The following is a 56,581-nucleotide window of genomic DNA, read 5'->3' on the forward strand; positions in this document are numbered from 1 at the left end:
CCCCGGACCCCGGCCCCGCAGACTCCTAGCCCGGCTCGTCCGCGTCCTTGCGGGCGAGGACGAGGCGGTAGCGGGGCGTGCCGTCCCGGCGGTGGCCGAGCGATGCCATGGGAGCCGTGGTGACGGTGAAGCCGGCCGCCGCCAGGTCGTCGCGGAGCGCGCCCAGCGTGCAGGTGCGGTAGTACATGACGAACGGGGGACGCCAGACGGCGTTCCGGACGCGCATGGCCGCGTCGAACCCGAGCATCGCCCAGTACTGGGCCGAGGCCGGGGGCGGCGGCGCGCCGAGCGGGAAGGCGAAGAGCCCGCCGGGACGCAGCGCCCGGCGCACCCCGGCGAAGATCGCGGGCCGCTCGGCGGGCAGCAGGTGGCCGAGTGCCCCGAAGGTGACGGCGAGGTCGAAATCTCCGGCGAAGGGCAGGGCGCGGACGTCGGCCTGGACCCACTCCGCGTCCGGGTGTTCTTCGGCGGCCTGCGCGAGCATCCCGCGGCTGAAGTCGACGCCCCTGATCCGTCCCGCGCACAGCGGTCCGAGGACCCGCATGCCCGCGCCGGTGCCGCAGCAGACGTCCAGCCCGGCACCGAACGGCCCGAGCGGACGCAGCACGTCGAGGGTCGCGTCGAGGATGCCGTCCGGTGTGCGGAAGGGGGTGTGGTCGAACTTCGGGGCGAGCAGGTCGTAGCCGCGTTCGACCGAGGACAGCGCCTGGACGGCCAGCTCACGCAGCGACGGCCCTTGGGGCGAGAACATCGCCCGAGCCTATCCGCCGCCCGCGTCCGTGCTCGCGGACCGACGGCGACGCACGCGCCGCACCAGCCGCGGCGGGCCGACGCGCGCGACAGCCACGCGTCCTGGACGATCTCCGCTGAACGTCCTCGACGCGCGCGGCAGGCTCTCGCCATCGGCCATGATCCCCGGCGTAGTGCCGATCCGGTCGCCCGTCAGGGTTGTGGCCGGACCCCGATATCGGGACGATCATGTGCGTGCCGGGCGTCGAAACAGTGGAACTGACCGGGCGGTACGGGCCGCTGGCCGCCGCGGGGCCGGCGGGGCCGGTCTACGCCCTGACCAGGTCGCCGACAGGGTCCGCCCTGTGTGCGCTCGGCCTGGACGGCCGGGTGCGGTGGAGCCGTCCGCTGAACGCGACGCCGGGTCTGATGCGCGTCGCGCCGGACGGGGGAGTGTGGCTGGCCGACGGAGCGGCCCTCGCGGAAACGGCGGCATCGGGTGCGCCGGGCCGGCAGATAGCCCTCTCCCACGCGCCCGATGAGCAGGTCGGAGAGTTCGTCGTCCTGCCGGACGGGTTCGTGGTGGCGTGGCAGAGCAAGCCGTATCGCACTGCGCGCGTGGAACGCGTCGACGGATCGGGGGCGAGGCGCTGGTCGGCCGAAATGCCCGACGCGCGCCTGTCCTACGAGGGCGTCGTGGAGATGAGCGCGGCGAACAACTGGCAGGCGACCCCCATGGCGCCGTGGCGCCCTCGGGAACTGTCCCCCGAGCGCCCCTCCGGCCTGCTCGTCTCGGCGGACCGGGTGCTCGCCACCTACCTCGACTGGTCCAGCGGCATCGGCATGGGTTTCTGCCTCGACCTGGCGACCGGCGAGCTGGTCTGGGTCACGCCGCCGCACCCGACAGGGGACCGGGCGATCGCCGGACCGGGCGCATTCCTGGTCGGCAGCCAGGGATACGGCGCGTTCTCCACACGGCTGTACGACCGGGACGGCGCGACGGTCGTGGAATGGCCCAGCCACGGCCGCCTCCTGGTCAGCAGCCGCGGCAGGATCCGCGTCGTGGAAATGGCGAACGACTCCTCGCCTCGGCGACTCCGGCGGCTGCATCGCGACGGCACCATGACCGACGGCCCGCTCATTCCGGGCTACTACACCGTCGGGCCGGCGCTGGGCGGTGACGGCCGGGCCGCGTTCTTCCGGAACGGCGAACTCCAGATCGTCGGCCCCGACCTGTCCGTCCACACCCTGTGGAAAGGAGAAGGGGAGGGCGTCGGCAGAATGCTGCTGCTGGAACAGGGCCGGCTGTTCTTCGTCCTCACCTCCGACTGGGCGAAGGGCGACGCCAGACTCGTGATCGCCGACACCGACCTGCCTCCGATGGACACCGGCGTATGGCCCTGCGGCGAGAGCAACCTGCAAGCCAATCCCGTCCGCCGTTGGTAGCTTCTTCCAGTGATCTCCGGCGCCACCGACCGCCCCTTGATCTTCCTAGATGTCGACGGCCCGCTTATTCCGCTCAGCTCCAGGCCGGCCGGGCGCCGGACCTTTCGGGACGAGGAACTCGGCGGCTACGGCAATCCGCTGCTCCACCGGCTGGACCCGGATGAAGGGCAAAGGCTGCTGGCACTGAACTGCGAACTCGTCTGGGCGACAACGTGGACGGCGGACGCGAACGAGGTCATCTCGACCCTGCTGGGCCTACCGGAGTTGCCCGTAGTCGAATGGCCCGACACGGCCGAGGACCCGCCGTACGGCCTGCACTGGAAGACGGAGCCCATCACTGAATGGGCGGCCGTCCGTCCGTTCATCTGGCTGGACGACGAACTGACCGAAGCCGACCGGCAATGGGTGGCATCACACCATGGCAGCAGAGCACTACTGCACCGAGTCGACCCGCACACCGGCCTCACCAAAGCGGACTACTCCCTGATCCGCCGCTGGCTCGCGGAGTAGCAGGGCGCGCGGGAACATTCGTACAAGACCGGTGGCCGGGCGACTGTGCATAGTCCGGGTATGAGTGAGCACTCGCATGGGATGCACGTGGTCTCGGACGGTCCGCCGGATGCGCCGCCGGTGTTGCTCATCCACGGTTCGGGGGCCTCGAACGGCTCCTGGGACCCGGTGGTGCCGGCGCTCACCGCGCACCACCGCGTCATCCGGGTCGACCTGCCGGGCTGCGGCCAGTCGCCGCCCCCGGAGTCCTACGACGTCCCCGACCAGGCGAGCAGGGTGGCGGCCCTCCTCGACGATCTCGGGCACCGCCGCGTCGCCGTCGCCGGGCACTCCAGCGGCGGCTACGTCGCCACCGCGCTCGCCGGGCAGCGGCCCGACCTGGTGGGACCGCTCGCGCTGATCAGCACCGGCCCGAGCATGGACGCGCTGCTTCCGCAGCCGCTGATCCTCCGGATCCTGCTGGGGCCGCCGGCCGGCCGGCTCCTCTGGCCCCTGCGGTCGGACGCGATGATCCGCAAGGGCGTCCAGGCGACGGCCGCCCGGGCGGTGGACGTCCCGGACCGGCTGATCGCGGAGATGCGGGGCACCACGTACCGCGCGTTCAGGACGGTGTCGCGCAGGAACACCGCGTACATCACCGAGCAGGACGTGCCCGGGCGGCTCGCCGAGCTCGAAGTCCCCGTGCTGGTGCTCTTCGGCGCCGCAGACCCGCGCTGGAAACCGTCCTCGGCCCGCCAGTACGAGAAGGTGCCCGGAGCACGGATCGAGATGCTGCCCGGCGTCGGGCACATCCCCATGCTCGAAGCGCCCGAGATGACCGCCGGGCTCCTGCTGGACTTCACGGCCGAGAGGCCCTGAATCCCGGAAATCTAGACTGGGGACGTGCATCCGAACGGGACACCACCCGACTGGGACTGGGCCTGGGTGGACGTCGCCGTCCCGCGCCCCGCCCACCGGCTCCCCGGGATCAGCATGGCCGGATTCGGCGCGCGCGCCCCCGTCTCCGCGGAGATCGCCATGGTCGCGCACCCCGCCGTCACCCTGTTCATCGATCTCAGCGAGGACGAGGGGTTCGGCTGCCGCACCGGGGGCCGGCGCGAGCGCGGCAGTGTCGCCGTCGGGCTCCTCCCCGGTGAGCTCCGGGCGGGCGGCCGGGCGGGCGAGTGCCTCCAGATCCGGCTGGAGCCGGTCTCGGCGGCCGCGGTGCTCGGCGCATCGGCCGAGCTCGGCGGAATGGCGGTGCCGCTTGCGGACGTCTGGGGCCGCGACGCCAGGCGCGCCGAGGACGAGCTGCGCGCCGCCCCGTCCTGGGACGACCGGTTCGCGCTCGCGGCGGCGCTGCTCCGGCGGAAGACGAGCGCCCGCCCGCCGGTCGACCCGGAGGTGGCCCACGCATGGCGGCGGACGCTCGCCGGCCCGGGACGCGTGCGGGTCGACGGCCTGGCGGACGAGGTCGGCTGGAGCCGCAAGCGCCTGTGGTCGCGCTTCCGGTCCCAGCTCGGCATCACGCCGAAACGCGCCGCCCGGCTCGCGCGCTTCGACCGCGCCGCCCACCTGCTGGCGGCGGGCCACCCCGCCGCCGTCGCGGCCGTCCGGAGCGGCTACACCGACCAGGCGCACCTCCACCGCGAGGTAAAGGCATTCACCGGCCTCACGCCTACGGCCGTGGCCGCCGCCCCCTGGCTGGCGATCGACGACGTCGCCTGGCCACGCCGAAGCGTCCCCGCCTAGACCGGCGGTCCGGGCGGCGTCTCGTCGCGGAGGCCGTGCCACGGCCCGGCCGCCGGTTCGAACCCGAAGCCGCCGTCGCCGGCCGACGTGCTCATCGTTCCTCCATGCGGGCTGGACGGGGTGTCCGCTACTCGGAGCTCTTCAGCCAGTCGCCGTACTCGATCTCGCCGAGCGTCGCGCCGTCCCCTGGGACGAGGTCCCGCTCGGTCATCTCGGCGCCGAAGTAGTGGGCGTGCGGGTCGGTGACGACCTCGCGCGGGTCGCCCCAGGCGGCCAGGGCCTTGCGGAAGAACTCGTCCATCCGGTAGCGGCGGGGGCCGGCGATCTCGACCCGCCCGTTCAGCGGGGTACCGACGGCGGTCCTGCCGACCGTCCGGGCGACCTCCTCGCCCGCGATGGGCTGGAACAGCACCGGGGGAATGCGGACCTTGCCGCCGTCCGTGGCCTGGTCGGCGATGGGCTGGACGAACTCGAAGAACTGCGTCGCGTGCACGATGGAGTACGGGATTCCCGACTCCTCGATCAGCTTCTCCTGGGCGAGCTTCCCCCGGAAGTAGCCCACGTCCGGCCGCCGCCCGGTGCCCACCACCGAGAGCGCGACGTGGTGGCCGACCCCGGCCGCCTGCTCCGCGGCCAGCAGGTTGCCGGTGGACGTCTGGAAGAACTCCAGCACCGCGGCGTCCTCGAAGGACGGGGAGTTCGACACGTCGATCACTACGGCGGCGCCCGCCACGCACTCGGCGACCCCTTCCCCGGTAAGCGTGTTGACGCCGGTGCCGGGCGCGGCCGCCACCGCTTCGTGGCCGTGCTCGCCCAGCTTCGCCACGATCTTGGACCCGATCAGCCCGGTGCCGCCGACTACCACGATCTTCATGACACGCCTCCCTGTCCGCCGGGACGCTTCGTCCGCCCGGTCGACAGCTGAGACAGCGGACCCCTCCGGCCTGTGACAGCGCCCCGCGAACGCTTCCCGGAACCGGATCGGCGCCTGGTGCGAGGCCGAGGTCTCCGCCGTCATCGCGATGACCGCCGGCGTCTGCGTCCCGCTGACCGCCGTCACCGTCCGGACGAAGGCCGCCTTCCGGGCTCTGCCGAGCTGACGCGGGCCGCGAAGCACCGGCGGGTTCCGCACCCGCCGGCGCTTCGCGCGCCCGGATCCGCCGCCGGTCAGGCCGCCTCGCCGAGGGCGGAAACGGACGGGAGCCGGTGACGTCCGCCGCGAAGAGGTCTTCCAGCGCCGCCACGTTCCCCTGCTCCGCGGCGTCGCGGAAGGCCGACAGGAGGCGCCGGTGCTCGTCCGTGTCGATCGGCTCCCGCCCGGGGACGGCCAGCCGCCTGCGAGCGCGGCTCACCAGTTGGCGGACGTTGGCCGGGCTGAGCCCGAGGAGCCCGGCGATCTCCTCGTAGGGATAGGCGAACGCCTCGCGGAGGATGTAGGCGGCCCGCTGAGCCGGGGTCAGCCTTCCGAGCAGCAGCAGGAGGGCGAGCTCGACCGCCTCGCCCCGCTCGGCCCCGGCGGCCGGGTCGGCGCCGGCGTCGGCGGGCTCGGGGAGCCGCGGCCCGGCGCGGCAGACCTCGTGGCGGACCCGGGCGGACCGGACGGCGTTGAGGGACAGCCGCGTCGCGATCAAGGCCAGGAACGCCGCCGGATCGGCGACGGACGAGTGGTCGGCCCGCTGCCAGCGCAGCCAGGTCTCCTGGACGATGTCCTCGGCCTCCGCCGCGCTGTCGAGCGTCCGGTAGGCGATGCCGAAGAGCCGCGGACGCGCGCTGGTGAAGGCGGCGACGGCCTGGTCGATGGGGGTCTGGTCGAGGGGGGTCTGGTCGTGTTCTTCGCAGAGCATGCTCAGTCGCACCTTCATTGCGATGGTGTCGAGACCGCGCCCCCGCCCGGCCGCCGCCGCGGTGGCGGCCGGGCGGCGACGCCGCTCAGTCGCGCGGCTGACCGGCGGCTTCGAGGACGCAGGCGGCCACGGCGTCGGGCTGGGACGCCCCGACGGCGTGCGAGGCGCCCGCGATCTCCAGGGTGCCCCGCGAGGAGGCGCGCTCCGCCATGAACCGGTGGGCCTCGGCCGGGATGTTGCGGTCCAGCTCGCCGAAGACGAACCAGGACGGCAGGTCGCGCCAGGCGGCTCCGTCCGCGGCCACCTCGTCGGTCAGTGCCCGCTCGGTCACCGGACGCTGGGTCGCCGCCATCAGGGCCGCCTCCTCGGCGGGAAGGTCGGCGCAGAACTGCCGGTGGTACTTGTCGTCGTCGATCCGGAACTCGTTGCCCCCGGACGAGACCGGATAGGTGACCAGGGTCCCGCCCAGGGTGCTCCCCTCGAACTTGGCGGAGAGCTGGAACGCGTCCTCCCCGGGCTCGGGGGCGAACGCCGCGACGTAGACGAGGGACCGGACGGCGGGGTTGCCGGCCGCCGCCCGGCTGATCACCAGACCGCCGTAGGAGTGGCCGACGAGGACGACGGGCCCGCCGATGCCGGTGATGACGTCGCGCACGTAGGCGGCGTCGCCCTCCAGGTCGCGCAGCGGGTTGGCCGCGGCGACCGAGCGGAGGCCGCGGCCGCCCAGGCGCCGGATGACGCCGTTCCAGCTCGCCGACTCGGCGAAGGCTCCGTGGACGAGGACGACGGCGGGTTGGTCGTTGGTGCTCATGAGCCGGCCTTTCGGGTGTGCAGGGCGTTGTTGAGCGCCGCGACCGCCTGGTTCACGGCGGCCCGCGTGGCACGGGTGCCGCTGAGCGGGTTGAGCATCATGAAGTCGTGGAGCGTGCCGTTGTAGCGCACGCTGGTGGTCGGGACGCCCGCCTCGGTGAGCTTGCGGGCGTACGCCTCGCCCTCGTCGCGGAGCACGTCGTTCTCGTCGACGACCACGAATGCGGGCGGGAGCCCGGCCAGGTCGTCGAGGGTGGCGCGCAGCGGCGACGCGGTCGGCTCGGCGCGCTGGGCCTGGTCGGGGGCGTAGGCGTCCCAGAACCAGGCCATGGCCGCGGCCGTCAGGTGCGGGCCGGTGGCGAACTCGCGGTAGCTGCCGGTGTCCTGGGCGGCGTCGGTGACCGGGTAGTACAGCGACTGGTGCACGAACCGAACGTCGCCGCGCCGCTTGGCCATGAGGGTCAGGGCCGCGGCCATGTTCCCGCCGACCGAGTCGCCGGCGACCGCCATCCGGGCGACGTCCAGGTTGCCCTTCGCGCCGTTGGCGGTCAGGAACCGGGCGGCGGCGTAGCCCTGCTCGATCGCGACCGGGTAGCGGGCCTCCGGCGACCGGTCGTACTCCACGAAGGCGATCGCCGCGTGGGCCCCGGTGGCCAACTCGCGCACCAGCCGGTCGTGGGTTCCGGCGTTGCCGAGGATCCAGCCGCCGCCGTGCATGTACAGCACGACTGGCAGGACCTCGCCGGCCGTCCCGGCGGGCCTGACGACGCGGACCCGCACTTCGCCCGCCTCGGCCGGCACGGTGAGCCACTCGTCGTCCACCTCGGGCTTGGCGACGGGGGCGGCCTGGAGGTCGTCCAGGACCTGGCGGGCGCCCTCCGGCCCCAGCTCGTACGGGAACGGCGGCTTGGCCGTGGCGTCGGCGAACTCCTGCGCCGCGGGCTCGAGAACATTGGCCTTCACGGTCACTTCCCCTTTCTCGATGACGGATGGGGATTTGTGTAGTCCGTTCTCCCTCCCCACGGACGTCCGATGGGCAACCTGCGTTCACCTGATCTCTTTGCCTTTGGGGGCAGGCATGGCATGACTGCATGAGACCTGTGAACCGCAGCTCAGCGCGGTATCCGGAGGGTTCTGTAGCTGGTTCTCGCCGCGCGCGTCCGGGCATGGCAAATTGTCGGAACCGTTTCTTTGGACGATCCCGACCCTGGATCTACTGTTCTTTGGGCGGCGCTATCGCCGCGCTTCTTCTGGAGGCCCGCGGTGGGTGTCAGGCCAAGGTGTCGATTGCGGTGACGTCTTCCTTTGTGAGGGTGAAGCCTTCGAGGTCGAAGTTGGAGGCGATGCGCTCCGGGCGGGCGGACCTGGGGAGGATGACGATGTCGTGTTCCAGGTGCCAGCGGAGGACGACCTGGGCGGTGGTGACCCCGTGCCGCTGCGCGATCTCGGTCAGGACCGGGTGGTTCAGGTCGGTGTTCTTCAGGCCGCTGTAGCCCTCGACGACGACGTCCCGGCGGCGGTGCTCCGCGAGCAGATCCGGGTCGTGCTCTCCCGGGCTCCACGGGATCTGGTTCACCGGCGGCCGCTGGCCGGTGGCCTCGGTCAGCAGGTCGATCTGCGCCGGGCTGTAGTTGCTGACCCCGGCGTTGCGGATCAGACCCGCGTCCTTGGCCCGCAGCAGCTCCTCCCAGGTCGGGACGAGGTCGTCCGGGCCGGTCGGCCAGTGGATCAGCCAGAGGTCCACGTAGTCGGTGTCGAGGAGGCGAAGGCTCGACTCCAGGGTCTTGCGGGCGTTCCGCGCGTCCTGGGGGCGCAGCTTGGTGGTGATGAAGATCTGCTCCCGGTCGACGCCGCTGTCCTTTACGGCCTTGCCGACGTCCGCCTCGTTCTTGTACAGCGTCGCGGTGTCGATGTGCCGGTAGCCGACGTCGAGCGCCGCGCGCACCGACTCGTACGCCGCTTTGGACCCAAGTTGCCAGGTCCCGAAACCGATCATCGGCAGGGCGGTGCCGCCGGGCAGGTTCACAGTCTGAGTCATAGCTGGATTCTGCCCACGGACGCGACGTCTGCGCGTACTCCTTGTGGCGTCGGCCGCCCCTCCGCCCCCGCCCCCCGGGGAGACTTACCGTGTACGGGTAAGGTGCGTCGGGAGGACGATCCCATGACCCCACGGACGACCGACGCCGACGAGCTGACCGAGCAGCCGCGCATCCCGCTGAGCCGGCGGCGGGTCCTGCGCGCCGCCGTGCGGCTCGCAGACCGCGACGGCATCGACTCGCTCACCATGCGCCAGCTCGCCCAGGAGCTCGGGGTCGAGGCGATGTCGCTGTACCACCACGTCGCGAACAAGGAGGCCGTCCTCGACGGCGTCGCCGAGGTGGTCCTCGGGGAGGTCATGGCGGCGGTGGACGCGGTCGAGGCCCCGTCCCCGGACGCGGACTGGCGGGCGGCGCTGCGCGCACGGATCCTCGCCGCCCGGGAGGTCTTCCTCGGCCACCGCTGGGCACCGCAGGTGCTCGAAAGCCGGACCACCACGAACCCGCTGGTCATCGCCTACTACGACCAGGTCGTCGCCATCCTCCGGGCGGGCGGGTTCTCGTTCGAGCTGGCCCACCGCGCGCTGCACGTCCTGGGCAGCCGCGCGCTCGGGTTCACCCAGGAACTGTTCCGGCCCGACGGCGACGGCACCCCCGACGAGGAGGCCGCCGCGCTCATGGAGCAGATGGCCGACCGGTTCCCGAACATCGTCGGGATGCTGGCGGACGCCGTCCACGACGACCCGGACGGCACCCTGGGCTTCTGCGACGACCAGTTCGAATTCGAGTTCGCGCTGGACCTGATCCTCGACGGACTGGAACGGCGCCGCGCCGCCGACTCCTGACCTTCCCGCAGGCGCCTGACGCCCTCACTCCCGGTCATCGGCCGAGTCCATTTCCGCTGCAGCCCTTGACTGCCTTACGGCGTACGATAATCTTACGGCGTAAGAGAACCTTACGCCGTACGACAGCTACGGCCCGTCCGGAAGGCAGCCGCGATGAAAGCCTGGAGCTGGGACCGCTACGGACCGCCCGACGTCCTCCACCTCACGGACGTCGCCGAACCCGAGATCGCCGCCGGCGAGGTGCTCGTGCGAATCCGCGCGGCGTCCGTCAACCCCTACGACTGGCGCCACCTGCGCGCCGACCCGAAGCTGGTGCGGTTGAGCGGGGTCGGGTTGCGACGGCCGAAGCCGGGCCTGGTCCTCGGCGCCGACCTCGCCGGGGTGGTCGAGCGGGTGGGCGACGGCGTGACGGACCTGCGCGTCGGCGACGAGGTCTTCGGAGAGGTCCGGCTGGGATCGTTCGCCGAGGCCGCCGCCGTCCCGCAGGACAGGCTGGCCGTCAAGCCCAGCCGCCTCACGTTCGAGCAGGCGGCATCGGTGTCGATGGCCGCGCACACCGCACTGCAGGGACTGCGGGACGTCGGACGGATCTCCGCGGGTCAGCGCGTCCTGGTCAACGGGGCCTCCGGGGGCATCGGCACGTTCGCCGTCCAGCTCGCCAAGGCGTTCGGTGCGGAGGTCACCGGCGTGTGCAGCACCCGCAACATCGACCTGGTCCGCTCCCTGGGCGCGGACGACGTCATCGACTACACCGCCGAGGACTTCACAACTCGCAGGGGCGGATACGACCTCGTCATGGACATCGTGGGCAACCGCCCCCTGACCCGCCTACGACGCCCCCTGACCCCCAAAGGGACGCTCGTCCTCGTGGGCGGCATCGCCTCCGGCCGCAACCGCCTGCTCGGCCCCGCGGCGCAGCAATTCCGCGGTGCCCTGATCTCCCCCTTCGTCGGCCAGCGCATAGCCACCGTCCAGTGGAAGCCCAACTCCGCGGACCTGCGCTTCCTGGCGGACCTCATGGAGAAGGAACGGGTAACCCCCGTCATCGACCGGACCTACCCGTTCGCCGAAATCCCCGAGGCCCTGCGCTACATCGAACCCGGCCACGCCCGCGGCAAGGTCGCCATCACCCTCTAGCCCGCACGCCGCTCTCGTCAGCTCTGCTGGTACTCCACAGCGGCCAGCCCACACGGCGCGTGCACGAACAGGTAGTAGGCGCCCTCGCCGTAGTCGTGCAGGTCGGCGCCGCCGATCAGACCGACGTAGTCCATCGCCCGCTCGCAGCTCGGGCAGTCGCGGAAGGCGGGGTCCTGGATCCACTCCGGGAATCCACCAAGGGTGGACCCCTCCCTCGCCCAAGCGCTGGCCAGGTAAGGCGTGGGCCGCTGTTCCCCCGGCGCGAATCCGACCAGTGGCGGCGCCTCGGGCCCCATGCCGGGGAGGTAGTCGGGACGCACGTTATGAGCGGACCAACCCGCGTCCCCGCCTTCGGAGACGTCGACATACGTGGTGCCGTAGCACGTGCAGAAATGGCAGGTGACGATGCGCAGCCTCCCGCGCCAGCCGGTGTGCGCCAGCGCGGCGGCGACCTTCGCGTCGGCGGTGTCCACGTCCAGAGCGGTCCACAGCGGACTCTCACACCACGGACACGTTCCCTTCGGACGATCACCGTCCGCCCCGGGCACCAGGCGGTACGCGGCGGACCCGCAGAGTTCCCGGACGCCGTCCGCCGTCAGTTCCCAGCCTCCATCGCGGGCCAGCGCCGCCGCGCCCCGCTGGAAGGGGTCGAAGTCCCCGGGCGGCGGTGCCTGCGCCCAGCGGCGGAACGCCTCCTCGACGACAGGTCCGCGGGTCTGCGCCAGCAGGTACCCCAGCTGGTCCGACCGCTGGTGCGCGCCGGAGTCGATCCGCGCCACGACCTCGCGCTGGAAGTCCCCGTCCGCGGCGCGGTACAGGACATCGGCCCGCCACACGGCTCCCGCGTCCAGCAGCCGCATCAGATACGGAGCCATCGCCGCCGGGTCGGCCGCCGCCAGGTCGGCCAGTTCCTCAACGGCCGCGTCCTCGCCGGCCTCCACTCGCGCTACCAGGTCTTCGATCACCCCGTGACGCTATCCGAGGGCTACGACACCGGAAGCCCGCCGACGTCCGGCCCACCGCCCGCTCCAGCCGGAGGGGCCGTGGGCCCGACGTCCGTCGTTCAGTCCCTTCGCGAAGTGGAGTGCCGCTCCTTTCCCGCCGAGGCTCCCGCCTTCTGGCGTCCCAGGTGGAAGTGGCCGCGCTTCTGCTGGGTCGGGACGGCCGTCGCCTCTCCGCGGTCGCCCGCGCCGACGCGGTCATCGGCGAGCCGGCGTTCCATGCCGGCCTGGCGTGCCTCGCGGATGCCGATCACCAGGAACCGCCCGAGCGCCAGCCCTGCCAGCAGGATCATCACGGCGCCGAGGCCCTCGAAGAACGACATCTGCTCGGCGACCTGCCGTCCCTCGCCGCCGAGAGGCGCGCCCACGCCCATGTTCCAGAGCGCGGCGATCGTGTTGCCGACGACGAACCACAGCCCGCCGGCGGCGGCCAGCCAGCCGCCGAACTGGGCGACGGGCCGGTTCGCGGTGGCCAGCAGGATCAGCCCGCCGAGCCCCACGGCGACCGCCGGAAGGATGGACAGCACAAGCCGGTCGGCGGTGTAGACCCACGTCTGGTCCGAACCGAAGCCGAAGTCGAAGTACGGCCCGATGAACGGAATGAGCCCGCCCCAGATTGCCAGGAGCACCAGCAGCAGCCCGCTGATCATGCCGCGGCTGCGCGGCGCCCGCATTGTCCCGGTCATGAGAATCCCCCCCTGACCAGGTGATAGACCATCATTTCAGGCAGCCGTACCCGGTATCCCCGCCCCCAACCGACCGCCCGGCGCCGTCTAGAGGGTCAGGACGCGGAGGTATTGCCGGGGTTGCGTGAAGTCGCCGGGAGCCACCACGGGCTCGTCCCCGACCTCCACCCAGGCATGGAAGCGGTAGGGATCGGGAGCGGCCCCCAGGCACCAGTTCAGGCAGCGTCCGGCGAAGGCGGCCATCAGCACCGCGGCGAGGGACTTCTCCATGCAGGCCGCGCGGCCCGGATAGTAGCGGGTCGAGCGCTCGACCGCGGTGACGATCTTCGTCGCGCGCGTGACGCTCGTCTCCGGGCGGCACCATCGCCGCGTGAACCGCACCGTCGCGTAGGCCAGCCGGAACGGTGCCCTGATCAGCAGTGCCGCCGTGAGCAGGACCAGGAACGCGGTGACCGACGCCAGCCGGCCGGGTGCTTCGCCGGCGGGCAGGGCCACTTCGGCCATGGTGGCCGCATCGCCCTCGGCGAGGAGGTCCGGTCCGACCTCGAGAAGCCCTCGCCGCACGAGTTCACCGGCGAGTTGCGCGGCGTCCGAGCGCAGCCGTTCCGCCGGTACGTCCGGATGCCGGGTCGCCACGGCCGCGACCGACTGTTCGAAGCCCGTCCCGTCCCTCCAGTTCTGCCAGAGGAGCCCGGCCGTGGCGTTCAAAGCGTGCCACTGGCCGGTCTTGTGGTTCAGGACGACGACCCCACCATGCGCGTTCAGGCGGTGGTGGAGATGGTCCGGGACATGGATGGCGAGCATGGTCGGCCTTCCTGGACTCGGTCGGACGGAGGAAAGCGGCCCATGGCCGGTGCCGTGTTCGACGGGGCCGGCGCGGGTGCGCGCAGCCACGCCTCGGTGGCGAGAAGCACGTTCAAGGCCCCCAGCGGCACCTCGACGCCCGCCAGCAGACGATCGACGGTCCGGCCGACCGCGGTGACGTCGATGACGCCCAGTTCCGCCAGCCGGGAGCCGTCGAGCAGCGCGCGTATCCCGGACGCGGCCCGCCTTGCGCCCCGGTAGTCCTCGGCGGTGTAGTCCCCCTTGGTGCGCCGGCTCAGCACCTGCTCCGGCACCCGACCGCGCACGGCGCCCGTGAGCAGCGGCTTGAAAGCGTCGAGCGCCACCTTCTCGGCCGCGGGAACCCCCAGGCAGGCCGTCACGACCGCGTCATCGAGGAACGGGGCGTGGACGGGGACGTTGAACCGGGCGCCCAGTTCCCGCAGGTTGCGCTGCGTCTCGGCGGAGATCCGCAGCTCCGTCCGGGTCGCCATCTCGGCCGCGCTGTGGACGCGGGGAACGGCGCTCGCGGCGGCGGCCGACTCCGCGAGGTCCTGGCGGAACCGCGGGGTCAGCCAGCTCACGGCCTCGGCGGACACCGGCCACCACGCGACGCCGTCCGACCAGTCGAGCCGGTCTCCGGACGTCGGGCCGGTCAGTTTCGCGGCCAAGGCGGTCAGGGCGGCAGCCGGCGTCGACACGGCGGTGCGCCGGGCGCGGAGAACGAGGCCGAGAGCCGACGTATGGCGCATGCGCGCGTGCTGGGCGCAATGCCTGAGCAGCCGCGTCCACGTGCCGCTGCTGGCGAGTTCGGCCAGGTAGGACGGAGGCGCACCGAGAAGCGCGTCGGCGCCCTCCCCGGTGAGGTGCAGCCGGGCGCCCCGCTGCCGGGCGTGCTGGATGCGCAACGCGGAGCGGCGCCATGCGAGCGCCCCGGGTGCCGGCTCACCGAACCCCACTGAGGCGGGATCCGTCAACGCCTGGTACGGCAGGGTTTCATCCGTGCCGTGGACGACGGTCGGCCGTAACCGCGGGTCGAGCGCGGCGGCACGGGCGGCCTCGACGAGGTCGGCCGCCGGAACATCGGGGTTGTGGTAGGTGACGGCCTCAAGCGGCGCGGCGCTGTGCCGCGCGGCGATGCAGGCGACCGAGGTCGAGTCGAGACCGCCGCTCAGGTCCGCGGAGACGGGGACGGACGCGCAGCGCAGCCGGACCGCGTCGTCCAACGCGGAACGGAGTTCGCGAACTCCCTCGGCCATCGTGCGGCGGGCGGCAGCGGGCTCGGCACGCGTTCTCGGGCCGCCTGGGCCAATGTCCGACCAGGTGCCGGAAGGTAGCCGATCGACCCCCTGATAGGGGGAGCGGTCCGCCCATAATGGCGCGACAGATGTGCACGCTATACGCGCGGCGAATGTGATGGGGTCGAACGCGCGGTCGTGGAGCATCGCCAAGACGTTCGGGTGGGAGCCGACGATCGTCTCGCCGTTGCGCGACGATGAATACAGTGGAAACTGTCCGGCCATATCGGTTATCGCGCGAAGCGGTGCGGCGCCGGGACCGGTGTTTCGCAGCAGCAGGCAGACGTACGCCCCGGGCCACCGGACGATGTCTTCCGGACGCCCGGCCTCAAGGAAGGCGCCGACGTCGGCGGCGACCGTGTCGGCGTCCGCTAGGCAGTGACCGGCGATCAGCAGCCGTCCGGCCGGATGCCGGACCCGGATCACCTCGCCGGGGTGCCAGCCGCCGTACAGCCGCCAGTGGGGCATGTCGTCCCACACCGGGCGTCCGGGCAGGGCCGCTGCCGGCGGGGAGCCGGGCGGTCCGGTCGGCGCGGCGAGCAGGCCGGGCGGCCATGGGCCCTGCACCACCGGGCTACCAGTAGTACTGGGAGTTGGCGTCCGATTTCCCGCTCGGGGAGCTGCCTTTGACGAGATCGCGGATACTTCCGACGTCCAGGACGGCGGGTGGCTCGTAACCGTGCGCCGCCTGTCCCGGGTGCCGGTCCACGGGTCTGTCGGGCCGACCGGTTCCGGTTTCCTCGGAACGGGTGGAATCAATCATAATTTCCTCGCATTGCGGACATGGCCTGCTCCTGCGCCGCCCGCCGCCGAGCACAACCCCAGGTATTCGCTTTCCAGCGTAACACCGAATCCGTCGCCGTAAACCCGTGGCCGGCCATGTCTTTCAATGCGGGAAACCGTTCGTCGAATAAAAGAAACGGACTCTTATATTCGAACGTTATGGTGCCGATTCCTTCCGACTCATCGTTCAGATCACCGGGTGGGCGAGTGTCCGCGCCGCCGGGCGACGCTCAGTTCGTGAAGGTGGTCCCCTGCAGGCCGAGTAGCAGTGCGCCCTGCGCGGATGAATGCTCGACGGTGCTGAGCTCCAGAGTGAAGCCGGTCTCGGGGTGGTACGCCGCCCGCATCGCGGTCGCCTCGATCGCCTCCCGGCAAGGGGCGAGGAGGTGGGCTCCGGCCGCGGACAGGCTCCCGCCGATCACCACGACGTTGGGGTTGACGATGTTGCAGACGTTTCCGATGGCGAAGCCGAGTTGGGTCCCGGCCTCCTTGAGTATGCGAAGCGCGAGCGCGTTGTCGGCATGGGCCTTGTCGATCAGGTCGGCGAGCGTCCGGTAACCGATCCGCCTGCTGCCGATCACCGTCTGGGCACGGTCGAGCAGCCGGTCCGCGCCGATCAGCGTCTCCAGGCAGCCGCGTCCGCCGCACAGGCAGAACCGGCCGTCGGGGTCCACCATGAGGTGCCCGATCTCGCCCGCCACCCCGCTCGCTCCGCGGAACAGTCGGCCGCTCACGCAGATTCCGGCCCCCACGCCGGTCGACGCCTTCACGTACAGCAGCGTCTCCCGGCTGGAGTGCACGTAGACGCTCTCCGCGAGTGCGCCGAGATTGGCGTCGTTGTCGATGCGCGGTGTCGGGACGGGCTTCGGCTGGGACCGGCTCCCGGCCGCCGTGCTCCGCAGTTCGGCGAGCTGTTCTTCGAGCGCCTTGTGCGGTGGACGGGACTTCTCCCATGGCGGCAGCTCGGGAGGGGCGAACCGCTGCGTCTTCGGAGAGACCATGCGGGGGACCGCCACGCCGATGGTGGCGAGGCCGTTCCGGTCGCCGAACTCCGCGACCAGCTCCTGGACGGCGTTCGCGACGTCGCGCAGCCAGCCCTCTTCCTTCTGCGCGGCCCCCACCGGCAGAACCCGGAGCATGGACTCGTGCCGCTCCTGGTGCGCGAGGCGGCTGACGATCACCGTTTTCTGGTAGCCGAGTTCCACCCCGACGGCGACGCCCTCGGTCGGAGCGAGCCGGACGAACGTGTCCCGTCCTTGCCGTTCCGCGTGCACGATTCCGGCCTTGCTGAGTTCGCGGACCGCCTCGGAGACCGTGGCGGCCGACATCCCGCTGCGCAGCACGAGATCGGACTGATTTCCGGCCCGGCACATCACCGCACGAATGATCTTTTGCCGGTTCTCCTCCTTGGCACCCCTGGCCCGCCGCAGCAGCTCACGCAGATCCACGCCATATCCCCCTACGATCGATCCCCGTCACGCCGCACCCCTCAGCTGTATCAACATAAATGAGGAAGGCGGCGTAGAAGGTAAAGCGGGACATGACTTTATTGAGCCGTTATATTTTGCCTTCGGCGATCAATGCGGGTGTGGTTTTCGGCGCCCCCGAAACACTGTTTCGCATGGTCCGTAGAAAGAATCTTCCTCCGCGTTCACGGATCCTATCCGGGAAATCGCGGATACCGTTCCGTGATTTCCCGGACCGCGGACCTCGTTATGTCTTCTCGCGGCGCGCAACCGCGCCTTACCGGGTCAGTCGCGAGGCCGGCTGTGAGCGAACGCGCCCTGCACCGCGACATCCGGGGCGGTGATCAGGAGCACCGGAACCCGCCGCATCAGGTCCGCGTGCTGCGCGCCCCGGCTGACCATCCGCTCCCGGAACGGGGTCTCGGCCATCAGCAGATCGGCCACTCGCGGCGCCTGCAGCACGCTCCCGCCGAGCCAGATCTCCGCCCCCTCGGGAAGCGACACCAGCAGCAGGCCTCGGAGGAACTGGCCGAGGATCCCGCCGTACAGGGCGAGCAGCTCGCGGCAGAACTCGTCGCCGGCGCACGCCGCCGCGGTGATCAGCGGCCCGATCTCCGCGTCCGCGCCGCCGGTCCGCAGTTCCGGGGCGGTGCCGCGGCGCGCGCGGAGGAAGTCGTACAGGTGCCGGAACCCGTCCAGCCCCCCGAGGACCTGCTCGACCGTGACGACTGGGGCCGATGTCGACGCGCGGACGAACCGCAGCAATTCAGCCTCGACGCCGGACACCGGCTGCCACGGCACGTGCCCCGCCTCGCTGGAGCGCACGTTGCCGTCCGCGTCGACGATGGCCGCGCCGACACCGGTTCCGATCGCCACGACGAGCCTTGCCGTTGCCGCCGCGCGGTCCTCGCCGGGCAGCAGCGGCCGGTACCCGTTCTCGTCGAGCCCTGCCGTCCCCATCGCGGTCGCGACGAGGTCGTTGACGATCCTGAGGTCGATCCCGTGTGCGGCGGCGAACGCGTCCTTGCTGAAGACGGGCCACGACGGCTGGTTCGTCACGTGCACGTCACCGCCGGGGAGCACGCGTCCGGCGACTCCCGCGACGAGTCTGCGCGGGACGCAGCCGGCCAGTGCGAAGCACGCGCGGAGCACGTCGTCCAGTGACGCGTACTGCCCGCACCGCGTCTCCACGTGCCTTATCTCCCCGGTGCGCGGATCGACGTAGCGCATTCGCGCTCGCGTGCCGCCGATGTCGATCCCCGCATGGCTCGTGTACAGCAGGTCGATGCCGGCGTCCTCCGCCGTCATCACCGATCCCCCTGGCAGCATCATGGTGATCTGGTCTCCCTTCCGAAACGGTTCTGGGCGGACGTGTCGACGTGTACGGACCTGACCCAGCGCAGGCGCCGCAACGTCCGTTCGAGACCCTCGATCGCCGCGCAGAGCGTGCTGTCGGCCCTGCCCGGTGGCTCGGTGGCGCCGCTTTCCGGCTCGCGTGCCATGGCGGCCTGGACGAGTTCGGCGGCGCACGCGACGAGTTCTCCCGTGGCGCGCACGATCCGCCCGTCGTATCCGGTGGCGCTGCTCGCGGCGGTCAGCAGGCCGAGCCGGCCGTTGATCAGGTCCAGCTCGCTCGTGAGGGTCCCGACGTCCACCATGGCCGCGGTGCTCGGGCCGCTCGCGGTGTTCGCCGCCTCCATCACGACCACCCGGAACGGCCGCGGATCAGCAGCTTCGGGAGCCCGCGCAGAACATGGGTGCTCTCCACGTGCGTCCTCGCGAGGTTGAGGGACTCCAGCTCGGTGAGCGCGGCGATCGGGGACACGTCCCGGACGCCGGTGCCCTCCAGATCGATGGAACGCAGCCGGCGCAGGCCCGCCAGTGGCGATATGTCGGCCACCGGCGTGTCCACCAGCGACAGTTCCTCCAGTCGCGCGAGCCCGGCCAACGGCCCCAGATCGGTGACGGACGTTCCGCTCAGGTCGAGCCTTCGCAGCGTCGACAGTGAGGCCAGCTCGGCCACGTCCGTCAGCGGGCACGTGACCTCGAGGTCGGTCAGCCGGGACAGCGATGAGAGGTGCGGCAGGTACGCCGGATCCTGGATCGTCACCGGGATGCCGGTGAGGTCCATGCCCGCCAGGACCTCCGTCGCGTACGCCTCGGGTGCGTCCGAGTTGCACCACGCCCTCACCAGCTCCGTGCGGACGAGCTCGTTCGGGTGCTCCCGAAAGCGCTTCAGCATGCCGAGGGCCTGCGGGCCACCGATCAGCCGGATCGTCAGCACGGTCGCGATGGCCTGCTCTCCCCTGGGCAGCCGGCGGTCCACCGCCTCGGCGAGCAGGTCGACCACGAACTCGCCCACCGTGGCGAGCCCCCGCGCCTCGTCGGCGTTGCGGGGCGGCAGCAGCCCGCGGGTCTTGCTCCGGATGCGGGCGGCCAGTTCGGGGTCGACGATGTCGACGTCGGCGATGCACGCCGTCGCCAGCAGCCAGAGCCTGCGCGCCCTCGCACCGTCCGCCATCGCCTCCGCGCGGGAGATGAGGCCTTGGAGCACCGCCCGCTGTCGGCCTTCCTCCCGCTGCTGCTGCCCGACGACCATGATCAGCACGTCCTGGAAGAGCGTGTCGTCCCAGTTCCGGAGCAGCGCGTCGAGGAAGTTCTTGCGGAACACCTCGATGCCGGCCAGGTAGTCCTGGAAGCTCGGGTGGCAGAACTCGATCAGGTCGCCGTCGTCCTGGAGGACTCCCGAGCGTTCCACGAGGCGGCGGAGAACGAGGTCGGCCGTGTCCCGCTCGGAATGCTCCGGCACGTTCACCCGCACCCGGGGCAGCAGATCCTCGACGAGGTTCCGGGCATCGTGCACCAGAATGGTCCGGCGGCCGTTGTGGGTCATCCACATCGCGATGCCGGCCAGGAACTCCTCGCTCTGCACGTAGGACAGGGACACCTCGGTGGCCACTCCGCGCTCCCTGTCGAGATTGTGCAGGAGCATTTCCAGTGCGGCCTTGTAGAGGGCGACTCTGCCCCGTGGGAGTTCGGCCGTGCGCACGTGGTTCAACGCGCACAGGACGCTGCACAGCAGAGGATTGGTCGCGAGCCTGGCCAGGTCGCGCCGCTTGAAGAGCGCGCTCTTGAGCGACTGCGCCCGGTCGGTCCGGTCGTCGGAGTCCGCCGAGGTGACGCGCGCACTCCCGTACCAGCGGTCGATGAAGCGGTCGACCTGGAGTGGTGTCATCGGCTCCAGGGTTGCGGACACGTACCCGCGCCGGCGCAGGATGTGCTGGTCATCGCCCAATTCCTGCGCGGGACGGGAGGTGACGATGAAACGCGCCTGCGGGAAGGTCTCCTCGAGTTCCCGCAACCAGTCGAGCACTTTACGGCGGCACCGCGCGGGAACTTCGTCGATCCCGTCCAGCAGCACGGCCGCCCGCCCCTCCTTCAGCAAGTTCCAGGCCCACCTTTGCGGAACCATCTCCTTCAGCATTCGCACGGCCTGGTAAGGAAAGGTCTCCGGAACCGGGAGTTCGAGTTCCCCGTTGCGCATGAACAGCCGGAGGCGCAGCGGGAACGGCACGATCTCCCGCCAGTCCTGGAGCTCCTCCGGAAGCTGGTCGCGGCACAGGTTCAGCGTCAGCATCTTCAGCAGGGTCGATTTGCCGGCGCCCGCGTGCCCCATCAGCAGCACGCGATGATGGGCGACCAGCAGGCTCTCGAAGGGGTTGCCGCGGGCCTGCGACTGGGGTTCCGCCTCCGCGCGGTCCACCTTCGCGCGTGCCGACAACTCCACGTAAGCCGTGTCCAGCGGGTATTCGGCGTCCTCCTCCGAAAGGGCCAGGCCGAACAGCTTGGTGTGCCGGTAGAGCCGGGAGAGCTCTTCCCGGTAGATCTCCTCGAAGGACAGTGCGACCTGGTCGCCGAGCTCACTGAGCTCACCGAGCTTGCGGAAGATCTCCAGCTGTACCCGCGCACCGAATTCGGGATTGCGGGTGAAGTACTCGACGATCTGCTCCGCGCACGGGTACACCATCAGCTCGTACAGCTGCCGGCCCCGCTCATCCAGGCCGGAGGCGGGATCGCCCGCTGCGTCGCGCATCGCCTCGGCCAGCCGCCCGGCATCGGCGTAGGTGTCGCGCAAGTTGTCCCAGGACACGTCGCCCAACGCCATCAACGTGCGGGTCACCGCTTCGGCGACTGCGTCGCCCGCCTCCTGCAACCGCAGGTCCCGGTGCTCGTCCGTGATCTTCCGTGTGGCCTTCCGCACCAGATTCCGGACGTCGCCTTCCACGATCACCCGGTGGTCGCCCCTGCTCAGCACGCCACGGCCCTTGAAGCGGATGGGGCTGGTCGTGTGCGCTCCCGGCGCGGCGGCAGGCATGAGCTTGGGAATCAATGCCTTGGCCAACGCCAACGTGATCGGCCCGATGGGAATATCCACAAGATCGGCCTTTCTGGACACTTCAGGCGGCTGCCGAATTAATGCTGCCCGGAGTCTAAGCGAGGGTGCGCCCCATGCAATTCATGATCGCAAATATAGGCCACATTTGGACACTTCATTTCGAAACGTCAAATGCTGCAAACCGGTGCCGGTGATTCTTGGGCTCAAAGGAATGGCCCTGCGAAACCGGAACACCGGCTCGAATCGTCGGCCGCTGCCGTCAAGCGCCCTGGTCGCCGGTGCGGTACTGCTTGGGGGAGAGGCCGCGGGTGCGTTTGAAGGCGACGCTCAGGGCGAAGGCGTTGGCGTAGCCGACCCGGTGGGCGATCGTCTCGATGGTGAGGTCGGACGTCCGGAGCAGGTCGGCGGCGAGCGCCATCCGCCAGTGGGTCAGGTAGGCGATGGGGGGCTCGCCGACCAGCGCGGTGAAGCGGCGTGCGAGGGCGGCCCGTGAGCAGCCGACCTTCGCGGCGAGTTCGGCGACGCTCCAGGGGTGGGCCGGGTCGTCGTGCATCAGGCGCAGCGCGGGGCCGGCCTGCGGGTCGCTCTGCGCGCGGTACCAGCCGGGGGCCTGCGCGTCCGGACGGGCGAACCAGGCGCTCAACGTGGTGACGAGTGCGATGTCGAGCAGCCGTGCGAGCACGATGTCCTGGGCCGGGCCGTCGCGGCCCACCTCCTGCGCCAGCAAGGTCATCACCGGGTTCTGGGCGTCGGCGGCAGGTACCAGCACGATGTCGGGCAAGGCGTTGAGGAGCCGGTCGGTGACGTCGCTGCCGATCTGGTAGGTGCCGCTGGCGACGATCGCGGAGCCGTCGCGGGTGAATCCGCTGGTGCGCGGCCCGAGCCGCACGGCTTCGGTGATGTCGGTGCCGTCCACGCTGGTCAGGCGGTTGTCGTGGTGGACGATGACGTCGGGGACGGTGGCCGGATCGTCACAGACGTTGTAGGGGTGCGGGCCCTTGATGATGGCCACGTCCCCGGTGTGCATCAGCGTCGGTTCACCGTGGTCCGGCACGATCCAGGCGTGCCCGCGCAACGTGGTGGCCAGGGCTAGGGCGGCACCGTCGGCGATGCGCAAGGCCCACGGCGGGTTCAGGATCGCCTGGCAGAAGGCCGCCGTCCGCGCGCGGACGCCCTCCAGGAGGTCGCTCAAGGGGTCCACGACCTCATCGTAGACGCACAGACATGGAAACGCGCTTATCAGATATGTATCGCCTCACCCGGTGCCGCTTGGCTGAAGAGAGGAAGAGCAACCGAGCACGGGAGAGAAGGCACCATGTACACCGTCACCGGAGTCACCGGACATGTCGGATCGGTCACCGCCCAGGAACTGCTCGATCAAGGCGCGCCGGTACGGGCCGTGGTCCGGGACGCGGCCAAAGCGTCGGCCTGGGAGCGGCGGGGAGCGCAGGTCGTGGTCGCCGACTTCGGCGACCGAGCGGCACTCGCCGAGGCGCTGCGGGGCAGTGCCGGGGCGTTCGTCATGCTTCCCACCATCCCGGCCGCCGGTGACGCCGAGCACCGGGGGCTGGCCGATTCGATCGCCGGCGCGGTCGGCGACGGCGGTGTCGGCCATGCGGTCATGCTGTCCTCGATCGGCGCCGACCTGGCCGAGGGCACCGGACCGGTCCGCTGGCTGCACCATCTCGAGGACCGGCTGCGCCGGACCGGCGTGCGGCTGACCGCGCTCCGCCCCCCGCACTTCCAGGAGAAGGTCGAGACTGTGCTCCCGGCCGCGCTGGCCGGGATCTACCCCGTCTTCGGCGAGGACGCCGACGTCCGCACCCCGATGATCGCGACCCGCGACATCGGGAAGGCCGCCGCCGCGGCGCTGCTGGCGCCGCCGCCGGCCGGCGAGACCGTCGACCTGCTGCCCCCCGAGTACACCGAACGGGAGGTCGCCGAGCGGCTGGCGGCCGTGCTCGGCAAGCCGCTCCAGGTGGTCACCATCCCCCAGGCCGGGTGGATCGACGCGATGCTCCAAGCTGGAGTCCCCGCGCAGTTCGCGCACGAACTCGCGGCACTGTACGCCGCGGAACAGCAAGGCTTGTTCCACCCCCGCGGAGACCGCCGGCTTGCGGCGAGCACCGAGATCGACGAGACGCTGCGCCACGTCGTCGGTGCCGTCACCGGAACGCCCGCGGTATGAGTCCGCCGGCCCCCGCCCCCGGTCCAGGGGCCGGCGGCGAGTCCACGATCGTGATGACGGGCGGATCATCCGGGTTCGGGGCGATCACGGCCGAGCGGCTGACCCGCAACGGCGACACGCGCCTGATCCTGGGGGCTCGCGGGACGGCACCGTCCGGCGAGCCGATCCCGCTCGACCTGGCGTCCCTCGACTCGGTACGCGTGTTCGCGGCAGCGGTCCGGGAACGACTCGGCGGCGACGGCATCGACGCGCTCGTGCTCAACGCCGGCGTCATCCTCCCGGACGTCACCGGCCGGACCGCCGACGGCTTCGAAACGACGTTCGCCGTCAACCACCTCGCGCACTACCTGCTGCTGCGCCTGCTGTCACCCGCCCTCGCGGAACGCGCGACCGTCGTCCTGACGACCAGCGGCACGCACGATCCCGCCACCGGCGCCGGGCTCGCCACCCCTCGCCACGCCGACGCCGATCTGCTGGCGCACCCCGATCGTGACCCTGACCTGGACCCCCGGGCGCGCACGGCGGGCCAGCGCGCCTACACCGCGTCGAAGCTGTGCACCGTCCTCACCGCACGGGCACTGGCCGGCCACCCCGACACCGGGCGCCGGGGCCTCACCGTGATCGCCTACGACCCCGGCCAGGTGTTCGGCACGGGACTCGCGGACCACCTGTCGCTGCCCATGCGGACGGCCTGGTCGCTGCTGGGCACCCCGGTCCTGGGTGCGCCGATGCGCAGGCTGAGCCCCACGCTCAACAGCCGAGTCGCCGCGGGTGAAGCCCTGGCCGACCTGACCCTGGGCCGATGCACGCCGCCCCCGCAGGGGGAGTCATACGCCGCCCTGAGACGAGGTCGGCTCACCTGGACCGCCCCCTCGACCCTCGCGCGCAGCGACGAACTGGCCCACGCGCTGTGGGACGACAGCGCCCGGCTCGTCGGCTGCTCGATCGAGGGTTGACATTGTCGCAAGCTTTGACTCATCCTATTGAGACAAAGCTTGCGACAATCGGAGGTGGCGGGATGCACGAGGCGGACCGCGCGGAGGCCGGGCGGTGGCTGGCCCGGCACGGCCTGGCCGAGACCGAGCCGTCTCCGCTGCTCGTGGCGCGGCTGGCGGTGCGGCGGCGGGCCAAGCTCTTCGACAGCCTCCTGCTGGCCGGCTTCCTGCTCGGCGCGGCCCTCACGCACGTGCTGGCACTGGCCACCGGGGCCACGTCCGCGTGGCCGCCGCTGCTGGTGCTGGCGGCGCTGGTCGCCGGGCTCCTGGGGGCGCAGTGGCTGCTCGCCTCGTGGGTGCGGCGCGCCGACCAGCGGGCCGGGGCGCGGCTGCCCAGACGCGTGGCCCTGCCGGTCCAGCTCGGCTGGGAGGCGGTGCTGGGCAGGCCCTATGCCCTGTTCACGGTCGCCACCTTCGCCGGCGCGATGCTGCTGGCGGTGAGCGTCCTGCCGGTCTCGGACCCCGGCCTGCGGTACGGGGCGACCGTCGTACTGATCGGCCTGGCCGGCGCCGGTACCGGCATCGTCCTGCAACTGCGCCAGGTGCTGGCGAGCCCGGCCGTGGCGGAGGACGAGGCGTCGCTCACGGCCGATGTCATCATGCGGGTCGAGGACGCCCGCGCCCTCGTCACACCGTCGCTGGTGTGGTCGCTGCCCGCCATCTTCCTGTACGGGGAGTCGCTGGGCTGGTGGAACGCGGCCTCGGTGGCGCTCGTGGTGGCGGGCGTCATCGCGCTCTCGCTGATCCACAACCGCGGCGCCGGTGTCGCGACGGCGGCGCGGCGGGCCATGGCCACCCGATGATCGTCATCGACGCCGGCTCGCCGACGCCGCCCTACGAGCAGCTCCGGGCCCAGCTCGCCAGGCAGATCCAGGACCGCACGCTGGCCGTCGGCACGAGACTGCCGCCGATCCGCCGCCTCGCCGCCGACCTCGGTCTCGCCGTGAACACCGTCGGCCGGGCCTACCGGGAACTGGAGGAGGCCGGACTGATCGAGACCCGCGGGCGGGCCGGCTCCTTCGTCTCCGCCGCCGGCGAGCACGCCCGCGAACAGGCCCACCGCGCGGCGCGCGACTACGCGGCGGTCATCGCCAGCGTGGGCCTCGACCCCGCCGAGGCGATCCGGATCGTCGAGGCGGCACTGAGCCAGGCTTCAAGGCCATGAGCCGTCGCGGGCGGCGTCACGGTATGTCGTGGAGGTCGAGCCGGTACCAGTTGCCGGACGTGATGATGTGCAGGTCGGGGCCTCGTCCGATGGCGCGCGCGTCCTCCGGAAGGCTCCGGCCGTTGGGGAGTACGAGCCGGTACTGACCGGTGCGCTGCATCCGGGAGTCGGCCAGCAGTCCGGTGACCAGGCGGTTGCGGTCCGAGCCGTATCCGCCGTACAGCGCGATGCGTGAGCCGTCGGTGATGAGCGCGCTTGCGGCGGTGCCGTCACCATGCCAGCCGGTGAGGGCCCCTTCGTGGACGCGGACGACGGGAAAATTGGAGTAGTAGCAGGTCCAGGCGGTCTCGGCGTCGACGTTGAGCGCGTAGCAGTCGTCGATCACACCCCACGGGTTGTCGTTCGAGGGGAAGCGCCAGTCGGCCTCCAGGCCGGGGGAGAAGCGCGTGAGCCCGCAGGCGCCGATCGGCTCCGGGCTGCCGCGGTGGCCCCAGCCGAAGTTGCCGTAGACGCCCTCGTCGAAGTAGCCGACCCAGACGTGGCCGGTGCCGGTGGTGAAGACGTGCTCGATGCCGTCGCCGAGCGTCTCGGCGGCCAGTGCGGCGCCGTCGGCGGAGTAGACGATCGCGTTGCGGTCCGGGCCGTCCGGGCGCCACTGGGCCCTGGTGCCCACGGCCAGGATCCGGCCGTCCGGCAGCGGCTGGACGGCCGGGAACGTGAGCGGGAAGTCGTGGATCGTGGTCACGCCGGTCAGGTCTGGCGAATGCACCGTCACCCGGGCGGTCACCGGGCGGGTGGCGCGGGGATTCGGGAAGACGGCCCCGCTCGTCTGCGTCTTCGCCGTTACGGCCCGCTCATCGGCGGCGGCGGTCCACAGCGCGATGACCTCGCCGCCGGGACCGATCGAGGCGCTCACCCGCGCATCCCCGCGCTGGGCCGCCTCGATGCGCGCGTGGTGACGTACTCGCAGGGGCGTCCCCCGCCCCATGGACCACCGCCTGCGCCTGATCTTCACCCCCTCACTCCACCACCGCGATCCGGATGATGCCACCGATTTCAGGCGCCGCGCTCGGGGTGGGGGTCAAGAATCTTTGACACCGTGTCCGCGCTGCTTTACCTTGGAGCATGTTAAAGATTCTGTACATGGGAGCGGGTCGTGTCGTCCGAAGAGAAACGCGCGTGGATCTACCTCGTGGTCGGCGCCGGCGTCGCCGCGGTCTACTTCGCGGCCGTCCTGTCGAAGGTGCCGGGCGCGGACGTCGCGCAGATCGCCTACGTGCGGCCGATGCTCATCGCCATCGGCGCCGCGATCGGCCTGGCCATCGTCGCGGGCATCGCGGTCGCCGTCGCGTCGCCGAAGGAGGCCGGGCGGGTGGACGAGCGCGACCGGCGGATCCACCGGCTGGGCGAGTACGTCGGCTTCTACGTCATGAGCGTCGCCGCGATCGTCCCGCTCGTCCTGGCGATGACGGAGGCGGCCCACTTCTGGATCGCCAACACGCTGTACCTGGCGTTCGTCCTGGCCGCGCTCGCCTCGTCGACAGTGAAGATCGTCCTGTACCGGCGGGCCTGGTAGCCATGGTCAAACCCACGAGGGTCACGAACTCGATCAGGGCGCTGCGGTTCGCGAACGGCGAGATGACGCAGGCGGAGCTGGCCGACCGCGTCGGGGTGACCCGGCAGACCGTCATCGCGATCGAGCAGGGCCGCTACTCGCCGTCGCTGGAGGTGGCCTTCAAGATCGCCCGAGTGTTCGGCGTGCCGCTCGACGACGTCTTCGCCTACCCCGACACCGACCCCTGACCACCCGGCCTGGATCGAGGCGACCCATGACGAAGACGACGATGATCGCGATCGTCCGAGATGCCTACTGCGCGCCGGCCCGACTGGAGCTGCGTGAAGTGCCCGTCCCGACCATCGGCGCCGAAGACGTGCTCGTCCGCGTCGAGGCCGCCGGTGTCGACCAGGGGGCGTGGCACGTCACCACCGGCCGGCCCTACCTGGTGCGCGCCGGCTTCGGGCTGCGACGCCCCAAGAACCCCGTCCCCGGCATGGACGTCGCCGGACGCGTAGAAGCCATCGGCGCCGACGTCACCCGGTTCCGTCCCGGCGACGAGGTCTACGGCACCTGCGACGGCGCCTACGCCGAGTACGCCCGCGCCCACCAGGGCAAGCTCGCCCCCAAGCCGACCACCCTCACCTTCGCCCAGGCCGCCACCGTGCCCATCTCCGCCTGCGCCGCCCTCCACGGACTTCGCGACGCGGGCCGCCTCACCGCCGGGCAGCGGGTTCTCGTCACGGGCGCCGGCGGCGGCGTGGGCAGCTTCGCCGTCCAGCTCGCCAAGACCTACGACGCCGAGGTCACCGGCGTGTGCCGCACAGCGAAGACCGACCTGGTCCGCTCCCTCGGCGCCGACCACGTCATCGACCGCACCCGGGAGGACTTCACCACCGGCACCGGCCGGTACGACCTCATCCTCGACACCGCCGGGAACCGCCCTCTGAGAGGGCTGCGCCGCGCCCTCACACCTCGCGGCACGCTCGTCATCGTCGGCGGCCCCGGGGAGGGGCGCGTGCTCCAGGGCTTCGACCGCACGATCCGGGCGGTGCTGCTGTCACCCTTCGTCCGCCAGCGCCTGACCGGCCTCATCTCCACCGAGTCCGCCGACGACCTGCGCACCCTGACCGACCTCATCGACTCCGGCGCCGTCACCCCGGCCCTGGACCGCACCTACCCCCTGGCCGAGACCCCCGACGCCCTCAGCGCCCTGAGAGCCGGCCACCCCACCGGCAAATTGGCCGTGACCATCTCAGCGTGAGGGGTCACGCGTTCTCAGGCTCCTGTGCGGCCGGGGCCGTTCCCGTGATGATGGGGACGGAGCGAAAGCCCTTGGTGACGAGCCAAATGCCCAGGGACGCTTCCCAAACGATTTCCGGCGCCGTGAACAGGAAATTCACCGGGGACTGCTGCTCGTAGGCGCCGAAAAGGACAGCGGTCGCAGTGGCGCAGGCGATGGGGCCTCCGATGAGGCCGATGAGCGCCATGGGGCGGGGCACCAGACCCGACCGGTACATCAGGTAGCCCAGCAGCAGCCCGTTGCCGAAGCCCGCACAGAACGCCGGACCGAGCAGGAACGTCTGGTCCCGCAACGCCACGAGCGACTCCCCGATCAGGGCGGCTTCGGGGCCGCCGCCCGCCAGGTCCTGCCGCAACGCCACGACGGCGAGCACGCTGACGATCCCGACCACGATGACGGTCGATTCGACGATCCGCAGGCCGACATAACCGAGGGCGATGCTTTCGCTCTGCCGCTTCAGAACGGGGAACAGCACGACCGCGGTGGCGATGTTCGCGACGGCGGTCAGGATTTCGAGGAGGGCTCCGATACGCACCTGCGTGTCGGAGCCCGCACCCAGGATGTAGTCCGCGTCATTGAGGACCGGGTCGTACAGCAGCACCGCCGGGATCGAGAAGACGAAGGTGAGGATGAACCAGACACCGGCGATCCTCGCGGTCCGCTGAACGGCGTCCACCGGTCTTTCCGGCACCCGGGCTTCGATCGTGTCCACGCGACTCTCCAAGGCTTCGATCCGCCCCGCCCGACTGCCGGGACAGTCGTAGGTAATCACGCGGAAAAGGGCCCTGTCCCCACCCGCCGATGGCCAGATCAAGCCTTACCGGTAGCACCCACCTGGACCGCCCGGCCTTCTGAATGTCCTCAGAAGGTCTTTCGGGAGTCGGCGTCCTGCTGGTCATGGAGCTTCTGGGAGTAGGCGGTAGTCGCGGCCATCGGCAGTGAGAAGCCCTTGATCTTAGGCAGCAGTTTCGTCCCCGGCGGGAGCCCGCCGCCCCAACCCGAACACCACAGGGACAGCGCCTTGTCGATGTCGAGGAGCTCGTCATAGCCCGTCTGCGGGACGCTGACGAGCGGCATTTCCGAGGGCAGAGACATCCCGCAGTACTTGGCCCACAGGTCGCGGCGCAGGTTGCGGACGACGCCGGTACCGACGGCGTCCAGGATCGCCACGGACAGTTCGGTGTCGGTGTAGAGGCTGCGCCGCATCGCGTTGGCCGACCCCACGATGCAGAAGACGTCATCGATGATCGTCACCTTGCAGTGCACGGTGGTGTCGGTCCAGCCGTAGAACTCCAGGCCGTCCAGGCCACTGGAACTGCCCAGGAGAAGCGGCGGCACGTGCGGGATCAGGTGGTTGTTGACCGCTTCGGCCAGATCCCCGCTCGGCGGATCGGCGGGATCGCCGCCGTGCAGCAGGATCACCTTGAGATCCGGCTTCGCCAGCAGCCGGGCGTTGATCCAGCCCATGATCTCCTGGCTGCTGAAGGCCTGGTCCGCGATGAAGATGTACTTCTCCGCCCGGCTGATCGCCTTCTCCAGCGCGACCTTGAATTCGAAGATTCCTTCGGGCGCGAAACTGATCGGTTCCTTCCTGAAGCCGGCACCCGCGGTGATGAGGGCCCGTATCGCTGAGTTCTTCTCGTACAGCCACTCGGGACCGGACGCGGAGAACCGCATCTGCGGGACGGTCCGGAGCACCTGGACATACGATCCGTGCCCATCACCCTGCGGCGGCTCCGGCGGATCGGGGATCTTCACGGCCGTCTTGAGCCGCGATTCGATCGCCAGCCCGTCGATCACAAAGCTCTCGGCCGGACGCTTGATGTTCTCTGCCCACAATTGCTGGAAGAACCGATGGATCGCGGCCGCGGAGGGCCCCGTGACCCGCACCGCTAGATCGTGCCAGGACAGGTCCATCCGGTTGATCACCGGGTCTATGCCGCCCGTGAAGGCGCGAGTGGACTTGTGATCCCCGGCCACCACCAGCTTGCAGTGCGTCGCGCCCATCGGGTGCGCGGCCAGGTTGACCATCACATTTCCGGCCCCCTGCTCCCCGAACCGGCTGCGCATCTCCGCGACGCTGAGCAGCGTATGCACGTTCAGCGGGCGGATACCGTCAAGCTGAGGAATCGGGAACCTGGCCGCGAACGGCGACACCCAGGCGAGGATCCGTACGTCGGCACCGGAGTGGTACAGATCCTCCAGTCGCCTGGCCAGCAACTTGCCACTCGGAAGCGTCAGCGCGGGAAAGTCCTGGCCGATCTTCGTCGGCTTGGTCAGGTCCTTCAGGAAGGGGAAGTTCTGGACCAGGGTGGTGCCGAACTCCCCGAGCGGCTGGATCTCGGTATCGGCCGAGAGCTTGGCCAGGCCGAGCCACCAAGCGGACAAGTACAGGTACCGGCCCTTCGCCTTCGACGTGAGCAGGGCTTCGATCTCGGCGTCCAGCGCATTGAAGTACGCCGTCCCGTTGATGTAGTAGTCGACGGCGTTACCGGAAAGTTCGCTGACGAACGCCTGCTGCGGCGCGCGCTCGCCATCGCTCCATTTACCCCGGTCCGTCTCGCGGGCCAGATATTTGCCGACCAGATCCTGCGCTTTCGTCGTGGGATCCATCCCCGTGCCCCCTTCTCCGGGCCTTCTGCCAAGGACCGACCTTGACGCTAAGGCCGCAATACACCCATCCGCCATGGACGACGAGGTAACACCTAACGCCGAGCACTGACCGATTCTGGACAGCCACCTGACGCGCCGTTCAACCAGAATGCGCTTTCCATGTCGAGTGCAGCCCATATCGGAAAATCTGGGCGGCGCAGAACGGGCACTCGTCCCCCGTACGAGCGCGAGACGGTCACATCGCCCGCTACGAAAGGATCAATTGACCGCAAGGCCGTCCGCCCACCGCGATCTCCGCTTGCGCGACACTCGGGCCGAACGTGGATGCAGCGCCCGATGACCGGCGGGCACGTCCTCGGACAGGGCGGCCAGCCGATCCAGGGCGATGGAGGCCAAAGCGCCGCTTAGCCACCCGACCAGCCGTAGCCCTCAGCGCACCAGCGCGACGCTCACACCCGACCACAGCCACACCCCGCTGGATCTTCCCGCCTGCGTCGTCATGCCTGCGGTGGAAGCTGAACCAGAGCCTTGCACGGGCCGGACTGGCCGGCCTACGTCTCGTCCTCCTCCGAACCCGCCTCGAGAGACCCATCGAGCCGGACAACCTTCGCCGTAACCGGGGCCATATCAGTGCCGCCGGCCAAGCATCCTGGCGCCGGACGCCGCGTACGGGGCTCCCTTCCGTACACGGGCGTCCCCTCGGCGTGCGCTGACCGATGATTTCTCCGCGCCGTGCTGGTCAGTACGCCGAATACCGACTAGTACCGACTCGCAGGAGGCTGACGCCATGCGGAAACTGACCTTCGGAATGAGCCTGAGCCTGGACGGCTACACCGCCGCGCCCGGCGACGACCTCGGCTGGAGCGTGCCGAGCGACGAACTGTTCCAGTTCTGGTCGGACCGAGTGGCGGCGACCGGCCTGGCGCTGTACGGACGCAGACTGTGGGAGACGATGAGTTCCCACTGGCCGACCGCCGACCAGCAGCCCGGAGCCACCCCGGCGCACAAGGAGTACGCCCGCCGCTGGCGGGACATGCCCAAGGCGGTGTTCTCCTCCAAGATCAGCACGGTCGACTGGAACGCCCGCCTGGTCACCGGCGACGCGGTCGCCGAGATCACCCGCCTCAAAGCCGAGGACGGCGGCCCCATGGACATCGGCGGCCCCACACTCGCCGCAGCGGCCATGCGGGCCGGCCTGATCGACGAGTACGCGATCGTCACCCACCCGGTCCTGGTGGGCGGCGGCACTCCCTTCTTCCCGGCCCTGGACAACTGGGTGAACCTCACCCTCACGGAAACCCGGACCTTCCCCGGCGGCGTACTCCTGACCAGATACGAAACCAAGCGCTAACCCCCCGCCCTCGAACCACCCGCGCTCCAGACCACCCAAACCCCCCGGCGCTGCAGTCCACAGTCGTCCACACTCGTCTGCTGACCTGCTAGGCAGTTCTCCCGGACGTCCTCGTGTTCCACACTCGTCCAGCCCCGGCCAGAGTTGCCGTTAACCCTCGCGTTAGCGACCTTCATCCGCGCTGTGCTTCTCGTCGGCGTCGGCGTCGGCGTCGTCGTCGTCGTCGACCGGCCGTAGCCGCACGCGTGCCGCATGTACAGGGGCGAACCGTCGACCTTCCGCCTTCTAGGTCACAACGTCTGAGTGCTGCACTGACCTGCGAAAACCTAGGTCACCCACGAGCGAGCCGATTAGCGGATTGCGGTTCCCATAACTCGGCACGCTGCGCCGTGTAAGAACTACTTAGCGCGTGCGGTGTCAAGTCTCCAGTGCGCTGGCCGGCTTCGCTCTCGGATTTGCGGATCGCCGGACGGGTTTTAAGGAGTGAGCAGGGCGGTGGGCTGGCTCATCAGGGTTACGGCGGCTTCGCAGATCGCCGCGGCGAGTTGCGGGGCGCGGTCGGCGGGCAGTGCTCCCGCGTTGATTCGCAGGTGGCGCTGGTTGCCGGGGGACAGGAAGAAGGGCTGTCCGGCCGCCAGCAGGAATCCCCGTTGCGCCGTGGCCTCGACCACCCGATCGGCGTCGCAGCCGCCGGGCAGGGTCACCCAGACGTGCAGCCCGTCGGTGTCGAGTTCGGGGACGAGAAGCTCGATGTCCCGGGAGGCGCCGGTGTGCCGGATGGCCTCGCGGACGGCGGCGCGGCGGCGCGCGTACTCCGTGCGGGCCGTCGCCAGGAGGTCGTCGATCTCGGGGTCGGTCAGCACCGCCGCCAGCACGCGTTGCGAGGTCTGGGACGTCCACCCGTCGGCGAAGGACTTGGCCAGCGTGAGCGGATGCCGGATCGGCTGCCTGGCGAGGGCCGCCGAAAGGCGGAGGTCGGGAGCGATGGACTTGGAGAAGGAACGGAGGTAGACGACGCGTTCCCGCAGTCTGGGATCGGTGTACAGCGAGCCCGCCCGGGACGACGCGGCCTCGGCGAACTGGTCGTCCTCGATGACCCATACGTCGGGGTGGGGGGTGAGGACGTCGGCCAGAGCGCGTCTGCGTTCGGCTGTCCAGCAGCAGCCGGTCGGGCTGTGCGCGCGGGGTGTGAACAGCACGGCCGAGACACCCGCGTCGATGGCGCCGCGCAGCCCCTCGACGGTCACCCCCGCCCCGTCCAGGGGCATGGGGACCAGGTTCAGCCCGTGGAACTCCAAGGTGTCCATGGCGGTTTGGTAACCGGGCTCCTCGACGCCGACCAGGACGGTTTCGCCGGGGGAGCGCCGCTGCAGCAGCCCGGCCAGCAGCGCCAGGAACTGCTGTGTGGAGCCACCGATGAGCAGGTCGTCCGCCTCGGCGATGATCCCGTCGTCGGAGAGCCGTCCGACGAGCGCCTCGGCCAGTTCCGGCTCGGTGCTCAGCGTCGCCGGGTACTCCAGGTTCTGAGCCCGCAGCCGGGCGGCGACGTCCCCGTACGCGCGCTTGACGACGGCCAGTGGCAACAGCGACGGGTCCGGGCCTCCGCGCGTGAGGTCCCGTGCGGAGGGATGGCTGCGCTTCAGCCGCGCCTCGGTCTGGGCGAGGACCTGGCGTCGCCAAGCACTCCCGCCGCGGGCGGGCGGCACGGTCTCACTCGTACGGGGAGTCGGTGCCGCCTGCGCGATCTCCGGGGTTTCGGTGATGAACGTGCCGCGGCCGGCCTCCCCGTGGACCAGTCCGAGTTCGCCCAGCCGGGTGTAGACGCTCATCACGGTCGTGACGCTGAGGCCGAGGTCGGTCGCCAGCTGCCGGACCGACGGCAGTCGCTCGCCGGGACGCAGTTCACCCGTCCGGATCGCCTGGGCCATCTCGTGTGCGGCCCGCTCGTAGAGCGGACGCCCGTTGCCTGACGAGTTGCGCAGGGCTGCTATCCGCTGTTGCACCTCAAGCATCACGCACACATTCTACCAGTACGCACTCACTTACGATTGCAAGGACGAATCACCAGTGAGGTTCCTGTCCGCTGAAGGCCCGTAGGCGTAAGGCTTCTCGCGCTACCGGCCTTTCCCTGCGGTGCTCGCGCTTCGTTCGGCTGGCGCAGCGAGAGGGGCCTGTGCGCGGGGTGAATGTACTCGGAACGTATTGACGGTGTTATGCAAGCATGGCACCGTGACCTCGGTTCTCACCGCCGTACCGCCTGCCCGGTCGGCCCGGGCGCCACCGCGTCCCCACGATGCGCGCGGGAGTACGGCGACCGTTCGCAGCACAGGAGGCGTCGCCCATGCAATCCCATCTGACCGCCACCGGGGACATCGTCCTCACCAGGTCCCTCGGCGAGATGCCCGCAGATGCCGGGTTCGCAGCGCTTCAGGAGGTGCTCGGGGCGTCCTCTTGCGTGCTGTCGAGCGTGGAGCTGCCGTTCTCCGACCGGGGCCATCCGTCCGATCGCCTCCTCAACTTCCGGGCGCGCCCGGAACTCGTCCACGAACTGGCCGCCTTCAACCTGGGGGTTGCGACGCTCGCCAACAACCACAGCTCTGACTACGGCTGGGACGCCCTGCAAGACACCGTGCGGAGGTTGCGCTCGGTGGGGGTGACGCCGATCGGTGCGGGGGAGGATCTGGCGGCCGCCCAGGAGCCCGCCGTCCTGGAGATCGCGGGTCGTCGCGTCGGGATCCTCGCCTGGTCCTGCCTGCTTCCGCTGGGAGCCGCGGCGGGGCCGTCCAAGCCGGGCATTTCACCGGTGCACGTGGACACCGAATGGGTGGTGAACGGGGAGTTCCAGCTGGAGGAGCCGGGGGTGCCGCCGGTCGTGCGCACACGGGTGCGCCCGGCCGACCACGAGCGGGTCATCGGCCGCGTGCGGGAACTGCGGGAACGCGTCGACGTCCTGGTCGTCACGGTCCACTGGGGTTTCGGCTTCGGAAGCGCGCGTGCCGAGTACCAGCAGGTCTTCGGGCACGCGCTCGTCGATGCTGGGGCCGACATCGTCCTCGGCCACCACGTGCACGCTCCACAGGGCGTGGAGGTGTACCGGGACAGGGTCATCGTGTACAGCCCGGGGAACTTCGTCGCCCAGCAGCCGAGGGAGAACATCACCCCGGAGATCGAAGCGATCTACAACGCGTTCAGCAGGGACGCCTTCGTCACGGTCGCCGACCTGGCCGGCGACGTGCCTCGCGTGTCGCTGGTGCCGATCATGACGAGTGACCATGGGCTCCCGGTCCTGCCCGGCCCCGCGGACACCCGTCGCATAGCGGATCGGCTGGCACGCGAGTCTGCGCAACTCGGCACGGTCGTGTCGTTCGACGGCGCCCGTGTGAACGTCACGGGCTGAGCCGCGCCCGCCGTGCTCGCCGTGTTCGCCGGGGCGGGCACGGCGGACGGCCGCCACGGCGTGCCACGGTGTTCTGCTTAGAGCGTGCTGATTGTCATGCATACATCCTCTAGACACCAAGATGACAAGGGGTGTACGTTCGGCGGAACCTGCCGGTGAGAGCACCGGTGGACGAAGGACCGTGTTGGTGAACGGGCCGACAGAACGGAGCCAGTAATGAATCTCGGGAGAGGACCGCTGAGCCGCCGTCGCTTCCTCGCCGCGGCCGGCCTCGCATCGGCCCTCGCGCTCACCGGCTGCGGCGGCGGCGAGGCGAAGGGCGCGGACGAGAAGTCGGTGGCGCTGGTCACCCCGCAGAAGGCGGGGGACGGCGGGCCGACCGACAACCTGGTCTCCGGACTGGCGACGCTGAAGGCGGCCGGTTACTCCACCCGCCACGTCGCCGCGCCGGACCCCTCCTCGCACGAGTCGACGCTGCGCAACCTGGCTCAGTCGGGGACGCCCGTGATCGTCGTGTCGTTCTCGGACTTCACGCAGGTGCTCAAGACCGTGGCGCCCGACTTCCCCAAGACCAAGTTCGTGCACATCTACTCCGACCCGTACAAGCCGGAGATGCCGAACGTCCAGACGGTCTCCTTCGACACGCAGGGCCCCTCGTACCTGGCCGGCGTGCTGGCCGCCACCGTGTCGAAGACGGGCGTCATCGGCTTCATCGGCGGAACCGCGATCCCCTCGCTGTACGCCGACTACCACGCGTTCGAGGCGGGAGCCAAGGCCACCCGCGCCGACATCGCCCTCAAGAGCGCGTTCGTCGGGTCCTTCGGCGATCCGGTGAAGGGGCAGCAGATCGCCCAGACCATGTTCAACAACAAGGTCGATGTGGTGCTCGCCTACGCGGGCGGTTCCTCCGTCGGCGTCGTGAAGGCCGCCGACCAGGCCAAGACCCACGTCATCTACGACAACGTGGAAAGCGACCAGACCGCCGGCAGCGTGATCGCGATCGCGTCGCAGCACTATGGCGGCACCATGGCCAAGCGGGTGCGCGGCATCGACGACGGGAGCTGGAAGCCCGGCGGCACCGTGGCGGGGCTCGCTGACGACGGTACCTTCCTGGACCGTGCCAAGAAGTTCCGGGCCGAAGCCGGGGCCCCGGACCTGGACTCGGCGTTCAAGAAGGTCGACGAGACCAAGCAGAAGATCGTCGATGGCTCCATCGACGTCCCGTTCAACACCGATCCCGTCTGAGCGAGCCATGCAGGCCCCACCTGACGAGAACACGGAACAAGCTCCGGCGGGCGCGCCGTCCCGCGCTGGAGCGGCCGTCGCCTGCCGGGACGTCTCGGTACGGTTCGGCGACTTCCGCGCCCTGGACGGCGTCAGCGGAACCTTCCCCCCGGGAAAGGTGCACGTTATCGTCGGCCAGAACGGCGCCGGCAAGACGACCTTCGCGCGCGTGCTGGCCGGGCTGGTCGAACCTTCCGGCGGCACCGTCCGGGTGGGAGAGCACCTGCTCACCGGAGGGAACGTCGCCGAGTCCAGGAGGCAGGGCGTCGAGCTGGTGCACCAGCACTTCGCGCTGCCCGCGGACTTCACCGTGGCCCAGGCGCTGGAACTGTTCAACGATGAGAGCCGTCCCTTCGGCGGCTTCTCCAAGGCCCGGTTGCACCGCAGGGCACGGACCCTGCTGGAGAGCGGAGGCGCCGACGTCGCCGCGGACGCGGTGATCGGCAGGCTGCCGATCGAGACGATGCAGGCGGTCGAGATCGCCCGCGCGCTCGCCTCCGACCCGCGTGTGCTGATCTTGGACGAACCGACGGCGGTACTGCCGCCCCCCGCGATGCGGGGGCTGTTCGGCCGGCTGCGCGAACTGGCCGCGGCGGGGCTGTGCGTGATCGTGGTGCTGCACAAGCTGGACGAGGTGTTCGCCGTCGCCGACACCGTCACCGCGCTGCGGGCCGGCAGGCTCGTCCTGGAGCCCACGCCGATCGCCGACCTGTCGCCGGCGGAGCTGTCGCGGGCCATCATCGGCGACGCCCCGGTCAAGGAGGTGCCGTCCGTCGCGGAGCCCGCGCCGGACGCCCCGGCGGTGCTGAGCACCGCCCGGCTGACCGCGCGGTCCGGCTCGCATGACGCCGCCGCGACCGACGTGTCGCTGGAGATCCGCGCGGGTGAGATCGTGGGCGTCGCCGGGGTCGAGGGCAACGGCCAGCGCAGCCTCGTCGAGGCGCTCGTCGGGATGTCGCCGCTCCGCGGCGGGACGGTGTCCCTCGGCGGCGCCGACGTCTCGAACGCCTCGGTGCGGCGCCGCCGCGACCACGGCCTGCGCGTCATCCCCTTCGAGCGCAACGTGGAAGGGGTCAGTCTCAGCAGCGCGCTGTGGGAGAACCATGCCGCCCCGCGGCGCGCCGGTGACGGCCCGCTGCTGAATCCGAGGGCGCTGCGCGAACGATGCCGGGAGGCGTTGGACCGGTGGCGGGTCGCCTACCGGAGCGAGACGCAGCCGGCCGGGAACCTGTCCGGCGGCAACGTCCAGAAGACCGTGCTGGCGCGCGAGATCACCGGTGACGTGCGGCTCCTCATCGCGGCGCATCCGACGCGCGGGCTGGACATCGCCGCGGCCGGGGACGTCCGGGCGGCGCTGGTGGACGCGGCGGCGTCCGGTGCGGCCGTCCTCGTCGTCAGCGCGGACCTGGAGGAGATGTTCGAGGTGTGCCATCGCGTACTGGTGATGTTCGCCGGGCGGGTGGTGGCCGAGTTCGACCGGCCCTTCGACATGGACCGGGTGGGCGGCGCGATGGTGAGGGGTGAGGGCGCGTGAGACAGCTGCCCAAGCCGGCCGCGGCCCGGCCCGTCGGGGTCATCGCCGCTTCGCTGCTGCTGGTCGTCGGGATCTTCGCCGTGTCCGGCTACGACGTGGGGGCGATCGTCGCGGGGACGGTCGACGGCAGCGTCGGCTCGGCGGCCGCGTGGACGCAGACGATCCGCTGGGCCATCCCGCTGCTCATCATCGCGCTCGGGGTCGGCCTCGCGTTCCAGGCCGGTTACTTCAACATCGGTGCCCAGGGCCAGATGTACGTCGGGGCGATCGGCTCCCTCGCGGTCGGCCTGGCGTGGCGGGACGGTCCGGCGCTTGTCGTGGTCCCGTGCGCCTTCGCCGTCGGGATCGCACTCGGTGCGTTGTGGTCGCTGGTGCCCGGCCTGCTGCGGACCCGCCTCGGCGCCGACGAGGTCGTGACCAGCCTGATGATGAACTTCATCGCGGTGCTGCTGCTGGAGTGGGTCTGCACGGGTCCCCTGAAGAGCCGCGACGGCACCGGCCAGGCCGCCACCACCGACCCGCTGCCGGCGGGCTTCCGGCTCAGCGACGGCAGCGGCGTCTCGCCGACGCTGCTGGTCCTGTGCGCCCTCCTGGTGGCGGGAGCCGTGATCTTGACCGGCCGCACGCGGCTGGGCCTGGAGATCCGCCTCGTGGGCCGCAACCCGGTGATGGCGCAGTGGATGGGCATCCGCGCTTCCAGGGTCGGCCTGGTGGTCTTCGCGCTGAGCGGCGCGGCGGCCGGGCTCGCGGGCGCCGTCGAGGCGTTCGGCCCGTCGGGCGGACTGCGGGTCGGCTTCTCACCGCAGGTCGGCTTCATGGCGGTCATCGTGGCGCTGGTCGCCGCGTTCGGCCCGATCCGGACGCTGCTGGCCGCGGTGTTCTTCGGCGCGCTGCGCGCGGCCACGATCTACCTGCCGATCGTGAGCGACCTGCCGCAGGCGGGCCTCGACATGCTCAACGGGACGGTCGCGCTGTGGATCACCGTGTCCGCGGTGCCCGTCCTGCTGAAACGCCGGCGAGCGCGAGCCGCCGCCCGCGCCGGCGATCGACCCGGTGAGCCCGCTCGCCGCGATCCGGAGGTGGTGAGTTCTCGTGGTTGACTTCGTGGTGACCTGCCTGCAGGCGGCGACCCCCATCTGGCTTGCGGCGTTGGCCGGGATGTTCGCCCAGCGCAGCGGCATCCTGCACCTCGGGCTGGAGGGACTGCTGCTCAGCGGTGCGTTCGTGGCGACCGCCACGGCCATCCGCACCGGTTCCATCCTCCTGGCCGTCGGTGCCGCCATCGTGGTGAACCTGCTGCTGTCCCTGCTGTTCTGGGTCCTGGTCACGCGCTTCAAGGCGAACGTGCTCATCGTCGGGCTCGGCCTGTCGATGAGCGCCGCGGGGGCGACGGGCTTCGCGCTGGTGGCCTTCTTCGACACCGAGGCCGCCATCCAGTCGCCCATCGGGCTCCCGCGCCCGCTGGCCGGGTTCGGGGGGCCGCTCGCGGGCCTGTCGGTGCTGACGTTCGCGGCGTTCGCGCTCACCTGGCTCTCCTGGTGGGTGATCCGGCGGACCCGGGCGGGCCTGCGGCTCAGCGCCTGCGGCAGCGACCCGTTCGCGGCGCGCAGCGCCGGGGTGCCGGTGGACCTCTACCGGATGGCGTCCCTGCAGGTCGGCGGGCTGCTGTGCGCGCTGGCCGGCGCGGAGCTGTCGCTGGCGCAGGTGCGTTCCTTCTCCGACAACATCGCGCAGGGACGCGGCTACCTGGCCTTCGCGGCGGTCCTGCTCGGCGGGCTGGCCCCGATCGGGGTGTCGGTCGCGGCGGTGTTCTTCGGGTCCGCGCTGGCGTTCGGCATCCAGTCGCAGCTCGACTTCAACGACGTCCTGCCCCCGCAGTTCGTCCTGATGCTGCCCTACGCGGCGACCATCGCCGCCATCTCGGCGACGGTCGTGGTCAAGCGGCGCAGGGGAGAACAACCGACGCTGGTGATGGAGCGAACACTGTGAGCCGTGTCGTCCTCGCCGGGGCGCTCGACACCAAGGGCGCCGAGTACGCCTACGTCCGCGATCTCCTGGTTGAGGCGGGCCTGCGTCCACTGCTGGTCGATGTGGGCGTCCGAGGGGATCCGCAGACCAGGCCCGACGTGACCCGCGCGGAGGTGGCACGGGCGGCGGGCCGTGCCGTGGGCGAGATCGCCGGGCTTCCCACTCGCGGGGAGGCCCTGGCCGCCATGGCGGAAGGGGTGGCCGCCCTGCTGGGATCCCTGCGGGACACCGGCGAGGTGGACGCCGCCTTCGGCATGGGCGGCTCCGGAGCGCTGAGCGTGCTGGCCCCCGGCTTCCGGGCGCTGCCGCTGGGCGTGCCCAAGATGATCGTCACCACGATGGCGTCCGGGGACACCCGTCCGCACGTGGGGGCCAGCGATCTGCTGCTGGTCCCCTCGATCGTGGACATCGCCGGGCTCAACACGTTGAGCCGCTTCGTCCTCGACCGGGCGGTTGCGATGCTGGGAGCCCAACTGGGCCGGCCGGTCCCGTCCGCCGCGGGGCGGGACGGAACGCCGATGGTGGCCGCCAGCATGTTCGGGGTGACGACCGTCGGCGTGTCCCGCGCCTGCCGGACGCTGGAGGCACGGGGCCTGGACGTGCTGGTGTTCCACGCCAACGGGCTCGGCGGCAGGACGCTGGAGTCGCTGGCCGCGGACGGATGGCTGTCCGGCGTGCTCGATCTCACCACCACGGAACTGGCCGACGACCTGGCCGGCGGCGTGGCGAGCGCGGGGCCGGACCGGCTGGCCGCCGCGGGCCGGCGGGGGATCCCGCAGGTCGTGTCCACCGGGGCGCTGGACATCGTCAACTTCGGCGCGCCCGAGACCGTACCGGAACCGTACCGGGAGCGGCGGCTGTACCCGCACAACGCCACGGCGACGCTGATGCGCACCGATCCGCGGGAGGCGGCCGCGCTCGGCGAGCGGCTCGGCGCGAAGGTGTCGGCCGCGCGCGGGCCGGTCACGCTGCTGCTGCCGACCGGCGGGCTCTCCGCCCTGTCGGAGCCGGGCGGGGCGTTCCACTGGCCGGAGGCCGACGCGGCGCTCGAACGGGCCTTGCTGGACTCGCTGGCCCCGCACGTCGCCGTGGAGCGTTCCCCGGCGGCGCTGAACACCCCGGAGTTCGGCGAGCGGGCGGCGCGGCTGCTGCTGACCCTGCTGGCCAGTACACCACCAGTACATTGACGCCACACAATAAGTGGACATTTGGCCATACATAGCAGTACGGTCATGAACCAGAAGAAGATCGACGAAGGAGAGGACGGGAAGTGCGCGACGACTGCGACGTCCTGATCGTCGGGGCCGGCCCCTCGGGCGCGGTCGCCGCGCAGGAGTTCGCCCGCGCCGGTATGCGGGTCACGTGCCTGGAGCAGGGCGACTGGCCCGACTACGAGAAGGCCCGCGCGGGCCACGCCGACTTCGAACTCACGTCCCGCAAGTACTGGAACTGGGACCCGAACCAGCGCCGTGCCGCCGGCGACTACCCCATCGACGACACCGAGTCGGACATCACCGCCCTGATGTACAACGGCGTGGGCGGCGGCACCGTCCTGTACGCGGCCCACTGGGAGCGCTTCCTCCCCTCGGACTTCCGCACCCGCACCATGGACGGCGTCGGAGACGACTGGCCCATCGGGTACTGGGACCTGGAGCCCTACTACGACGAGGTCGAACGGCAATTCGCCGTGAGCGGCCTTGAGGGCGACCCCGCGCTTCCCCCCACCACGCCGCCGCCGCTGCCGCCCGTGCCGCTCAACAAGCTCGGGCGGCGGGGCGCGGAGGCGCTGAACAAGCTCGGCTGGCACTGGTGGCCCGGCAGCAACGCCATCGCCACCGCCGACTACGGCCCGCTGCACGCGTGCGCGCAGCGGACCGCCTGCCCCTTCGGCTGCCCCACCGGTGCCAAGGCGTCCGCGGACCGCACCCACTGGCGGGCACTGGCCAAGGACCAGGTGCGCCTGACGGTCCGGGCGACGGTCGAACAGGTGCTCCTGGACGACCGGGGCCGCGCGACCGGTGTCACCTACCTCGACGCCGACGGCGTGCGGCACGAGATCCGCGCCGGGGTGGTGGTGCTGTGCGCCAACGCGATCGGCACGACCCGCATCCTGCTCGCTTCGGCCGACGGGACCGGCGTCGCCAACTCCAGCGGCCTCGTCGGCAGGCGCCTGATGATGCACCCCTTCGGGAACGCGATCGGGATCTTCGACGAGGACCTGGAGTCCTGGCGCGGGCCGCTCGGCCAGTACCTGCACTCCCTGGAGTTCTACGAGACCGACCGCTCGCGCGGTTTCGTGCGCGGCGCGAAATGGAACCTGCTCCCCTCCGGCGCGCCGCTGTCCTTCATGCTGCCGGGCACCTGGGGCGACGAGCCCGTATGGGGCGCGAACTTCACCCGGCTGCTGCGCGAACGGCACGGCCATTCGGCGATCTGGGGGGTCATCTGCGAGGACCTGCCCGATCCCGCGAACCGGGTGCTGCTGGACGAGCAGGCCGCCGCGGACGGCGTCCCGGGGGTGCGGATCCAGTACCGCACGTCCGACAACAGCCGGGCCATGATGGCCTGGCACCTGGAGCGCCTGTCCGAGGTGCTCGACGCCATGGGGGCCAAGCAGAAGATCTTCAACCCGAACCTGCGCGGCACGGGATGGCACCTGATGGGCACGGCCGTGATGGGCGAGGACCCGGACGCCTCCGTGGTGGACCCGCACGGCCGGTGCCACGACGTTCCCAACCTGTACGTCTTCGACGGCTCGGTCTTCCCGACGTCCTCGGGCGTGAACCCCACCGCGACCATCGCGGCCAACGCGCTGCGCTGCGCCCGGTCCCTGGTCGCCCACCGCCGCGACGTGGAGGTGCCCGCATGACGACCGCGAGGAAGGGCGAGGATCGGGGCACGACCGTGCCGCCGGACGCCCGCGTGCGGCTCGGACAGGTCGCGGACGCCATGATCGAGAGCGGCGCCGGGCTGCCGTCCGGGGTGCAGGCCGGCGTGCACACCGACCTGCTCGACCAGGTGGTCAAGACGCGTCCCGATCTGGTCGCACCGCTGCTGAGGGCGCTCGACGAGCTGGGTCCCGACCCCGGCCTGGCGGCGGTCGAGCGCCTGGCCGAACGGCGACTGGAGCTGTACGAGGCGCTCGCGCTGGTCGTCGCGGGCGGCTACCTGATGTCCTCGCGCGTCACCGCGCCGCTCAAGTACCGCTTCGCCGAGATCAAGATCGTCGATCCACGGGACATCGCGGTCGTCGTCGAGGAGGGCCTCCTCGACGCGGTCGCCGAGCGCACGCCCTTCTACCGGCTGCCCCCGGACGCTCCGCCGGAGCACCGCCCGTGAACGGGCACCGGCACCGGCCGGGTGAACCCGCAGCCCGCCCCACACCCACTTGGAGGTAACGGCCATGAGCCGCCAGCATCACGTCCCTCTTTTCCGCGAGCGGATCCGGTCCGGCCGGGCCCTCATCGGCGCGGGCGCCGGCACCGGGCTGTCCGCCAAGTGCGCGGAAGAGGCCGGCGTCGACTTCATCGTCATCTACAACGCGGGCAGGTTCCGGATGGCCGGGCGCGGGTCGATGGCCGGGATGATGCCGTACGGCAACGCCAACGACATCGTCGTCGAGATGTCCGCCGAGGTCCTGCCGGTCGTGAGCCGGACGCCCGTGCTGGCGGGCGTCTGCGCCACGGACCCCTTCAAGAACATCCCGCTGTTCCTGGGGCGCCTCAAGGAACTCGGGTTCGCCGGGGTGCAGAACTTCCCGTCGGTCTGCCTGCTGGACGGCAGCGTGCGGGCGGACCTGGAGGCCACCGGTTACGGCTTCGACAAGGAGGTGGAGATGGTCCGCACCGCCCGCGAGATGGACATGCTCACGGCCACCTACGTGCGCACCGAGGACGAGGCGCGCGACATGGCCGCCGCCGGCGCCGACATCGTCGTCGCGCACGTCGGTCTGACGACCGCCGGGATGATCGGCTCCACGTCCCCGATGTCGCTGGCGGACGCCGCGGCCCGCACCGCGCAGATCCACGACGCGGCCAAGGCCGCCCGCGAGGACGTGTTCGTCGTGTGCCACGGCGGTCCCATCGCCACCCCGGACGACGCCCAGGAGGTGCTGCGGATGGTTCCCGGCGCCGTCGGCTTCCTCGGCGCCTCCAGCATGGAGCGCCTCCCGGCGGAGACCGCCCTCGTCGACACCATGCGGCGCTTCACCGAGGTGTCCATCACTCCCACCGACGACGGCTCGCAGCGGACGGGGGCACTGGCGTGAAGCTCTTCCGCACCGCGGACCTGCTCCAGGACCCGACGCCCGTACCTTCGCCGGAGCGGTTCACCGGCGCCGCGTTCAGTTCCGACATCCACGGCGGGCCCACCAGCAAGGCGACCACCGCGCTGATCCGGCTCGATCCGGGCGTGCGCGGCCATTGGCACATCCACGCGGACGGCCAGGTCGTCCACGTGGTGTCGGGATCCGGCTTCGTCGGACGCCGTGACGAGGAGCCGCTTCAGGTGACGGCGGGCGACACCGTGTGGATCGAGCCGGGCGAAGAGCACTGGCACGGCGCCTCCGGCGAGGGGCTGGCCCAGCTGGCCTTCTCGTTCGGCGCCATCACCTGGCTGGAGCCGAGCACATGACCTCCCCGTCCGCACCGTCCTACGAGGAGATCGCCGAGGCGGTGCTCGACACCGCCTCCCGGCCGCTCCCCGAGGACGTGGCCGCGGCCGCGCGCCGGACGCTGTTCAACGTGCTGGCCGTGGCCCTGGGGGCGTCCGAATCCCCCCAGGTCATCCGGCTGGCCGCCGCGCTGGCGGCGGCGTCCGGCATCCCCGCCGCTCCCGGAGTGCGCGGAACCGCGAGTCCCGCCGACGCGGCGCTGCTCACCGGCTTCGCCGGGCACCTGGACGACTTCGACGACACCCACCTGGTGACGGTCATCCACCCCGGGGCGAGCGTCCTCGGTGCGGCGTGGGCGGCGGGCTGGACCGCGGACGCGTCCGGGAGCGACCTGCTGGCGGCCTTCGCCCTCGGCTGCGAGGTCCAGCTGCGGCTCGGCCTGGCGGTCAGCCCGGAGCACTACGACCGGGGCTGGCACATCACCGGCACCTGCGGGGTGGTGGGAGCCGCGGTCACCGCGGCACTGCTCGGCGCACTCGACCGCGACCGGATCTCGGACGCGCTTCGCCTGGCGTCCCTGCAGACACTCGGGCACCGGGAGGCGTTCGGCACCGAGGTCAAGCCGTTCCACGCCGGCAAGGCCGCCGCGGGCGGGCTGCTGGCCGCCGGGGAGGCCGCCCGCGGCCGGTTCACCGCTGACGCCGCGGCCGTCCTGCCCGACACCGGCGGGCTGCTGCGGGCCCTCGCGCCCGGAGACCGATCACCCGGCCGTCTTCTCGACGCCTTCGGAACGCGTTGGGAGCTGACCGACAACACCTTCAAGCCCTATCCGTGCGGCATCGTCGCGCATCCCGGCATCGACGCGGCCGTGCGGGCGCACGAGCGCGGCGTCGCCGCCGCGGACGTCGTCCGGATCCGCTACCGCTGCCATCCGCTGGTCCCGGAGCTGATGGGACGGCTCGACCCGCGGACCGGTCTGCAGGCGCGCTTCTCGGCGGTGCACGGGGTGGCGGCGGGCCTGGCCCGCGGCACCGGCGGGCTCGCCGAGTTCAGTGACGCGGCGGTGGCCGATCCGGCGCTGGCCGGGCTGCGCGCGCGCGTCGAACTGTGCCCGGAACCGCACATGCCACGGGACTCGGCCGTGCTGGAGATCCACACCGCCGGCGGAGGCACCGTCGAGTCGGTCGTCGAGCACGCGCGGGGCAGCCTACTGCGCCCGCTGACCGACGAGGAGCTCATCGCCAAGGCCGAGGCTCTCGCGCCCGGCCGGGCGGAACCGATCTGGGACGCGGTCACCCACCTGACACGGGACGACGGACCGCGGACCGTCCAGGCGCTCCTAGAGGAATCGCGACGGAAGGTGGCGGCCCGATGACGACGGAGACGACCGCGCGCGTAGCGAGCTTCGTCGCCGAGGCGCCCGTCGCCCCCGCGGCGGCCGTCGCGGCCACCGCCCTGTGCGAGAACCTCCCCGAACTGGAGGCCGCGGCCGCGCGAGACCAGCGGGCGGCCGTCGCGTACTGGGTGGCCTGTGCTCTCCTGCACCACGCGGGGGGCGACGGACCCTCAGTGGTGGAGAACCTGGCCGTCGCGCTGGAGCCCGCCCTGCGGGTGTACGACTCACTGGACGGTCGCATCGAGGGCGGCTGGGACCCGGTGTGCGCGGCGGTGCTCGTGGGTTCCGCCTCGGCCGCCGCCCGCCACGACGGCTTGGACGGGGAGGCCGCGCTCCGTGCGCTCGGCATCGCCGTCACCCAGGCGTCCGGGCTGGAGACGCTGTCCGGCACCTTGCTGGGAACGTTCCAGCGGCGGATGGCCGCCCGCAACGGGCTGGAAGCCGCCCGCCTTGCCGGTGCGGGCATGACCGCTCCCGCCACCGGCCTGGAGGGCAGGCGCGGACTGTACGCGCTGATGGCGCCCACCGCGGACCCGTCCGCCGCGGCCGACCGGCTCGGCCGGCGGTGGCTCGTCACCGCACTGCCGACCGCGCCCGGACGGGGCCCCGCGGCCGGCCGCGGGGAGCGACGGCCGGGCTCGCTCCAGCACGCGGCGGAGGCCCTGGCATGACGGCCCTCGCCACGCTGGCCGACCGGCTGCGGCCGGAGCGGACGGCGCTGATCCTCATCGACCTGTCCAACGACTTCGTGCATCCGGAAGGCAAGGCCGTCACCGTCGGTGGCCGAGACGTGAGCCATGCCCAGCGGATCCTGCCGGTGGTCGCCGAGCTCGCCGACGCGGCCCGCAGGGCCGGGGCGGTCGTGATCCACAGCCAGCACACCACGCTGCAGGGCGGCGCCAGTGACTCACCGGTGTGGCGGGACGCGCGCTCACGCGCCGCGTACTCCGCTCCGGACATCTGCCTCGACGGGTCCTGGGGGCAGCGGATCCTCGAAGAGGTCGAGCCACGGCCCGGAGACCACATCGTCAAGAAATACCGGTACGGCGGCTTCACCGGGACGAACCTGGAACTGGTCCTGCGCAGCCTGGGACGCGACAGCGTCCTGTGCTGCGGCGTGTCCACGAACGTGTGCGTGGACACCACCGCCCGCGAGGCGTTCTCCCGCGACTTCTACGTCACGATCGCCGCCGACGCATGCGCGTCCTGGGACATGGACCTGCACGCCGCGGCGCTCCGCACCGCCGAGAGCCGGTTCGCCGTCGTCGCGTCGACCCGCGACGTCCTTGCCGCCTGGTCCTGAACGAACCGACGAGGAAGCCACATGATCGCCGAAATGCGCTACTACACCATCACGCCCGGCCACACCGAGGCGCTGTTCGACCAGTTCGTCAACACGAGCCTGCCGCTGTTCGCCAAGCACGGCATCACCGCGCACGGCCCCTGGCTGCGGCGGCTGACCAAGGGCGAACAACTCGTCTACGTCCTGGAATTCACCGACGAGCAGGACCGCGAGACCCGCTGGACGGCGTTCCGCGAGGACCCCGAATGGCAGGCGGTCGTCGCGGCCGGCCAGGGACAGGTTCCGCACATCGCGGGCAGCGAGATCGTGGAGATGAGCCGATGAGCACCCAGACGACCGCCGTCCGCGTCCATGGTCACCACATCGCCGGGGAACGGGTGGACGGCCCGCTACTTGACCGGAGGGCCCCGGCTTCGAACCAGGTCGTGGCCCGCTACGCCGCCGGCACGGCGGAGAACGTGGACGCCGCCGCCCGCGCCGCCGCCGAGGCGTTCGCCTCCGCGGACTGGCGGCGCACCCCCGCGATGGCCCGCGCCGGGCTGCTGGAGAACCTGGCCGCGCTCCTGGAACGCGACGCCGACCGGCTCGCCGCACTCGACTCCGAGGAGGTCGGGAAGCCGCTGCGGTTCGCGCGCGGGGACGTCGACCTGGGCATCGCGCACGTCCGGCAGGCCGCGGCGCTCGCGCGGACGTCCAAGGGCGAGTCCTACACCGGCCTGGCCCCCGCCTATACCGCGCTCGCGACCCGGGAACCGGTCGGGGTCGCCGCGCTGATCATTCCCTGGAACTTCCCGGCGCTCATCCTGCTGCAGAAGCTCCCCTACGCCCTGGCCGCCGGATGCACCGTGGTGGCCAAGCCGTCGGAGTTCACGTCCGGCAGCGCACTGGAGATCGCCGCACTGTGCGAGGAGGCCGGAATCCCGCCCGGGGTGGTGAACGTCGTGACCGGCACGGGCCCGGACGCGGGACTCCCCATGGTGACCCACCCGCTGGTCTCCTACGTGTCGTTCACCGGGTCCACGAGGGTCGGCCGGGAGGTGATGCGCGCGGCGGCCGGCTCCCTCACCCGGGTCGGCCTGGAGCTGGGCGGCAAGACCGGCAACGTGGTCTTCGCCGACGCCGACCTGGAGACGGCGGCCGACGGCATCGTCTTCGCGGCCTTCGCCAACCAGGGCGAGTCGTGCGTCGCCAGCTCGCGCCTGCTCGTGGACGAGACCGTCGCCGAGGAGTTCACCGCCGCCGTCGTCGACAGGGCGTCCGCGCTGCGGGTCGGGATGCCCGACGACCCACGCGCGGACATCGGGGCGCTCATCCACCACGAGCACCGGGACCGGGTGCACGCCGCCGTGCTCGCCGGGGCGGACGCCGGCGGGAAGGTGCTCACCGGAGGGAACCCGCCCGGCGGTCCCGACCTGGAAGCGGGCGCCTTCTACCCGCCGACCGTGATCGCCTCCGTGGGGCGGGAGTCGCCGGTGTTCCAGAAGGAGATCTTCGGACCCGTCCTGTCGGTGACCACCTTCCGTTCCGAGCGGGAGGCCGTCGAGCTGGCGAACGCCACCGACTACGGCCTCGCCCAGTCCGTGTGGACCACGAACCTCGACCGCGCCTTCGCGGTCAGCCGTGACCTGGAGGCCGGCACCGTATGGGTGAACACCGCCACAGACGGGTCTCCGGCGCTGGCGTTCGGCGGCGTGAAGGCGTCCGGCTTCGGGCGCGAGGCCGGCGAGGAGGGGCTGCGGGAGTTCACCGAGTACAAGACGGTGCAGTTCCGCGGCGAGCCCCGGGTGAGCCCCTTCGCCAGGACGGAGCCGGCACGGTGAGCCTCGTCCACATCGTGCTGATCAAACCCCGGGACGGGCAGGAGGCCCGGGTCGGCGACCTGCCGGCGGCCGCCACCGGCCCCGGCTCCACCACCTTGGGAGCGCAGCGGACATGACGGAGAGCATCGGCTTCATCGGCCTCGGCGCGATGGGCCTCGGAATGGCCGCCAACCTCGTCAAGGGCGGCCACGACGTGCACGGCTACGATCCCTCGCCGGAACGCCGCGAGAAGGCCGCCGAGGCGGGTGTCCGACTGGTGGACTCCCCGCTGGATGCGGCGAAGGCGTCCTCCGGCGTGGTCATCTCCGTGGTACGGGACGCCGCGCAGACGCGCGAGGTCCTGCTCGGCGAGCAGGGCGTCGCCCGCGCGGACCGCCCGGTCACCGCCGTCGTGGCCAGCACCCTCGACCCGTCCACGATGAAGGCGCTGGCGGCCGAACTCGGCGGGCACGGCGTGACCGCCGTCGACACGACGATGTCCGGCGGCCCCTGGGGAGCCGAGGCGGGCACCCTGACGCTGATGGTGTCCGCCCCGGCCGAGGTGTTCGGGCGGCTCCGCCCGCTGCTGGACCTGATGGGCCGCAACATCTTCCACGTCGGCGACGAGGTGGGCACGGCGCAGGCGGCCAAGCTCGCCGTGCAGCTCACCTTCGGCATCAACATGATGGGCGTGTTCGAGGCGATCCGGCTGGCCGACGAGTACGGCGTCGACGAAGGCCGGCTGATGGAGATGCTGTCGGTCAGCGTGGGCGGCAGCTGGGTCGTCGACAACTGGCGGCGCGTCAAGCCCTGGTGGGAGCACTACGTGCCGGGCGAGGACCTCGACATCCTCCTGAAGGACATGCGGTCGGTGCAGCGCGAAGCGGACGAGGGCGACTTCCCCATGCCCGTCACGGCGCTGTCGTTCCAGCTCATGCGGCACGTGTGGCCGGCATGGGCCGCGCTGAAGGACGCGCGGGCCGGGGAGGCGCGGGAATGACCACGGTGACCGCCCCCGACGGCACCCGCCTGGCGGTCGAGGTCGAAGGCTCCGGACCGCCCCTGCTCTTCCTGCACGAGGTGGCCGGTGACCTGCACGACTGGCGGGCACAGGCGGCTCACTTCGCCGACCGGTACACCTGCGTCCGCTACAACGCGCGCGGCTACCCCCCGTCCGACGTCCCCGCGGACCCGGACCGCTACGGGCAGCACACCGCCGTCCGGGACGCGCTCGCCGTGCTGGACGGGCTCGGCCTCGACGCGGCCCACGTCGTGGGCCTCTCGATGGGCGGCTTCTGCGCCGTCCACCTGATGCTGGAGCACCCGGAACGCTGCCTCAGCGCCACGGTGGCCGGGGCAGGGTACGGCTCGGCTCCCCACCAGCGGACCGGGTTCGCCGAGGAGGCGCGCACCGCCGCCCGCATGTTCCGGGAAGACGTGCGGGCCGCCGCGGACGCCTACCAGAACGGCCCCACCCGCGTGCAGTACCGGCTCAAGGACCCGGACGGGTGGCGTTCGTTCGGCTCCCGGCTGGCCCGCCGCGACCCGATCGGGATGTCCATGACGTTCTCCCAGGTCCTCGCGGAACGCCCCTCGCTGTACGACCTGCGGGACCGCCTTGCGGCCGCGCGAACCCCGGTGCTGCTGGTCGTCGGCGACGAGGACGACGGCTGCCTCGACGTCAAGATCATGCTCAAGCGGACCATCCCCGGCGCCGCCCTGGCGGTGCTGCCGCGCACCGGCCACACCCTCAACCTGGAAGAGCCCGCGGCGTTCAACGCGGTGCTCGAGGACTTCCTCGACAAGGTCACCGGCGGCCGATGGGCGCCGAGGGACCCCGCCACCCTGGGCAGGGGCCTCGTCGGCATGACCCCCGGACCGTCCGAAACGAAGGAGCTCCCATGACCGCGAACGACGACGGAGCTCCGGCCGTCCGCCAACTGCGCCTCGTCATCGAGGCGGAGGACTACGAGGCCGCCGTCGCCTTCTTCCGTGACGCGCTCGGCCTGCCCGAGCAGGCCGCGTTCTCCGGCGAGGGCGACGCCCGGGTGGTGATCCTCGACGCCGGCCGGGCCACCCTGGAGATCGCCAACCCCGCGCAGAAGCGGCTCATCGACGAGGTGGAGGTGGGCCGCCAGGTCGCGCCGAAGTTCCGGGTCGCCTTCGAGGTCGGCGACACCCGCTCGGTCAACGACCGCCTCCTGGAGGCGGGCGCCGCGTCCGTCGCCCCGCCCACCATCACCCCCTGGCAGTCGCTCAACGCCCGGCTGGACGCGCCCGGCGACGTGCAGATCACGCTCTTCGAGGAACTGAACACCCTCGAAGAGCGCAGCACGCTGGACGGATTCGGCACCGAACGAGGACGGTCCGATGCCGCCGGAAGCTGAACCCCTGCTGATCCGCGGCGCCCGCCTGCTCGACTCCGCCGACCCGGTCGACGTCCACCTGGCCGACGGGCGGATCGCCGCGATCGGCGACCTCACCGCCCCGCCCTCCGCGAAGACCATCGACGCGGACGGCGGGCTCCTCACCCCCGCATTCGTCGAACCCCACTTCCACATCGACAAGGCGCTGACGCACCCGCACCTGCCCCCGACCGACCACGAACGTCCCCTGGACGCCGCGCTGGAACGCACTCGCCACATCAAGGCCCGCTACACCCCCGACGGACTGCGAGAACGCGCGGCCACCGCCATCCGGCTCGCGGTCGGCCACGGCGTGGGAACGCTGCGCGCCCACGTCGACGTCGACCCGGTGGGCGGCCTCTCCGCCCTGGGCGTCCTCGCGGAACTGCGGGACCGCCACCGCGACATGATCGACATCCAGCTCGTGGCGTTCCCCCAGGAGAGCATCGTCCGAGACCCCGGAGCCCTGCGCCTCCTCCGCGAAGCCCTCACCTCAGGCGCCGACGTCCTCGGCGGAGCCCCCGACGTGGAGGAGCCCCGCGACCGGCACCGGCACATCGACCTGCTCGTCGAACTGGCCGCGGTGACCGGCGTGGACCTCGACGTCCACTGCGACTACAGCTACGACCCGGGGCAGCGCGACCTGGAGAAGCTCGCACGCTCGACCGTCGAGGCCGGCCTCACCGGCCGCGTCCGCGCGGGCCACTGCTGCGCCCTCGACGCCTACGACGACACGGCCGCCGCCGAGGTCATCGACGCGGTCCTGGCGGCCCGCATCGACCTGTGCGTCTGCCCGATGGGCAACCTGCTGCTGGTCGGGGACCCGTCCTCTCCCTTCGGCAGGGGCGTGGCCCGCCTCCACGAGCTGCTCGCCCGCGGCGTCACCGTCGCCGCCGGAGGCGACAACATGAACGACATGTGGTTCCCCTTCGGCCGCCTCGACCCGGCGGAAGTAGCCATGGTGACCGCGATCGCCGCCCGCATGTGGTCGGACCGGCAGCTCAGGCGGGTCTTCGACATGGTGACGGTCAACGCGGCGCACTACGTCGGCGCCCCGTCCGACGGCATCCGCCCAGGCGCGGCAGCGGACCTGGTGCTGTTCTCTACCGCCCGGCTAACCGACGTCCTACGCAACGCCCCCGGCCGCCGAACCACAATCAAACGAGGCCGCGTGGTAGGCGGCACCCACTCCTCCACCTGGACAATCTGACCAACCGACCGCTGCGCGCCTCCCCAGGCCGCAACAGCGTCCGGCCCCCACCTCTTCACTCAAGACACCAGAGCCGACAGCACCCAGCGAGCATGGCGACGAAGGGCGCCCAAGTTAGATGGCAACCGTCATCGAGGGGCGATGAGCGTGTTCGAGCGGTGCACATCCGCCTCAGCGTGCCAAGGGTCCGAAAACACGAGCACCCCTGACCGTATTTGTAGTGGTCAGAGGCTTAGATGTGGGCAGGGCGGGGTCGAACCGCCGACCTTCCGCTTTTCAGAAGTAGCAACCACCCTGCCGCCATGGCGTCTACCGAGGTTGGCAGGTGCCCGACGTGCGCCCGTGGTGCGGTGTGGCGGCCGTCGTTGTCGTCAGGGCTGTCGTCACCCTCCGGCCCGTTAACCTCGGCTTTTCGTCGTTGCCGTTCCGCTGCCGCTCACGCGGAAGGAGGTGCCGTTGTGGTCGCTAGCTGGCGGCTGACCACGGGTCGCGTGACGGTTGCAGCGGCCACTGGGAGTCGTCGGAAGCGAGTTTCCCGATAGTGACAGTCCACTCTCCGTGGCCCCCGTGATTCGACAAGGCTGTACCGGGTGCTACACCGATCATCTTGAGTAGGTCATCGCGGTAATTGCGCACCTCGTCGGCGTGTGCACGCAGACCGAAGGCACGAGTTGGGTTGGCGTCGGCATGCAGGTCGAACGCCTTCACTAACCCTGTGAGGAGCACAGCCACGGCTTCGAGCGTCAACTGGTCATCAGAATTCCCGGGCAACATGCCGCAACGGTAACTCACAACCTGAAGTTTGTGACTCGTCGCCCGAGTGAGCACCATGCCCACCAAGTGGCCACACATGCTCGGTGGGCAAGCGCTCTGGGGACGATAAACGGGCACGTCGCCGACCTAGTCATTACGAGTCTCACGAACAAGATCCACACCCGTCCAGCGATGTCCGCTGACCTGCTGGGCTGCCCCTCTCGAACGCTCTTAGGTTCCACCCTCGTCCAGAGCCGCCGTTAGCACCAGCGTTAGCAAGCTCAAGCACTCGCACCGACCGGTCCGGGGTGCTCGTTCGCGCGAACGACGCGCAATGTGTGACAGACCGTCTCGCGCGAACGAGTGCCCCGGCTCGCAGGGGCCCAGGGGGCGGCGTAGCCCAATGCAGTTGCTTTAGCCGGTGGGGGTGCTGCTCGGTGCGGGGCGCACGATCACGCGAACGGTGGTCAGGTGGGCCGGTGCGTTGCGCGTGATCGTGTGTTCCGGGTCCAGGAGGGGTCTGGGGAACCACGGGGTTCCTCAGTCGGCTCGTCCAGCCGGGGTTGCTTGTCTGGCGGGTCACGGTCGTGGTTCGTGCGCGTCACGGGTGGGTCATACCGGGCCGTAATGCCCTGGTGTTCCTTGATCGTGTTGCCGGTTCTCGGGGACGTGGATCGGGTTGGAAGGAGCGGCGGAATGCGCCGTGAGCAGGGGCCGGGTGGCCGGGTTTCAGCATCGGCGGCCGGAGTGATGCCGGCGGCGTGACAGGGCGGCCTGCCGGGTTCCGGGTGCGGCTTGGAGTCCTGACGACGGTGTTCCCTCCCGAACTGGTCGATGAGGTGGTGGCCGAGCACGGCCGGTTGGAGCGGCGGCGCAGGTTGCTGCCGTCGCGGCTGGTGGTCTACTTCGTGCTCGCCTTGTGCCTGTTCGCCCGGGAGTCCTATGAGAGAGGTCGTTCGGCTGCTGGCCGGAGGGCTGCCGGGAAGCCGGGCTCTGGCCGGGGTGAACCGGTCCTCGTTGTGCCGGGCACGGGTCCGGCTGGGTGAACAGGTCTTGGAGTCCCTGTTCCGACAGGTGGCTGGTCCGCTGGCCGGGACGGCGACACCGGGGGCCTGGTGGCGTGGGATGCGGCTGCTGGCCGTGGACGGCACCCAGTTCGATGTTCCAGACTCGGTCAGCAATGGCCAGAGGTTCGACGGGCCCTCATCCAGAGGCATCCCGTTCGGGTTTCCGCAGATCAGGGCTGTGGTTCTGTCAGAGATCGGAACGCATGGGGTGCTGGACGCGGCGATGGGCGGCTACCGGGACGGGGAACGGAGCCTGGCACTTGATCTGGCACCCGCCACGGGGATCGACGACCTGGTGATCGCCGATCGGGGGTTCTGGTCGGCCGAGGTCGTGGACGCCTTCACCGCGACCGGAGCCGATCTGCTGGTCAGACTGCAGTCCAACCACCTGGGCACCGTGCTGGCGGAACTCGCCGACGGGTCGGTCCTGTCCACCTCGACCTGCAGCAAGAGGGTTCGACGGCGAGCCGGAGAGCAAGGCCGGACGCCACCCGCACACATCGTCTTCCGCGTGATCAGCTACGCCGCCGGCGACAACGTCGTCCATCTGGGGACGACGCTCACCGACCACCATGCCTACCCGGCCGAGGAATTGGTGGCGCTCTACCGGCAGCGCTGGGAGATCGAGCTGGCCTTCGACGAGCTGAAGAACCATCTCGGCCCATCCGGGCCGCTGCGCTCACGCACCCCCGAAGGGGCCCGCCAAGAGCTCTGGGCCTTCCTCGCCGTCCATCACGCGATCCGCCGCCTCGCCCACGACGCCGCCGTCAGCACCGGGCCGGTCCTTGACACCGACCGGATCTCCTACCTGACCTGCGTCCGCATCATCCGCAGAAGCATCTACACCCAAGCCGCGACCACCGGCACCAAGCTCACCCATGCGCTCGGCGAAGCCCTGCACGAGGCACGCAGCCGCCTCCTGCCTCCCCGAACCGGCAGACGCCACCACCGAGCGATCAAGAAACCCAGCAGATGGCCGGTGCTGCGCACCCGCGCCGGACACCGCCACGTCGCCCCAGGACGCTGGGCCCACAACCAGACCGTCAAGAACAAACCCCGCCGCGAAGCAGGCCGCGCGTTCAC

At 71.1% G+C, this 56,581-nt stretch carries 53 protein-coding genes and 1 pseudogene (1 of these 54 cut by a window edge); 34 read left to right on the top strand and 20 right to left on the bottom strand.

What is annotated here, in order from left to right; translation table 11 throughout:
• Positions 1-25: 25 nt before the first annotated feature.
• Positions 26-751, bottom strand: coding sequence for a class I SAM-dependent methyltransferase (locus tag E1266_RS04820; protein ID WP_132044120.1), 726 nt, complete (start codon positions 749-751; stop codon positions 26-28).
• Between the two features lie 233 nt (positions 752-984).
• On the opposite strand from E1266_RS04820, the gene E1266_RS04825 reads away from it, so the two are divergent.
• From E1266_RS04825 to E1266_RS04840, 4 genes are read left to right on the top strand one after another with little or no spacing between them, the layout of a single operon-like run.
• Positions 985-2,175, top strand: a complete 1,191-nt coding sequence (locus E1266_RS04825; protein ID WP_132044122.1) for a hypothetical protein — start codon at positions 985-987, stop codon at positions 2,173-2,175.
• Between the two features lie 9 nt (positions 2,176-2,184).
• Positions 2,185-2,685 (top strand): HAD domain-containing protein, encoded by a 501-nt coding sequence (locus E1266_RS04830; protein ID WP_243718235.1) that lies wholly within the window; start codon positions 2,185-2,187, stop codon positions 2,683-2,685.
• A 60-nt stretch (positions 2,686-2,745) separates the two neighbouring features.
• A complete protein-coding gene (locus tag E1266_RS04835) occupies positions 2,746-3,543 on the top strand; it encodes an alpha/beta hydrolase (protein WP_243718236.1) in 798 nt (265 codons plus the stop codon).
• Between the two features lie 24 nt (positions 3,544-3,567).
• The gene (locus E1266_RS04840) at positions 3,568-4,416 is read left to right on the top strand and encodes a helix-turn-helix domain-containing protein (protein ID WP_243718237.1); all 849 of its coding nucleotides are present in this window, start codon (positions 3,568-3,570) and stop codon (positions 4,414-4,416) included.
• A gap of 127 nt (positions 4,417-4,543) precedes the next feature.
• Here the strand turns inward: E1266_RS04840 and E1266_RS04845 are convergent, their stop codons facing one another.
• The 5 genes and pseudogenes from E1266_RS04845 to E1266_RS04865 form a co-directional block, all read right to left on the bottom strand.
• A complete protein-coding gene (locus E1266_RS04845; RefSeq protein ID WP_132044124.1) occupies positions 4,544-5,290 on the bottom strand; it encodes an SDR family oxidoreductase in 747 nt (248 codons plus the stop codon).
• 466 nt (positions 5,291-5,756) lie between these two features.
• Positions 5,757-6,278, bottom strand: a pseudogene (locus E1266_RS04850) (sigma-70 family RNA polymerase sigma factor); the annotation flags it as partial.
• 67 nt (positions 6,279-6,345) lie between these two features.
• Entirely contained in the window at positions 6,346-7,071 is a 726-nt protein-coding gene (locus E1266_RS04855; protein ID WP_132044126.1) for an alpha/beta hydrolase, read from the bottom strand.
• Positions 7,068-8,033: an alpha/beta hydrolase gene (locus E1266_RS04860; protein ID WP_132044128.1), complete on the bottom strand. Its 966-nt coding sequence runs from the start codon at positions 8,031-8,033 to the stop codon at positions 7,068-7,070. Before E1266_RS04860 ends, E1266_RS04855 begins: the two co-directional genes overlap by 4 nt.
• A gap of 307 nt (positions 8,034-8,340) precedes the next feature.
• Positions 8,341-9,108: an aldo/keto reductase gene (locus E1266_RS04865; RefSeq protein WP_132044130.1), complete on the bottom strand. Its 768-nt coding sequence runs from the start codon at positions 9,106-9,108 to the stop codon at positions 8,341-8,343.
• A 123-nt stretch (positions 9,109-9,231) separates the two neighbouring features.
• Between E1266_RS04865 and E1266_RS04870 the strand changes: the two genes are divergently transcribed.
• Positions 9,232-9,951 carry a TetR/AcrR family transcriptional regulator gene (locus tag E1266_RS04870; RefSeq protein ID WP_207945423.1) on the top strand — a complete coding sequence of 240 codons (720 nt, stop codon included), beginning with the start codon at positions 9,232-9,234 and terminating at the stop codon, positions 9,949-9,951.
• 153 nt (positions 9,952-10,104) lie between these two features.
• On the top strand, positions 10,105-11,088 hold the full coding sequence (locus E1266_RS04875) for an NAD(P)-dependent alcohol dehydrogenase (RefSeq protein WP_132044132.1): 984 nt from the start codon (positions 10,105-10,107) through the stop codon (positions 11,086-11,088).
• A gap of 17 nt (positions 11,089-11,105) precedes the next feature.
• On the opposite strand, the gene E1266_RS04880 is transcribed toward E1266_RS04875, so the two are convergent.
• The 9 genes from E1266_RS04880 to E1266_RS04925 form a co-directional block, all read right to left on the bottom strand.
• Positions 11,106-12,053 carry a hypothetical protein gene (locus E1266_RS04880; protein WP_132044134.1) on the bottom strand — a complete coding sequence of 316 codons (948 nt, stop codon included), beginning with the start codon at positions 12,051-12,053 and terminating at the stop codon, positions 11,106-11,108.
• 98 nt (positions 12,054-12,151) lie between these two features.
• Complete coding sequence (locus tag E1266_RS04885; RefSeq protein ID WP_132044136.1) at positions 12,152-12,775, bottom strand: hypothetical protein; 624 nt, start codon at positions 12,773-12,775, stop codon at positions 12,152-12,154.
• An 87-nt stretch (positions 12,776-12,862) separates the two neighbouring features.
• Positions 12,863-13,579 (bottom strand): lasso peptide biosynthesis B2 protein, encoded by a 717-nt coding sequence (locus E1266_RS04890; RefSeq protein WP_132044138.1) that lies wholly within the window; start codon positions 13,577-13,579, stop codon positions 12,863-12,865.
• Positions 13,537-15,465: an albusnodin/ikarugamycin family macrolactam cyclase gene (locus tag E1266_RS04895; protein ID WP_132044140.1), complete on the bottom strand. Its 1,929-nt coding sequence runs from the start codon at positions 15,463-15,465 to the stop codon at positions 13,537-13,539. Before E1266_RS04895 ends, E1266_RS04890 begins: the two co-directional genes overlap by 43 nt.
• 443 nt (positions 15,466-15,908) lie before the next feature.
• Positions 15,909-17,126, bottom strand: coding sequence for an ROK family transcriptional regulator (locus tag E1266_RS04905; protein WP_132044144.1), 1,218 nt, complete (start codon positions 17,124-17,126; stop codon positions 15,909-15,911).
• A gap of 303 nt (positions 17,127-17,429) precedes the next feature.
• The gene (locus E1266_RS04910; protein ID WP_165965936.1) at positions 17,430-18,452 is read right to left on the bottom strand and encodes a glucokinase; all 1,023 of its coding nucleotides are present in this window, start codon (positions 18,450-18,452) and stop codon (positions 17,430-17,432) included.
• Positions 18,453-18,472: 20 nt separating this feature from the next.
• A complete protein-coding gene (locus E1266_RS04915) occupies positions 18,473-18,844 on the bottom strand; it encodes a hypothetical protein (RefSeq protein WP_132044148.1) in 372 nt (123 codons plus the stop codon).
• On the bottom strand, positions 18,844-21,519 hold the full coding sequence (locus E1266_RS04920) for a leucine-rich repeat domain-containing protein (RefSeq protein ID WP_132044150.1): 2,676 nt from the start codon (positions 21,517-21,519) through the stop codon (positions 18,844-18,846). The genes E1266_RS04915 and E1266_RS04920 overlap by 1 nt, the downstream gene beginning before the upstream one ends.
• A 280-nt stretch (positions 21,520-21,799) precedes the next feature.
• The gene (locus tag E1266_RS04925) at positions 21,800-22,741 is read right to left on the bottom strand and encodes an AraC family transcriptional regulator (RefSeq protein ID WP_132044152.1); all 942 of its coding nucleotides are present in this window, start codon (positions 22,739-22,741) and stop codon (positions 21,800-21,802) included.
• Between the two features lie 114 nt (positions 22,742-22,855).
• Here E1266_RS04925 and E1266_RS04930 point away from each other — a divergent pair, with 114 nt between their 5' ends.
• From E1266_RS04930 to E1266_RS04945, 4 genes are all read left to right on the top strand, one after another.
• Positions 22,856-23,728: an NAD(P)H-binding protein gene (locus tag E1266_RS04930; protein WP_132044154.1), complete on the top strand. Its 873-nt coding sequence runs from the start codon at positions 22,856-22,858 to the stop codon at positions 23,726-23,728.
• 53 nt (positions 23,729-23,781) lie between these two features.
• Positions 23,782-24,684: an SDR family NAD(P)-dependent oxidoreductase gene (locus E1266_RS04935; RefSeq protein WP_207945424.1), complete on the top strand. Its 903-nt coding sequence runs from the start codon at positions 23,782-23,784 to the stop codon at positions 24,682-24,684.
• 62 nt (positions 24,685-24,746) lie between these two features.
• Positions 24,747-25,526, top strand: coding sequence for a hypothetical protein (locus E1266_RS04940; protein WP_132044158.1), 780 nt, complete (start codon positions 24,747-24,749; stop codon positions 25,524-25,526).
• Positions 25,523-25,888, top strand: coding sequence for a GntR family transcriptional regulator (locus E1266_RS04945; RefSeq protein ID WP_132044160.1), 366 nt, complete (start codon positions 25,523-25,525; stop codon positions 25,886-25,888). The genes E1266_RS04940 and E1266_RS04945 overlap by 4 nt, the downstream gene beginning before the upstream one ends.
• Positions 25,889-25,904: 16 nt before the next feature.
• On the opposite strand, the gene E1266_RS04950 is transcribed toward E1266_RS04945, so the two are convergent.
• Positions 25,905-26,804 carry a hypothetical protein gene (locus E1266_RS04950; RefSeq protein WP_132044162.1) on the bottom strand — a complete coding sequence of 300 codons (900 nt, stop codon included), beginning with the start codon at positions 26,802-26,804 and terminating at the stop codon, positions 25,905-25,907.
• A 240-nt stretch (positions 26,805-27,044) separates the two neighbouring features.
• On the opposite strand from E1266_RS04950, the gene E1266_RS04955 reads away from it, so the two are divergent.
• Genes E1266_RS04955 through E1266_RS04965 form a run of 3 tightly spaced genes read left to right on the top strand, consistent with a single transcriptional unit; the run spans position 27,045 to position 28,707 of the window.
• A complete protein-coding gene (locus E1266_RS04955; RefSeq protein ID WP_132044164.1) occupies positions 27,045-27,464 on the top strand; it encodes a hypothetical protein in 420 nt (139 codons plus the stop codon).
• A 2-nt stretch (positions 27,465-27,466) separates the two neighbouring features.
• Positions 27,467-27,691 (top strand): helix-turn-helix transcriptional regulator, encoded by a 225-nt coding sequence (locus E1266_RS04960; RefSeq protein WP_132044166.1) that lies wholly within the window; start codon positions 27,467-27,469, stop codon positions 27,689-27,691.
• A 26-nt stretch (positions 27,692-27,717) separates the two neighbouring features.
• Positions 27,718-28,707, top strand: coding sequence for an NAD(P)-dependent alcohol dehydrogenase (locus tag E1266_RS04965; protein ID WP_132044168.1), 990 nt, complete (start codon positions 27,718-27,720; stop codon positions 28,705-28,707).
• A gap of 4 nt (positions 28,708-28,711) precedes the next feature.
• On the opposite strand, the gene E1266_RS04970 is transcribed toward E1266_RS04965, so the two are convergent.
• Both E1266_RS04970 and E1266_RS04975 read right to left on the bottom strand, forming a co-directional pair.
• Entirely contained in the window at positions 28,712-29,458 is a 747-nt protein-coding gene (locus E1266_RS04970; protein ID WP_207945425.1) for a DUF4386 domain-containing protein, read from the bottom strand.
• 149 nt (positions 29,459-29,607) lie between these two features.
• Positions 29,608-31,359, bottom strand: a complete 1,752-nt coding sequence (locus E1266_RS04975; RefSeq protein ID WP_165965937.1) for a phospholipase D family protein — start codon at positions 31,357-31,359, stop codon at positions 29,608-29,610.
• Between the two features lie 787 nt (positions 31,360-32,146).
• Between E1266_RS04975 and E1266_RS04980 the strand changes: the two genes are divergently transcribed.
• Complete coding sequence (locus E1266_RS04980; protein WP_132044172.1) at positions 32,147-32,710, top strand: dihydrofolate reductase family protein; 564 nt, start codon at positions 32,147-32,149, stop codon at positions 32,708-32,710.
• Positions 32,711-33,186: 476 nt separating this feature from the next.
• Here the strand turns inward: E1266_RS04980 and E1266_RS04985 are convergent, their stop codons facing one another.
• On the bottom strand, positions 33,187-34,722 hold the full coding sequence (locus E1266_RS04985; RefSeq protein ID WP_132044174.1) for a PLP-dependent aminotransferase family protein: 1,536 nt from the start codon (positions 34,720-34,722) through the stop codon (positions 33,187-33,189).
• Between the two features lie 329 nt (positions 34,723-35,051).
• Between E1266_RS04985 and E1266_RS04990 the strand changes: the two genes are divergently transcribed.
• The 19 genes from E1266_RS04990 to E1266_RS05080 all read left to right on the top strand — a co-directional run bounded on the left by E1266_RS04990 (position 35,052) and on the right by E1266_RS05080 (position 53,678).
• On the top strand, positions 35,052-36,107 hold the full coding sequence (locus E1266_RS04990; protein WP_165965939.1) for a CapA family protein: 1,056 nt from the start codon (positions 35,052-35,054) through the stop codon (positions 36,105-36,107).
• Between the two features lie 216 nt (positions 36,108-36,323).
• Positions 36,324-37,352, top strand: a complete 1,029-nt coding sequence (locus E1266_RS04995) for a BMP family ABC transporter substrate-binding protein (RefSeq protein ID WP_132044178.1) — start codon at positions 36,324-36,326, stop codon at positions 37,350-37,352.
• 7 nt (positions 37,353-37,359) lie between these two features.
• Positions 37,360-38,925 carry an ATP-binding cassette domain-containing protein gene (locus E1266_RS05000; RefSeq protein ID WP_132044180.1) on the top strand — a complete coding sequence of 522 codons (1,566 nt, stop codon included), beginning with the start codon at positions 37,360-37,362 and terminating at the stop codon, positions 38,923-38,925.
• Positions 38,922-40,025 carry an ABC transporter permease gene (locus E1266_RS05005; protein ID WP_132044182.1) on the top strand — a complete coding sequence of 368 codons (1,104 nt, stop codon included), beginning with the start codon at positions 38,922-38,924 and terminating at the stop codon, positions 40,023-40,025. Before E1266_RS05000 ends, E1266_RS05005 begins: the two co-directional genes overlap by 4 nt.
• On the top strand, positions 40,018-40,914 hold the full coding sequence (locus tag E1266_RS05010; protein WP_132044184.1) for an ABC transporter permease: 897 nt from the start codon (positions 40,018-40,020) through the stop codon (positions 40,912-40,914). Before E1266_RS05005 ends, E1266_RS05010 begins: the two co-directional genes overlap by 8 nt.
• The gene (locus E1266_RS05015; RefSeq protein WP_132044186.1) at positions 40,911-42,140 is read left to right on the top strand and encodes a Tm-1-like ATP-binding domain-containing protein; all 1,230 of its coding nucleotides are present in this window, start codon (positions 40,911-40,913) and stop codon (positions 42,138-42,140) included. The genes E1266_RS05010 and E1266_RS05015 overlap by 4 nt, the downstream gene beginning before the upstream one ends.
• A gap of 83 nt (positions 42,141-42,223) precedes the next feature.
• Positions 42,224-43,822 carry a GMC family oxidoreductase gene (locus E1266_RS05020; protein WP_207945426.1) on the top strand — a complete coding sequence of 533 codons (1,599 nt, stop codon included), beginning with the start codon at positions 42,224-42,226 and terminating at the stop codon, positions 43,820-43,822.
• Positions 43,819-44,292 (top strand): hypothetical protein, encoded by a 474-nt coding sequence (locus E1266_RS05025; protein ID WP_132044188.1) that lies wholly within the window; start codon positions 43,819-43,821, stop codon positions 44,290-44,292. The genes E1266_RS05020 and E1266_RS05025 overlap by 4 nt, the downstream gene beginning before the upstream one ends.
• 64 nt (positions 44,293-44,356) lie before the next feature.
• Positions 44,357-45,220 (top strand): phosphoenolpyruvate hydrolase family protein, encoded by an 864-nt coding sequence (locus E1266_RS05030; protein ID WP_207945427.1) that lies wholly within the window; start codon positions 44,357-44,359, stop codon positions 45,218-45,220.
• Entirely contained in the window at positions 45,217-45,585 is a 369-nt protein-coding gene (locus tag E1266_RS05035) for a cupin domain-containing protein (RefSeq protein ID WP_132044192.1), read from the top strand. Before E1266_RS05030 ends, E1266_RS05035 begins: the two co-directional genes overlap by 4 nt.
• Positions 45,582-46,940, top strand: coding sequence for an MmgE/PrpD family protein (locus E1266_RS05040; protein WP_132044194.1), 1,359 nt, complete (start codon positions 45,582-45,584; stop codon positions 46,938-46,940). Before E1266_RS05035 ends, E1266_RS05040 begins: the two co-directional genes overlap by 4 nt.
• Positions 46,937-47,632 (top strand): MmgE/PrpD family protein, encoded by a 696-nt coding sequence (locus E1266_RS05045; protein WP_132044196.1) that lies wholly within the window; start codon positions 46,937-46,939, stop codon positions 47,630-47,632. The genes E1266_RS05040 and E1266_RS05045 overlap by 4 nt, the downstream gene beginning before the upstream one ends.
• Positions 47,629-48,264: an isochorismatase family cysteine hydrolase gene (locus tag E1266_RS05050; RefSeq protein WP_132044198.1), complete on the top strand. Its 636-nt coding sequence runs from the start codon at positions 47,629-47,631 to the stop codon at positions 48,262-48,264. Before E1266_RS05045 ends, E1266_RS05050 begins: the two co-directional genes overlap by 4 nt.
• A gap of 21 nt (positions 48,265-48,285) precedes the next feature.
• A complete protein-coding gene (locus E1266_RS05055; RefSeq protein WP_132044200.1) occupies positions 48,286-48,588 on the top strand; it encodes an NIPSNAP family protein in 303 nt (100 codons plus the stop codon).
• Complete coding sequence (locus E1266_RS05060) at positions 48,585-50,084, top strand: aldehyde dehydrogenase family protein (RefSeq protein ID WP_165965940.1); 1,500 nt, start codon at positions 48,585-48,587, stop codon at positions 50,082-50,084. The genes E1266_RS05055 and E1266_RS05060 overlap by 4 nt, the downstream gene beginning before the upstream one ends.
• A gap of 112 nt (positions 50,085-50,196) precedes the next feature.
• On the top strand, positions 50,197-51,063 hold the full coding sequence (locus E1266_RS05065) for an NAD(P)-dependent oxidoreductase (RefSeq protein ID WP_132044204.1): 867 nt from the start codon (positions 50,197-50,199) through the stop codon (positions 51,061-51,063).
• The gene (locus tag E1266_RS05070) at positions 51,060-51,968 is read left to right on the top strand and encodes an alpha/beta hydrolase (RefSeq protein WP_132044206.1); all 909 of its coding nucleotides are present in this window, start codon (positions 51,060-51,062) and stop codon (positions 51,966-51,968) included. The genes E1266_RS05065 and E1266_RS05070 overlap by 4 nt, the downstream gene beginning before the upstream one ends.
• A complete protein-coding gene (locus tag E1266_RS05075; protein ID WP_132044208.1) occupies positions 51,965-52,450 on the top strand; it encodes a VOC family protein in 486 nt (161 codons plus the stop codon). The genes E1266_RS05070 and E1266_RS05075 overlap by 4 nt, the downstream gene beginning before the upstream one ends.
• Positions 52,434-53,678 (top strand): amidohydrolase family protein, encoded by a 1,245-nt coding sequence (locus E1266_RS05080; protein ID WP_132044210.1) that lies wholly within the window; start codon positions 52,434-52,436, stop codon positions 53,676-53,678. The genes E1266_RS05075 and E1266_RS05080 overlap by 17 nt, the downstream gene beginning before the upstream one ends.
• Before the next feature lie 465 nt (positions 53,679-54,143).
• Here E1266_RS05080 and E1266_RS05085 read toward each other — a convergent pair whose 3' ends face one another.
• Complete coding sequence (locus E1266_RS05085) at positions 54,144-54,452, bottom strand: hypothetical protein (protein WP_132044212.1); 309 nt, start codon at positions 54,450-54,452, stop codon at positions 54,144-54,146.
• A 921-nt stretch (positions 54,453-55,373) separates the two neighbouring features.
• Here E1266_RS05085 and E1266_RS05090 point away from each other — a divergent pair.
• Positions 55,374-56,581, top strand: the 5' portion of a protein-coding gene (locus E1266_RS05090; RefSeq protein ID WP_207945428.1) for an IS4 family transposase. The gene runs 40 nt beyond the window's last position; 1,208 of the gene's 1,248 nt are visible here — the first part of the coding sequence; the start codon lies at positions 55,374-55,376; the stop codon falls past the right edge of the window.

It is taken from the genome of Actinomadura sp. 7K534, assembly GCF_004348575.1.
Taxonomy (GTDB): Bacteria; Actinomycetota; Actinomycetes; order Streptosporangiales; family Streptosporangiaceae; genus Spirillospora; species Spirillospora livida.

Coding starts and splice junctions, on each gene's coding strand:
- E1266_RS04855 (WP_132044126.1), bottom strand. CDS start 7,071: ATGAGCACCAACGACCAACCCGCCGTCGTCCTCGTCCACGGAGCCTTC.
- E1266_RS05055 (WP_132044200.1), top strand. CDS start 48,286: ATGATCGCCGAAATGCGCTACTACACCATCACGCCCGGCCACACCGAG.
- E1266_RS04965 (WP_132044168.1), top strand. CDS start 27,718: ATGACGAAGACGACGATGATCGCGATCGTCCGAGATGCCTACTGCGCG.
- E1266_RS04915 (WP_132044148.1), bottom strand. CDS start 18,844: ATGGAGGCGGCGAACACCGCGAGCGGCCCGAGCACCGCGGCCATGGTG.
- E1266_RS04930 (WP_132044154.1), top strand. CDS start 22,856: ATGTACACCGTCACCGGAGTCACCGGACATGTCGGATCGGTCACCGCC.
- E1266_RS04995 (WP_132044178.1), top strand. CDS start 36,324: ATGAATCTCGGGAGAGGACCGCTGAGCCGCCGTCGCTTCCTCGCCGCG.
- E1266_RS05085 (WP_132044212.1), bottom strand. CDS start 54,452: ATGTTGCCCGGGAATTCTGATGACCAGTTGACGCTCGAAGCCGTGGCT.
- E1266_RS04935 (WP_207945424.1), top strand. CDS start 23,782: ATGACGGGCGGATCATCCGGGTTCGGGGCGATCACGGCCGAGCGGCTG.
- E1266_RS04875 (WP_132044132.1), top strand. CDS start 10,105: ATGAAAGCCTGGAGCTGGGACCGCTACGGACCGCCCGACGTCCTCCAC.
- E1266_RS04945 (WP_132044160.1), top strand. CDS start 25,523: ATGATCGTCATCGACGCCGGCTCGCCGACGCCGCCCTACGAGCAGCTC.
- E1266_RS04870 (WP_207945423.1), top strand. CDS start 9,232: ATGACCCCACGGACGACCGACGCCGACGAGCTGACCGAGCAGCCGCGC.
- E1266_RS04980 (WP_132044172.1), top strand. CDS start 32,147: ATGCGGAAACTGACCTTCGGAATGAGCCTGAGCCTGGACGGCTACACC.
- E1266_RS05030 (WP_207945427.1), top strand. CDS start 44,357: ATGAGCCGCCAGCATCACGTCCCTCTTTTCCGCGAGCGGATCCGGTCC.
- E1266_RS04940 (WP_132044158.1), top strand. CDS start 24,747: ATGCACGAGGCGGACCGCGCGGAGGCCGGGCGGTGGCTGGCCCGGCAC.
- E1266_RS04975 (WP_165965937.1), bottom strand. CDS start 31,359: ATGGATCCCACGACGAAAGCGCAGGATCTGGTCGGCAAATATCTGGCC.
- E1266_RS05040 (WP_132044194.1), top strand. CDS start 45,582: ATGACCTCCCCGTCCGCACCGTCCTACGAGGAGATCGCCGAGGCGGTG.
- E1266_RS05080 (WP_132044210.1), top strand. CDS start 52,434: ATGCCGCCGGAAGCTGAACCCCTGCTGATCCGCGGCGCCCGCCTGCTC.
- E1266_RS04820 (WP_132044120.1), bottom strand. CDS start 751: ATGTTCTCGCCCCAAGGGCCGTCGCTGCGTGAGCTGGCCGTCCAGGCG.
- E1266_RS04865 (WP_132044130.1), bottom strand. CDS start 9,108: ATGACTCAGACTGTGAACCTGCCCGGCGGCACCGCCCTGCCGATGATC.
- E1266_RS05065 (WP_132044204.1), top strand. CDS start 50,197: ATGACGGAGAGCATCGGCTTCATCGGCCTCGGCGCGATGGGCCTCGGA.
- E1266_RS04985 (WP_132044174.1), bottom strand. CDS start 34,722: ATGCTTGAGGTGCAACAGCGGATAGCAGCCCTGCGCAACTCGTCAGGC.
- E1266_RS05000 (WP_132044180.1), top strand. CDS start 37,360: ATGCAGGCCCCACCTGACGAGAACACGGAACAAGCTCCGGCGGGCGCG.
- E1266_RS05050 (WP_132044198.1), top strand. CDS start 47,629: ATGACGGCCCTCGCCACGCTGGCCGACCGGCTGCGGCCGGAGCGGACG.
- E1266_RS04885 (WP_132044136.1), bottom strand. CDS start 12,775: ATGACCGGGACAATGCGGGCGCCGCGCAGCCGCGGCATGATCAGCGGG.
- E1266_RS04890 (WP_132044138.1), bottom strand. CDS start 13,579: ATGCTCGCCATCCATGTCCCGGACCATCTCCACCACCGCCTGAACGCG.
- E1266_RS04910 (WP_165965936.1), bottom strand. CDS start 18,452: ATGACGGCGGAGGACGCCGGCATCGACCTGCTGTACACGAGCCATGCG.
- E1266_RS05070 (WP_132044206.1), top strand. CDS start 51,060: ATGACCACGGTGACCGCCCCCGACGGCACCCGCCTGGCGGTCGAGGTC.
- E1266_RS05075 (WP_132044208.1), top strand. CDS start 51,965: ATGACCGCGAACGACGACGGAGCTCCGGCCGTCCGCCAACTGCGCCTC.
- E1266_RS05060 (WP_165965940.1), top strand. CDS start 48,585: ATGAGCACCCAGACGACCGCCGTCCGCGTCCATGGTCACCACATCGCC.
- E1266_RS04835 (WP_243718236.1), top strand. CDS start 2,746: ATGAGTGAGCACTCGCATGGGATGCACGTGGTCTCGGACGGTCCGCCG.
- E1266_RS04920 (WP_132044150.1), bottom strand. CDS start 21,519: ATGCCTGCCGCCGCGCCGGGAGCGCACACGACCAGCCCCATCCGCTTC.
- E1266_RS04990 (WP_165965939.1), top strand. CDS start 35,052: ATGCAATCCCATCTGACCGCCACCGGGGACATCGTCCTCACCAGGTCC.
- E1266_RS04960 (WP_132044166.1), top strand. CDS start 27,467: ATGGTCAAACCCACGAGGGTCACGAACTCGATCAGGGCGCTGCGGTTC.
- E1266_RS04845 (WP_132044124.1), bottom strand. CDS start 5,290: ATGAAGATCGTGGTAGTCGGCGGCACCGGGCTGATCGGGTCCAAGATC.
- E1266_RS05045 (WP_132044196.1), top strand. CDS start 46,937: ATGACGACGGAGACGACCGCGCGCGTAGCGAGCTTCGTCGCCGAGGCG.
- E1266_RS05025 (WP_132044188.1), top strand. CDS start 43,819: ATGACGACCGCGAGGAAGGGCGAGGATCGGGGCACGACCGTGCCGCCG.